The sequence below is a fragment of the Flavobacterium aestuarii genome (genome assembly GCF_040049115.1).
In the GTDB taxonomy this organism is placed as follows: domain Bacteria; phylum Bacteroidota; class Bacteroidia; order Flavobacteriales; family Flavobacteriaceae; genus Flavobacterium; species Flavobacterium aestuarii.
This window is the reverse complement of record NZ_JBDLZZ010000004.1, coordinates 230,687-288,357: the sequence shown is the minus strand read 5'-3', so window position 1 is coordinate 288,357 and position 57,671 is coordinate 230,687. Positions and strand designations below refer to the sequence as shown.

Here is a 57,671-nt window from a genome sequence, read left to right as displayed (position 1 = left end):
ACCGCAAGCCGAAGGAACTTTGATTTCAAACAGCGTTGCTGACCACAGCAATCCGGTAAAAGGAATTACACATATCGACAATATCACTTTGATTACTCTGGAAGGTTCCGGAATGATTGGGGTCGCAGGTTCTTCCAAAAGATTGTTCGAAGTTTTATCACACGAAGGCATCAATGTAATTTTTATTACTCAGGCTTCATCCGAGCATTCTATTTGTATTGGTATTTCAAATTCGGATGCTGAAACCGCTGAAACCGCAATCAACAAAGCATTCCAAATCGAAATCACCCAAAACAAAATTGATCCTTGTATTGTAGAGCAAAACCTCTGCATCATTGCTTTGGTTGGTGAAAACATGAAAAATCACCAAGGTTTAAGCGGCAGAATGTTCAGTACTTTAGGAAAAAACAATGTGAATATCCGTGCGATTGCTCAAGGTGCTTCCGAAAGAAACATCTCGGTGGTTATTAACGAAAGAGACGTTAAAAAAGCACTGAATACTTTACACGAAAACTTCTTTGAAGAAAACACCAAACAATTAAACCTGTTTGTAATGGGCGTTGGAAATGTGGGTGAAAAATTCATCGAACAAATCCACCAGCAAAAGAAATTCTTAAAAGAAAATCTAAAAATAAACCTGAGAGTTATTGCAGTTTCCAATTCCAGAAAAATGCATTTTGACGAAGACGGAATTTCTTTGAAAGAATGGCAGTCGCTTTTGGACAAAGGAGAAACTGCAAATATGGAACAGTTTATCCATAAGGTAAAAGAGCTTAATTTACGCAACAGTATTTTTGTTGATATCACTGCCAATGCAGAAGTTTCCAAAACTTACGAGCAGTATTTAAAGCAAAACGTGGCTGTAGTTACCTGCAACAAAATTGCATGTTCGTCTGCTTATGCAAATTATAAAAACCTGAAAAGTTTGTCGCGTCAGTTCAATGCGCCTTTCCTTTTTGAAACGAATGTCGGAGCTGGATTACCAATCATTGATACAGTTAAAAACCTGATCGCTTCTGGTGACAAAGTACACAAAATACAGGCGGTTTTGTCAGGAAGCCTTAACTTTATCTTCAACAATTTTGATGAAAACAATACTTTTCATGACGTTGTTAAAGAAGCTGGAGTTCAAGGATTTACAGAACCAGATCCAAAAATAGATTTAAGCGGAATTGATGTTGCCAGAAAGATCCTTATCCTGATTCGTGAAAGCGGTTATCAGATGGAAATTGAAGACATTGAAAACAAAGCTTTCCTTCCGTCAGCATGCATGGGAACAACCAATAATGATGCCTTTTTCGCTTCATTAAAAGAACATGCAAGACATTTTGAATCCCTTTTGGCCGAAGCCAATGCAAAAGAAAGCCGATTAAAATTTGTCGCTCAATTTGAAGATGGTAAAGCAAGCGTAGGTCTGCAGTTCATTCCAAAAGACCATCCATTTTACAATCTGGAAGGAAAAGACAATATCGTTTTATTCTATACTGATCGTTATGTTGATCAGCCGTTATTGATAAAAGGCGCCGGTGCCGGTGCAGCCGTTACAGCATCGGGAATTTTTGCCGACGTGATTAGAATAGGAAATGTATAATTTAAAGTTGATGGTTATTGGTTGATGGTTGATAGATAAAAACCAACAACCGACAACCAACAACCAACAACAATATTTATGAACGAAATAAAAATATTTTGCCCTGCCACAATCGCGAATCTTTCGTGTGGTTTTGATGTACTTGGACTTTGTCTGGCTACACAAGGTGATGAAATGATTGTCCGTAAATCAGATGTGAAGGGTGTTCGTATTACCAAAATCGTAGGTGCCGATTTACCAATGGAAACCGAAAACAACGTTTCGGGTGTTGCTGCTTTGGCGATGCTGGAAGAAGTGGAAACCGAATTTGGTTTTGAAATCGAAATCTACAAACACATCAAAGCCGGAAGCGGTATTGGAAGCAGTGCGGCGAGTTCTGCCGGAGCCGTTTTTGGAATCAACGAATTATTGGGAAGACCTTTCACTAGAAAAGAATTGGTGAAATTTGCGATGCAGGGCGAAAAATTAGCCAGCGGAAATGCCCACGCAGACAACGTTGCCCCTGCCCTTTTGGGAGGTTTTACCTTGGTTAGAAGTTCAAATCCTTTGGATATTATCAAAATCGAAAGCCCATCCGAATTGTATGCAACGGTGGTTCACCCACAAATCGAGCTAAAAACATCTGATGCCCGTTCGGTATTAAAACAAACCGTTTCCCTGAAAAGTGCCATTACCCAATGGGGAAATGTGGGCGGATTGGTTGCAGGTCTTTACACTCAGGATTACGAATTAATCGGGCGTTCTCTGCATGACGAAATCATTGAACCTATCCGCTCTATGCTGATTCCGGGATTTGATTTAATCAAGCAGACCGCTTATGAAAACGGAGCCTTGGGTTCAGGAATTTCAGGTTCAGGACCTTCTATTTTTGCTTTAAGCAAAGGAAAAGAAAACGCCGAGAAAATCGCCAAAGCCATGAGTGCCGTTTACGAAGAAATGAATCTGCCTTACGAAATTCACGTTTCAAAAGTGAATGACGAAGGAATTAGTGTCCTTTAGGACGCTGTAGGCAGTAAGCTAAATATAAAAAGCTTAATGCCTATCGCCTACAGCATAAAGCAAAAAAATTATTGACAAAGGCAAAAGCGTAAAGCTTACTGCCTAAAGCCTAAAGCAAAAAAACAATGAAATATTACAGTTTAAACCATAATGCCCCAAAAGTTTCTTTTCAGGAAGCGGTAATACAAGGACTAGCGAGTGACAAAGGATTATATTTTCCTGAAAACATCACCGCTTTGGATGCTTCTTTTTTTGATAAAATCGAAAGTTTAAGCCATGAAGAAATCGCTTTTGAAGCCATCAAACAATTTGTCGGAGACGAAATCCCTACAGAAACTTTAAAACAAATCATCGCTGAAACTCTGGTTTTTGATTTTCCGGTGGTGAAAGTCGAAAACGGAATCTATTCGCTGGAATTATTCCACGGTCCTACAATGGCCTTTAAAGACGTTGGAGCAAGATTTATGTCCCGTTGTCTTGGCTATTTCAATAAAGACAAAAAAGATGCTAAAAACACTGTTCTTGTAGCCACTTCGGGCGATACAGGTGGTGCTGTTGCCAGCGGATTCCTTGGCGTAGACGGTGTAGATGTCGTAATTTTATACCCATCCGGAAAAGTGAGCGACATTCAGGAAAAACAGTTGACTACTTTAGGACAAAACATCAAAGCTCTTGAAGTGGACGGTGTGTTTGACGACTGCCAGGATATGGTGAAAAAAGCGTTTTTGGATGAGACTTTGGCTCATAAAAACCTGACTTCGGCAAATTCTATCAATATTGCACGCTGGTTACCGCAAATGTTCTACTTTTTCTTTGCCTACAAGGCATTAAAAAGCCAAAACAAACCATTGGTATTCTCTTGCCCTAGCGGCAACTTCGGGAATATCTGCGCCGGAATCATGGCTAAGAAATTAGGTCTGCCAATTGAACATTTTGTGGCATCTACCAATGTAAACGATACTGTACCAAGATTCCTTGAAAACGGAATATACGACCCAAAACCATCCAAAGCAACAATTTCAAACGCTATGGACGTAGGAAATCCAAGCAACTTTATCCGAATTCAGGAATTGTACAACAATGATTTAAAGGCTTTTGAAAAAGATTTCTCTTCCTACAGCTATACCGATGAAGAAACTTTAATCGCTCTTAAAAACATCTACGAAGCAGACGGTTACATCGCAGAACCACACGGAGCAGTTGGTTATTTGGGATTGAAAAAAGAACTCCAAAAATTCCCCAATGCCATTGGTATTTTCCTAGAAACCGCTCACCCAATTAAATTCCTTGATGTAGTTGAACCTGCTTTAGGAATTAAGCTTCCGATTCCGACACAGATTGAGAGTGTTATTAATGAAGAGAAAGTTAGTGTGAAGATTGGGACTTATGAGGAGTTAAAAGCGTTTTTGAATTCGAAGTAATTCTTTCAATAAAAGTTTTAAAACATATACGTCATTTATATAAACCATTTAAATTCTGTTAATGATTAACAAAATTTAAATGGTTTTCTTTTTGAGAAATTAACCCCAAATTTCACTTATTGCATACAAAGGAAAATTGGTAAACCAGCTTTCTGTTCTAAATTTACTCATGGAAGTTCTAATCGCATTTTTATTTTCAAATTTTTCAACAAATGTTTTCAAGCTTTTAGACTTCAGGTTTTCTTCTGCTTTTACTTCAACTGGTATAATTTCATTATGATTTTGGAATATAAAATCTAATTCAGCTGTTGCATTTGGGGCGGTCCAATAATAAATTTCAGTTTTAATTTTTAATTGCTGACATACAAATTGTTCTGTTAACGCACCTTTGTATTCCGTCAAAATGGAATTGTTTTCCAATATTATTTTTTTATCCAAATTACCTATAGCATTGAGCAATCCAATATCCAATAGGAACAATTTAAATGAATCAAAATCTGCATATGCATTTAAGGGCATTACTGGTTTTTCAATCCGATTTACTTTTAAAACCAAACCAGCATCCACCAGCCAATTAATTGCCATTTCAAAATCTTTGGCTCTTGATCCTTTTTTAATTTGACCATAAATAAATTTCCTGTTTTCTTTTGCTAATTGACTAATCAAAGAATTCCATACCAATTTTATTTTAGGAACAATTTCATTTGGTGCATATTTAGCAAAATCATTCTCATAGCCAATACAGATTTTTTGCTGTATTGCCCTTACTGATTCCAAGTCTTTATTTTCTAAATAATTAAGCACAGCTTCTGGCATTCCTCCAATAAAATAATACAACCGCAATTGTTCAATTAATTGTTCATGAAAAGAACTTATCAGCTCCCAATTTTTATTTTTTATTTGTTCAACCAAACGCTGCTGTCCGCTGTTATAGAGAAATTCCATAAAACTCATTGGGTACAATTTCATAAAATCAACTTTTCCAACAGGAAAAGAATTATTCTTTTGCAATGAAACACCAAGCAAAGAACCTGCCGCAACAATATAATATTGCGGTGCCTGCTCTTGAAAATATTTTAAGGCTGTCAATCCTTTTTCGACTTCCTGAATTTCATCAAAAATCAGCAAAGTAGTTTTTGGAATAATTTTTTGATTGGTTTCTATTTCAATGACAGCAATAATTCTTTCTATATTAAAATCAGCTGAAAATAAATTATTTAAACGACTGCTGCTTTCAAAATTGAGATAAACAACCTGCTCAAATTCCTGATTTCCAAATTCCTTCATCAGCCAGGTTTTTCCAACTTGTCTTGCACCTTGAATGATTAAAGGTTTTCTATTTTTAGCATTCTTCCAGCTAATTAGCTCCTGAATTAATAATCTATTCATAGACAGTTATTTAAATTAATATCAAGACAAAATTACACTTTTTCATTTGAAAAAGTGTAACACAATACATTTTTTCAAATGAAAAAGTGTTACACCATACACTTTTCCTAAGGAAAGATTAAAAAAAATAGAAAAAATGTTTTTTGGAGCCAATCCTGCTGTGCGCTGTATCTGTGTGCTTGAACCCCAAGCACACAGGATGCCGCTACCATCAGGGCTAGGACGGTATTTGTGCGTTTAAAAAGATTGGTTTTAAACTAAAGTATCGTTCTTTATTCTATAATAGTAAGTAGAAATCAATTCAATAGAAAATTCAAACAAATGGTAAGAAAAAGACATATATTTGAGAAAAGAAAAAGGAATATACACAAAGTTGAAATATATTAACTCATAAATTAGCTTTATGGAATTTATTAATTGGATTGAACAATTATTTGAAATGAAAAAATATTTAAATTGGAATTTTTGGGTTCTTTTTTTACTAATACTTAGCGCATTAGTTTCTTATAAAATATCGCTAGAAGATGATGAAAAGAAAGAAATAATAGAAAAAAAACAGATTTGTTAGTAAGCACAGGAAAAAAGACGATCGATAATTTACAAGGTGTGAGCGAAGATATTTTGGATTCTCAAAATCAAGCTAATGTTACTTATAAAACATTAAAGGAAACTTATGCTAAAACCATTGAAAACTTAGAAAAATCGGAACGGAATTATAAAACAAATTTAGAGAATTTAGAAAGAACACTAGATGCTAAAAATTCAATTTTAGAATCGCAAAAGGATATGATTTCAAGACTCACAGGAGGTGATAGTTATCCATATTTCACAATTAGTAACAAGAAATTGAAACTAAATATCAATGGAAAATATAATATTCCGAATTTGCATTTTGAAATTTACTTTTTAAAAGATTATCTTATTCAAGAACCAAATAATTTAAAAAAATACTTATTTCAAGGTATTCTGAATACAAACATAATAAAGTTAAAAGAAAATACAATTTCTAAATTATTTGTAAATCAATATAATAATGGCTTAGAATTGTCTGACGAAGTTTTACAACATATACGAGATGATCAATACTCTGGTATCGATATTAAATTTACATCAGAATTTAAGAAATGGTCTCAAACTATTCGATTGAATAAAAACATATTAGACCAAAATACTCTAGAAATTTGTAATGTTATTTATGAATTAAAAGAGACAAAATCAGATAACCCGTTTGAATTAGCAAAAAGAATCAAAGCTGAGGCTTCTATTAATTTTAATTTGCCTTTCAAACTAATAAAAGAGATATATAAAATGCCTATTAATGATGATTTAATAATTCTATATCCTAAAATAGATATATTGGAATTAAAATCGAATGAAATTGAAAAAAATTTAAGTAACTATAGTGTTGATGAATTTAAATAACAGAAAAAACACCGCTAGCGCGAGCGCCACGCACGTAAACGCAAGGAATTGAATCCATTAGGTTTTACGACCAGTTTGTCATTCCGAGGAACGAGGAATCTCCGTTAGAAGCTCGACAAAGATTGGGGATTTTGATTATGGAATTACCTGCGAAGATTCTTCGTTCCTCGGAATGACAAGTTTGAGGATTATTGGGATGTTTAAAAGCATCATTGGTTGAAACTCCCTTTCTGCGCGAGTGACCCTGCAAAGTCTCCCAACTTCGCCACACCAATTGAGCAAACAATACGAACCAACAAACCCAATCACCCTGATAAGTCATAATTCATTTAACCTATAAAGACATTTAAAAAAATACATTCAAAAATATGAATACCAGTATTGACATCATTGGAGCAGGAATTGGAGGTCTTACAACAGCTTTGGCATTACAGCAAAAAGGGCTACAGGTAAACATTTACGAAAGTTCGGCAGAGATAAAACCTGTTGGTGCTGGAATAATTTTGGCCAATAATGCCATGCAGGTATTTAAGAAACTGGGACTTCAAAACAAAATTGAAAAAGCAGGAAACCGAATTTCTTCAATGAAAATTACCGATCATCAGTTAAAACCGCTTTCTATTGCTGACTTATCAGAATTCGAACAAAAATATGGTGTTTCAAATATTGCTATTCATAGAGGAGAATTGCAAAAAATACTTGCCGAAGAAATTGGTTTGGAAAATATAAAATTCTCCAAACGGCTTTCAAAAATCGAAAAAAAGGAATTGTTTAAAATGACTTTTGAGGACAATACAATAGTAGAAAGCAAACTTATTATTGGTGCAGACGGAATAAAATCGGTAGTAAGAAATCAGTTATTTACCGAAAACACTATACGAAATGCCAACCAGAATTGCTGGAGAGGTATTTGTGAAATTGATTTGCCTGAAAATTATCAAAACGAATTAAATGAGGCTTGGGGAAAAGGAAAACGTTTTGGATTTGTACACATTGGAGTTAACAAAGTCTATTGGTACGCTTTGACGAATAAAAAAGATACAAACGAGCCTAATCTTTCAGAAGTATTCAAAGATTTTCATTTGGACATTTTGAAAATAATTGCCTTTACACCAAAAGAAAAGATTATTGCCAGTGAAATTCTGGATCTGAAACCAATCCATAAGTGGCAAAGCGAAAATGTATGCCTAATTGGCGACGCTGCACATGCTACAACACCCAATTTAGGTCAGGGAGCCTGTCAGGCAATAGAAGATGCCTATGTAATTGGTGAGTTATGCAATAACCTGAATTCCATTGAAAATATATTGCAGCACTATGAGACAATTCGGAAAAAAAAGGCTCATTATATAGTAAATACGAGCTGGTCACTTGGAAAATTGGCTCATATTGAAAACCCATTGGGCATAAAAATCCGGAATTTTATTATGAAAAACACACCAAAGTCTGTCAATAAAAAGCAGATGGATATGATTTTTAATCTTAATTAAATATGAACACAGTACTCGCCATTTGCTTTTTCTGGTTTTTCTATTTTATTGATCTTAAACAGATAAAACCGTAAATAACACTTCATCCATCAAAATATACAATTCAGAACTATTTTTTTTATAAAATCTTTTAATACGGTTAAGTTTGAACCGTTAAACTAATCAAAACAAAAATGGAACAGACTATCAAGATTTTAATTTACATCCACGCCTTTTTTGGCGGCATTGGATTGATAACCGGAATTGGAAGTATAATTGCAAAAAAAGGACAAAAGTTACATCGAGGAATGGGAAAACTGTTCTCCATCGGGATGATAACAAGTTCACTGCTGTCATTGCCTATTTGTTTCATGCCAAAACACCAAAACTTATTTTTATTCCTAATCGGGATATTTAGTATTTATCTAGTAATATCAGGAAATCGGGCTTTGACATTCAAATTAAAGTCAAAAATACAAGCCGGTCTTACCGACAGATTAATTTCGGGAATCATGTTATTTTCGTCCGTTATCATGATTTTGATTGGTATTTACTGCGTTGTAAATACTATTGCAAATGGAGTTTTGTTTGCTTTCTTTGGCGGTTTTGGGTTGTTTATGACAGTTAAAGATTTTATCTTTTTCAAAAATTTCACAAAAACAAAAAACAGCTGGCTGACCAGACATATCGGCAAAATGGCTGGTGCATTAATCGCTTCCATTACTGCTTTTATTGTTGCAGGATTGGGTTTAGGAAACTTAATTGCCTGGATGACACCATCGATTATAGGTACTTTTTATATCATTTACTGGAACAGAAAAGTGGATTCTAAAACCAAATTACAGCAGGCGATCGTATAAGGAAACAGTCCAGATAGCAGACCCAAAAAACATTATTCAAAATATTATTCAAAATTCAACATATGTTTATCGTATCATTATCATATAAAAAAGACCTGAGTGAGGTTGACAAATTTCTCGAACCGCATATTAATTTCTTGGACAAATACTATTCTGAAAATAAATTTATTTTTTCAGGGGCGAAAAATCCAAGGACAGGCGGTATCATAGCCGTTCGAAATGTGAATAGAGATGAACTGCATAAAATTATTAAACAGGATCCTTTTTATCAGAACGGAATTGCTGATTTTGAAATTACCGAAATCATACCCACTAAATATGATGAAGCTTTTTCTGTTTTTATAGAAAACTAGCATTTATTTATCTTGTCGAAATAGTTTGCCAACAAAGTTTCAAACCTTCTTCAGCGCAGATCAATCGTATAATTATACAATACATCTTTATAATTGTATAATTACAAAAACGTAAATGAGATTAATTTTATGTCAGATATAAAAATAAAATCATGGAAAAGCGAATGTATCATTATGCTACCGTTTCAAAAGCATTGGAAGAGTTAAAAGAAAAAGGTTTTACAGTAGACTTTAACATTCAAGAATCTAAAATCATCAATAATCCAAATGATTTTGAAATTGTACACATCTACCGCTATGAAGGAGAAACCGACCCTGCAGATGAAGCTACTGTGTATGGCATTAAATCAATTGCAGGCGAAAAAGGAGTTTTTGTTGCTGGCTTAGCCGCTTATGCAGATAAAAGCGCCGCAATGGTTTTAAATGATTTAGCCATAAAAGGAAAAGAAGACCAGATTTAATTTATAATTTGGTATGGGACGCTTACAATCCAAACTCGAAAAAATTGGAAGAGATTCTAAAATCACTGCAAAATCTGTTGGTCTTCGCTATGCTATAAATACCAATACAGGATATTTTAGACTTAAAAAAAATGACGATTTTATTTTTGTAGATCACAGCAAAAAGAAAATACGCAGCAAACAGATATTGGAGAGAATCAAAAAATTAGTGATTCCTCCTGCTTGGGAAATGGTGTGGATTTCCCCTTATGAAAACGGCCATCTGCAGGCAACAGGCATTGATGCCAAAGGAAGAAAACAATATCGGTATCATCCGCAATGGAATAAGATACGGAATCAATCTAAATTTTACAGATTAAGAAGTTTTGCCAATGCTTTGCCATTGATACGAAAACAGGTGGATAAAGATTTAAACCGGAGCGGACTTCCATACGAGAAAGTGATGGCACTGGTAATCAGGCTTATTGAGATGACCAACATCAGGATTGGAAATGATTCATATAAAAAACTATATGGGTCTTTTGGCCTTACTACTCTTCAAGACAAACATGTTCGATTTAAAGATTCCCAAATCTATTTTAGTTTTACTGGAAAAAAAGGCATTTCGCATAAGATCAGTCTCGAAAGCAGAAAACTGGCCAATCTTGTCAAAAAATGCAAGGACATTCCAGGTCAGGATTTATTTCAATATTATGACGATAACGGTAATCACCACGTCATTGGCTCGGCCGATGTCAATAATTATCTCAAGGAAATAACTCAGGAGGATTTTACCGCCAAAGATTTTCGGGCATGGGCTGGAACTGTCAATGCATTGACTGCTTTTCAAAAAAAAGCTCCTGCCGAAAACCAGACAGACTGCAGGCGCAAAACAGTTGAAGTACTAGATGAAGTAGCTTCCAAATTAGGAAATACACGTACTGTCTGCAAAAAATATTATGTGCATCCTACCGTAATTTCGGCTTTTGAAAAAGGAACAATCTGGAAATACAAACCAGGTCCAGATCATACAGAACTGCGCCCTGAAGAAAATGCTTTGGTCGAATTATTACAAAACGAAGCCATAGCAGAAGTCTTTTGTTGAGAGCAATTTATAAACATCTCAATTGAATCATACTGCCTTTTTGAAACCCGCAATGTAAATTAAATGTTTATTTTTAAGAATAACATCCAGTTAATAATAGTCTTTTGATAATACACAATTCATTTTAAGTTTAAGTATTCCACATTCCTTTGTAAGGAATTTAAAACCAACTAGAATGAAAAAAATTATCTTACCAATGTTGTTTTTGGCAACATTAATTTCTTGTGACAATAATGACAAATCAACAGAGCCGGCAGCAACATCGGATGTGGTATTGAGCAACCGGTCAGTAACACCCGTATTGCTGAAAAAACAGGCTGGTTTCGAAAATCTGGAATTGTATTCTCTATTGACTTCAGATGATGTTTTGCCAGAAAGCCCAAGTTATGTTTTTGGAGGTTCGGCAGACGGTTCTGGCTTATTAAAAAATTCGGATGGAACTTTCACATTTTTAGTAAACAACGAAGACAATTTTGCCGTTTCAAGAATTACTTTGGACAAAACATTTAAACCAGTAAAAGGAGAATATCTATTAAACTCAAATGGCGGAACCTGGAGATTATGTGGTGCTACAATGGCAACACCAGCAGAACACGGTTTTGGTCCTTTGTATTTAACTTGTGGAGAATCTGGTGAAGAATCCCGTACACATGGTGTTAATCCATATGCTAGTGCTGGTGCAGCATCGGTAACCAAAGAATTGTCAGGTTTAGGAAGATTGAGCGCTGAAAACGCTTTGCCTCTGCGCAAAGAAGCTTATGCAGGGAAAACTGTTATCGTTATTGGCGATGATGATTCTGGAACTTATGGAGGGCAAGTTTTTATGTACGTTGCAAATACTGTGGGTGATCTGGAAAATGGCTCATTGTATATGATGAAAAGAAATGACGAGAACCAAAAAGAAAAAGACATCGTTACTGGAAAAACATACCCTGTTTCGTTTGTTAAAATTGACAATCACACTACTCTGACTGGCGCACAGATTAATGCTTCGGTAAATACATTAAAAGCCATCAAATTTGGCCGGGTTGAAGATTTGGATTACCGCAAAGGCGGCAATGATGCTGACCGTGAGATTTATTTCAATGTAACTGGGCAGGCAATTTCAGGAACCAATGCTGATGCTTCTAGAACCAAATACGGCAGGGTTTATAAATTGAATTTAGACAAAGCAAATCCATTAGCCGGGAATCTGGAAGTTATTCTTGACGGAGACGATCGTTCAGGAATTGCAGGGAAATTTCAAGATCCTGACAATATCTGTGTGACAAAAAACTATGTGTATGTTCAAGAAGATGCAAATAATTATGGTGATGAAACACACGATGCTTACATTTATCAATATGATATTGCCAAAAAACAGCTAAAAACTGTGGTTGAATTGGATCACCGCCGTACTGCAGCAGATGCAGAAAAATATAATGTAGGCGGAACATCTGCTTTTGGATCTTGGGAATACGGTGCATTAATCGATGTATCTGATCAATTAGGGATCGAAAATACTTTTATGCTAAGCGTTCAGCCTCACACTTGGAAAGGAGCTAAATACAAAGGTGTTGATGGAGGTACACTCCGTACTGACGAACAACAGGCAAGCCAGATTGTAGTTATCAAGGGATTAGCCAGATAAATTACAGCATTAGTACACAAATCCCACGATTCTTATATACAGAATCGTGGTTTTTGTTTTTTATAATCAAGTTTCTTTTCAAAAAATGAAAAAACAAATCCTTATCCCTATATTTTTACTGCTGCTTTCTTGTTCAGATTTTAAAACAGCTGTAGAACAGTCCGGTAACTTATTCAAAAGCGATATTGCTGTCCTGAAAAAAGAAGTGGATCAACTTGGACTTCTTGTTCAGAATGGCGCCAGTACCAAACAAATACAGCAGCAGTTTTTCAAATCACACGAAACCTACAAAAAAGTAGAAATTTTAAGTGAATACTATTTTCCCTCAGTTTCCAAAGCCATAAATGGTCCCGCTCTGGATGAATATGAAATAGATGAAGGCTTGACCGTTCCCCCAGAAGGATTTCAAGTTATAGAGGAATTCATTTTTCCAAAATATAATAAAAAAGACAAAGCGGGGCTTTTGAGGCAATTGGGCATTCTAAAAGCCAATCTGAACCGATTAGAACTGGTTTCGAAAACCAATGTACTGACAGATTCTCATATTTTTGATGCTGTTCGATTGGAAGTTTTCAGAATAGTTACTTTGGGCATTACAGGTTTTGATTCGCCTATTGCACAAAATTCACTTCCAGAAACTGCTGCATCTCTAGAAAGCATTGCATCTTATTGCAAAATTTACAACTCTAAATTTGAGATAAAGGAATTGCAGGACGCATTGAATATCATTAAAAAAGGAAAACAATATCTGCAGCAGCATTCCAATTTTAATGCTTTTGACAGGGCTTATTTCATAAAAGAAATTACCAGCCCTCTGAGTAAAAACTTACATCAGGCTCAGATAAAGCTTCATATTCCATTTCTGAAAGAAGTAAGAGGGCTAAAAACAACAGCACAGACACTTTTTGAAAAAGAAGTTTTTGATGCAGAAGCATTCTCTGGATTTCCTGATTATAAAACTACTCCCGAAAAAATAAAATTAGGGGAAGAACTCTTTAATGACCCAATTTTATCTGGAAATAATACCCGCTCCTGCGCTTCCTGTCATCATAAAGACAAAGCTTTTACTGATGGTTTAGAAAGAGCAAAAACCATAGATGGGAAATTTTTAATTAAAAGAAACACACCAGCGTTGACTAATATCGCTTTTCAACGTGCATTTTTCTACGATTCACGAGTAAGCTATATCGAAGATCAAGCGGTGGCAGTAATTACCAATGAAAATGAAATGCATGGTTCATTAGATAAATCAGCAGCAGATTTAAAGAAAAATAAAGCCTATGTGGCCAAATTTAAAACCGCATTTCCAGACAAGGCAATTGATGCCTTTGCAATAAAAAATGCCTTGGGATCTTACATCAGGTCATTGAGCGGGTACGATTCTAAATTTGATGGCTATATGCGCAACGAAGTGTCGTTTACAGCTGCAGAAAAGAATGGTTTCAACTTATTTGCTGGAAAAGCCAAATGTGCAACTTGTCATTTTATTCCGTTAACCAATGGAACTGTTCCACCAAATTTTACCAAATCGGAGAGTGAAGTCCTTGGTGTCCCTGATAAATACAGCAAATTAGATTCAGATTTGGGTAAATTTGAATTAACAAAAGCATTACTCCATAAAAATTCTTTCAAAACACCAGCCATCCGAAACATAACATTGACAGCGCCTTATATGCATAATGGAGTTTTTAAAACTCTCGAGGAAGTTGTTGATTTCTATAATGAAGGAGGCGGAAAAGGCCTGGGTTTTTCATTAGAAAATCAAACCTTGCCCGAAGACAAATTGAATTTGACTGATTTGGAGAAAAAACAGCTCATTGCATTTATGAAAACCTTAACCGATAAACGTTTTTTAAAAGAGAAGCAGTAAGCTGACTAAAAAATTAACCGCATATCACGCAAGATATTACGCAAAAAATTCACCAGGAAATGCTTAGATAATTTGCCGATCTGCGGTTCATTTAAAAAAAAACTCATTTATTATTTCTCTAAATTCTTTAATCATTTTTTCATAAAACCAGCTCTTCAAACAGCCGCTGCATGGTTTTGTCCAAATCGGTACAGAAACCGGAATGCGGCCTTGAAGTTTGAATCGCCGAACTTCGAATAGCGGTTAACCAGCGAAAACGGGACGGGATATCAAACTCGCCAATAGGGCCTCCTGCCCTTCCGCCCTGTGCAATTTTCTGAAAAGATTCTAAATTTAGTTCGAGCTGTTCCAAATCAAAATCTTCAGACAGCATCAATAATCTGGTTTCATTGACAGAATACATCATTTTTATGAATTTGGCACTTTTGCAAAACAGAATAATGCCTACATTGAGGAATTCTTCACGTTCTACTCTTGGCACTACGCGAATAATGGCATATTCATATAAGTTTTTCTCTTGCATTTTGGGCTTCATTTATAAAAATTTCTGAATGATTCAATCTCGTCCATAAAAACTGAAAATAAACGTTTCTGATTTCGTCTGGCGTCTGTTCGGTATCTTCCCAATGAAGCCAGTCTTCTGGAATGTAATTAACGATATCGTGCAAAATCTCTTGGGTCAATAATTTTTTGAAAACGGAATCAGTTTCTTTTAACAAACTGGCTTGCGGCAGCAAAACATGATCCTTTATCAATGCAAACGGACTTTGGGCATGCTTTTCCCAAGTGGTCCAGGAATGATGAAAATAGAGTGATGCTCCATGATCGATAAGCCATAATTCTTTGTGCCAGATAAGCATATTGGTATTCCGGAAAGTACGGTCTACATTGGTAATAAAAGCATCCAGCCAAACAATCTGCGAAGCTAGTTCAGGCGTCAATTGGGTTACCACTGGATCAAAAGTAATAGCACCTGATAAAAAATGCAAAGCCAGATTCAGCCCCTGGCTGCCTTGCAATAAATCCTGAATTTCCTCATCACCTTCGGTACGGCCAAAAGCTTCGTCCAGATTAGCAAATACCAATTCAGGCATTTTGAGTCCAAGAACTCTGGCAATTTCCCCGCCAATGAATTCAGCAATCAGGGCTTTTACACCGTGACCAGCACCTCGAAACTTCAAAACATATTTAAAATCATCGTCAGCTTCGGCCAAAGCAGGCAGTGAACCGCCTTCCCGCAAGGGCATAATGTAGCGGGTAACATTTACGGTTCGTAATTCAAGTGGTTTTCTCATGGCTAAATTTTAGGAATTGCAAATTTACGAATTATACAAGCCGAATTTATAATCTGAAATAAGGCATAAAGAACCCTTATTCGAATATCCGATAATTATTTTCCTGATTGACTTTTCTCTATTGGCTTAAATAAAAAATTGGAATCTTTAAACTCTAATGTTCCTTTTACATAGAAAGGTATTGTCATATAAGTAGAAATTAATCCTGTTCCTAATTTTAATTCTTGATTTTTTTCCAATAAAACAAAGGGAGCTCTCTTTATATCACCTCCATACGATCTATAACAAAAATCACCCCGCAATGTATCTCCAATTCTATTGCCGCGAACTGCTCCAGAATCTTTTCCCAAAAGCCCGTAACGAATTTCATATTCTCCATAAAAAGTGTTTTCTGTAAAAACCATTGACAGGAAAGCTGTTGAATCTCCTTTCGAAGCTTTGTAAAATTTTCTAAAGGTTTTGTTTTCTCTCTTGTTACAGCTATACAGTAAAAAAATCACAGCTGTTATAAAGAACAGCTTTTTCATTATATTTTTTGTTCTCATTTCTTTCCAATACAATTGACAGGACAAATATAAAATATCAAAATGCAAGCAAAGACTGTTTTTTATAATTTTCGATAACATCTTCGAAAAATTAAGCATTAAAAAAACAATTATTGACAGCGATATAAATCTTATTAATTTTCAGGTTAAGCATCTCAGCTGAATTTATGCAGGGTAGAGTTAAAATTTTGGCATTATTTAGAACAGTACCCCTGTTTTTATCAGGGTTACTATTAACAAATCAGCATACTTTTCCAAGCTTAGAATATCATTGATTTAAATAGTCAAAATTCTGTTAAAACCTTTGATGTTACTGGACTTTCCTATAAATTTACCAACATGAAAACAGCACGCAAAATAGCACTTTATACCCTTTGCTTACTGCTTACCCTTACTTGGGCTGCGCCGTCTGTTTCTACTATTATAAAAACTGCTTCCGAAAGAAAAACCGCTGATAAAAAAGAAGCATTACCAGAAGGAAAATCAGAAGTGGAAGAAAAAACATTTGAAATTGTTTTAGACTTTCCTGCTCCTTTCAGCATTCCTTTTCAAATTATACCTTCGACTGAACTGCACTTTAGCAAAGTGGATGCCATACCACAATCAGTATTTTTGGATTTATCGAATCCGCCGCCTGAATTTTATTTATTTGCTTAAAATCAGCTTTCTAAACCTATAAGGTTTGGGACAAACTTTTATACAATTAAATTTAAAATTCAAACATACTATGAAAACGATATTCACGCTTGCACTTGCTTTATTTACCTCTTTACTATTTGCTGATTCTCATATTATTGTAAAACAGAATGGAGAAAAACTAGAAGTAAATTATGTTACTACAAAAGACAACACCGTATTTTATTCTCTGCCTGGAAACAGTACGGTAAAAGAAATAAGCCTTTTTGCTATTGAAAAAGTAATTGATAAAAAAACAAACAGCATACTTATTGACAATCACAAAGCAGATGTTTCAGGAAAAAAAGGATACAAAAATGTTCAAGTTTTAGCAAACACTCAAACAAATGGCCTGCATCAGGGTATTACTCTGAAAACCACAATTCACAAACCAAAAGGACTGACAAAATCTGATTGGATTGCAGATGCTACGACCAGAATAAAAAAACAGGCCGCAGAACAAGGTTTTCCTTTTGTTGTGATTACCAATCAAACTGATTCCAAACTAGAAGCTGTAGCATACAATTATTAAATTAGCAATTTTAGAAAAACTATAAAGAGACAAGAATTAATTTGTCTCTTTTTTTTTGCTTAAAACAGTCCACAAGCAACATTAAACAATTAAACGATTAAACGATTTTCAAGACTCAGATATGCTTTCCCAAGGTAGTCAATAATTGACGAAGCTATAAAGGATTGATATCCAGTTTCGGGCAAAGCGATAGCAGCGGTCAGTCCGTGGAGATAAACACCTAATATTGCAGCATCCAAAGGATTATACGATTGCGCCAAAAGACTGGTAATTATACCTGTCAGCACATCACCGCTTCCGGCAGTTGCCAGAGCAGCATTTCCTGTAGTGTTACGATAAACCGTTTCGCCGTCAATGATGTGAGCTGGTGCTCCTTTCATCACAATTATCACTTGATTCAATATCGAAAAAGCAATAGTTTTTTGAAACATTTCGGCCTCCGAATGCCATTTACCAATCAGCCGCTCCAGTTCTTTGGGATGTGGTGTCAGGATTGTTTTAGGTATAACCAATGCTATCCACGACGGATTATGCGCCAAAATATTCAAAGCATCGGCATCTATAACCAGCGGAGCACTCGCAGCAGACAAAAAATCATGAAATGCTTTCTGAGTTGCTGTTTCCTGCCCCATTCCCGGACCGATACCAATTGCATTGGGTTCCAGATTATAACTGATATCCGAAAGGTGTTTTTTGTGCTCATCAGTTATTACCATCACTTCAGGATTGGCAATCTGAAGAATTTCGTAACCACATTTTGGGATAAAAGCCGTTACTAATCCACAACCTGTTTTCAACGCTACTTTGCTGGACAAACATATCGCTCCTATTTTCCCATAGCTTCCGCCAATGAGCAATGCGTGTCCCTGCAGGCCTTTGTGCGTATTCTGGGCAATAGGTCTGTAGCGTTTCAGGATTTCATTTCTATCAATAATTATGGGACTATCCATGATTTTCTTTTTCTATTAAAAGTACAAAATTTCGATAAGATTGGCTCACTTCTATTGAACCACAAGGTTCGCAATGTTTTTTACGCTAAGTTCCTCAAGCTTTGCGTTCATTGCACTTTTCAATATCAAAAAAAAGCTTTTCTTTGTGTCCTTTGCGGTTCAATCCAAAAAAAATCCATTCATACTAGAAATCTTGAAATATTTATAAGACCTTTGCACGCTTTTAGAAATTATAAATTGATCATCAGCTAGATGAAAAAGAAAATAGAAATACTTGCTCCTGCAAAAGATTTAATACAGGGAATCGCTGCCATAAACAGTGGTGCCGATGCTGTATATATTGGTGCTCCACAATTTGGTGCCCGTTCCAATGCAACAAATTCGATTGAAGATGTAGCAGCTTTGGTTCAATATGCTCATTTATACCACGCTCAGGTTTTTGTGGTTATCAATACCATTCTATACGACAATGAAATTGAAACCTGCCGCCAGATGATCTGGAAATTGTATGATGCTGGCGTAGATGCCCTTATTGTACAAGACATGGCTATTATGGAAATGGACCTGCCTCCTATCGTTTTGCACGCGAGTACACAAGCGAACAACAGAGACGCCGATAAAATTAAATTCCTAAAAGATGCCGGAATGAAACGTGTGGTTTTGGCCCGCGAATTGAATCTGCACCAAATCAAGGAAATCAGCGAAGCTTCGGATGTAGAGCTGGAGTTTTTTGTAACCGGTGCTTTGTGTGTTTCTTTCAGCGGTAACTGTTATATGAGTGTTGCCAATGGCGAGCGTTCTGCAAACAGAGGCTCCTGCGCACAGAACTGCCGTTTGCCGTATAACTTAATCGATGGTCATGGCGATACTTTAATCAAAAACAGCCACTTGCTTTCTATCAAGGATTTTGATGTATCAGACCAGATTCCAAATTTAGTCGAAGCTGGAGTTATTTCATTTAAAATTGAAGGGCGTTTGAAAGACATTGTTTATGTCAAAAATAATGTTGCTTACTTACGGCAAAAACTCGATGCTTTTCTAGAAGGAAGCGACAAATATACCAAAGCTTCCTCAGGAAAATGTACTTACACTTTTGATTCAGCTTTGGATAAAAGTTTTAACCGTGGCTATACCGACTATTTTGTCAACGAAAGATATCAATCTATTGGCTCCTGGGAAAGCCCAAAATCCAAAGGGCAATACATTGGAAAATTAATTAAAACCATTGGTGGAGCTTACCAGATTGAAAACGGTGAATTACTGAATAATGGCGATGGACTTTGTTTCATTAACGAAAATAACGAAGCCGAAGGAATTTATGTAAACAAAGCCGAAAATGGCTTAGCGTATCCAAATGTACTGAAAGAAATCAAGGAAGGCACTTTTATTTACCGAAACAATGATGCTGCTTTTATCAAAATCGTAGAAAGAGAAGATAGTGCTGTCCGCAAAATCGGGACAACTTTATTATTGACCGAAAACGAAAATGGCTTCGAATTAATTGCGACTGATGAAGATGGTTATGTAAGCACTGTTCAGTTAAATCACGCCAAAGAACAAACCAAAAACAATCTTTCGATAGAAGAAAATATCAAAACACAATTGGCTAAAACTGGTTTTACACCATATACAGCCGACGAAATTACCATAATGTTCGCACAAAACTGGTTCTTGCCTATTTCAAAAGTAAACGAAATGCGCAGAACGGTTTATGAACAATTATCCGAAATTCGTTTGGCAAATTACAAACGTGAAGAACATCAATTGGTAAAAACATCACATCCTTATCCGGAAACCAAATTGGATTTTATGTACAATGTTTCCAATAAAAAAGCGCGTCAATTTTACGAACGTCACGGCGTTACCGAAATTGAAAAAGCTTTTGAATTGCAATGGGATCCTGGAAAATCACGTGTAATGACTACAAAATACTGTATTAAATACGAATTGGAAAAATGCCCAAAATACCACAAAGACACGATGGAAGGCAAACTCAAAGAACCATTGGTACTGAAACAGGGAGAATTGGAATACAAATTGAAATTCAACTGCAAACCCTGCGAAATGGAGATTTGGGAAAAAGATGCCGAATTCGAAATTGAGGAAGATTAACAAAAAATATCTTTTATCGATACATCAAAAACTACAAAGAAAAGGAAACTTTACTTTGTAGTTTTTTTGTTTTTGATTTAAATTTAACAAAAACTTACTTCACTAAAAATCAAAACAATAATCTCTTTTTATTAACTTTATAATTAAAATAAATCAGATTCATCTTATATTTATGTTTAATTTTTAATTTCCTGCTTTATAATAATTTTAAAATTGAAATAAAATGAAAAAAGTATTGTTCCTTACCGGTGACTTCACCGAAGATTATGAAACTATGGTTCCGTTCCAGATGCTCGAAATGGTTGGCTACACCGTCCATGCTGTTTGTCCTGACAAGAAAAAAGGAGAAACCATAAAAACTGCCATTCACGATTTTGAAGGCGATCAAACGTATACCGAAAAACCAGGACACAACTTTGCACTAAACTATAGTTTTAGCGACGTAAATGTCAATGATTATGACGGATTGGTAATTGCAGGAGGAAGAGCTCCCGAATATTTACGATTAAACGAAAAAGTGATCGAGATTACAAAACATTTCTTTAGTACCAATAAACCTGTAGCTGCCATTTGTCACGGAATACAAATACTAACCGCTGCCAATGTTGTAAAAGGCAGAAAGCTTACCGCTTATCCAGCAGTTGGTCCAGAAGTAACATTGGCTGGTGGTGAGTTCCAATCCATTCCAGTCGATGGCGCATTTGTTGATGGTAATCTGGTAACTTCGCCAGCTTGGCCAGCACATCCAAGTTTCATTAGGGAATTTTTAAAAATTATGGGGGCAAAAATTGAGATTTAATTCCACACTATGAAAGTCCTTGCGAGGAACGAAGCAAACTCACTAACATGAGCAAAATAATATGGCAAATGTGATTAGCTAACGCTCCGTTCGCTTCGCTTGGGTGCTTCGTTCCTCCCAATGACATAGCAACTCAAGAACTACAGCGAAAGATACTTTTGCTGTAGTTATTTTATCTTTGAATAAACTCAACATTCAATTTAAATACTCGTTACATGATTACAACAGCAGCTCAGGAAGATGCAATTGCCATAGAAAAATTGATTAATTCGGCCTATCGGGGAGAAACCTCCAAGCTGGGATGGACTACCGAAGCAGACTTATTACAAGGTGAAAGAGTCACTGCAGATGAGCTATCTGAAATACTTAATAAAAAAGAAAATACGATTTTTAAATTAACTGATAACAACACAATTATTGGCTGTGTTTTGCTGGAAAATAAAGGGAATAAGCTTTACCTCGGAATGCTTACCGTTTCGCCTGAATTTCAAAATAGCGGTATTGGCAAAAAACTGCTTAAGAAAGCAGAAGAACACGCTTTGAAATTGGGTTTGCCCAAAATTGTGATGACCGTCATTTCGATTCGGGAAGAATTAATTGCCTGGTACAATCGTCATGGTTTTGCCGATACAGGTATTAGAGAACCTTTCCCCCTCAATGATACTGATGCTGTAATTTCACCACAGCCTTTAGAATTTATTGTACTTGAAAAAAAAGTCTCTTAAATATCTTTTCAGTTGTAGACTATTTTATAAATTAGAACAAAAAAATAAACATGAAAACACTTAATCAATGGTTTGAGGAATATGCGGTGAGCCACCAAAACCCAACAAACAAAGCGATACACTACATTTGTGTTCCAGCAATTTTCTTTTCCATAGTAGGGTTATTGATGAGTATTCCAAATGGTTTTCTAACTAATTTACTGCAATTAAACCAGCCAATTATAGAAAACTGGGCAGCAGTGGTTTTGATTTTTGTATTGTTTTTTTACATTCGATTGTCTGTTGCAATGGCGGTCAAAATAGCGGTTTTTTCAGTTTTGTGCCTGGTCATCAATTATTATATTGGGCAATTTGTTCCTTTATGGGCGTTTTCTATTGGTGTATTTATTGTGGCCTGGATTGGTCAGTTTTATGGTCATAATATTGAAGGCAAAAAACCATCGTTCCTAAAAGACATTCAATTCCTGATGATTGGTCCGGCATGGGTAGTCCAAAATTTATTTTCCAAAAAATAATAGGATTTGAAAAAGGTCTTTTAATTTCAATCGTATTTTAGTTTTTGGAATGAATAAAATTCCGAAAGGAAAAGTCAAAGCACCCAAAGCAGTCTTGCCCAAAGAAGATTTTACTGCTGATTCATTAAAAGTACATATTGAAAAAAGCAGGTATAATGTTGAGAAATTAAACACTTTGACACCAAAACATTATTTTGAACATCCTTTCATGGGACATTTGAAATTAAAACCCACAATCCGTTTTATAAAACTGCATACTCAACATCATTTTAACATCATAAAAGAGATTACTAAAAGTATAAATTGAAGTGGGCATTTTATTTTACAACCTAAACAACTACTTTAAATAAATACTTTTATATTTCTGATTTTCAAAACAATTATTTTTAACTCGTATATACTGCATAAGGGATTCTTTATTTTTTTTTTAAATAAAGATAAAACAGAAAACCTCATTGCTGAAAATTAAAGGAGGTACGACTGCAATTTTAAGCAATGGGGGTACGCCCAAAAACAAATAATTCACTCTGCCAGAAAGCTATATTTTCAGCATTTATAACTTTTGCCAGGCAAAATAAAAGCTATAAATTAGCACTTTAATTTTTATATAAAAAACAAATGAAAAATACTGCTTTAACGCACATACATGAGGGTTTGGGAGCGAAAATGCTGCCGTTTGCCGGATACAATATGCCTATTCTTTATGAAGGGGTAAATACGGAACACGAAACGGTCCGAAATGCAGTAGGTGTCTTTGATGTGTCGCACATGGGAGAGTTTATACTTTCGGGGCCAAATGCCTTGGCTTTGATTCAAAAAGTAACTTCAAATGATGCATCGGTTTTGACAATTGGAAGAGCACAATATTCTTGCCTGCCTAACAATGAAGGAGGAATTGTAGATGATTTAATTATCTATAAAATGAAGGAAGAACAGTATCTGCTTGTAGTAAATGCATCGAATATTGACAAAGACTGGGATTGGATTTCTGCTCATAACGATTTGGGTGTTGAGATGAGAAATTTATCAGATGATTATTCTTTACTGGCAATTCAAGGACCAAAAGCGGTTGAAGCCATGCAGTCTTTATCGTCTATCGATTTATCCGCAATTGCCTATTACCATTTTGAAGTGGCTGATTTTGCAGGTTTTCCAAATGTTATTATTTCAGCAACGGGTTATACCGGTTCAGGCGGATTTGAAATTTATTGCAAGAATTCAGAGGTAGAGACAATCTGGAATAAAGTTTTTGAGGCTGGAGCTTCATACGGAATTAAGCCAATAGGTTTGGCTGCACGAGATACTTTGCGACTGGAAATGGGCTTCTGTTTATATGGTAATGATATTAACGATACAACTTCACCTTTGGAAGCCGGCTTGGGGTGGATTACTAAATTTACTAAAGATTTTACCAATTCGGATAATCTAAAAAAACAGAAAGAAGCTGGTGTTACCAAAAAATTGGTGGCTTTTGAAATGCAGGAACGTTCTGTACCAAGACACGATTATGAAATCGTTGATGCATCGGGAGCTGTCATTGGAATTGTAACTTCCGGTACAATGTCGCCTTCGATGAATAAAGGAATTGGTCTTGGTTATGTTACGGTTGAAAATAGTGCTGTAGACAGCGATATTTTTATCAGAATCCGAAAAAATGATGTGCCTGCCAAGGTGGTAAAACTTCCTTTTTATAAAAAATAGGCTGTTTATGAAAAAAATTACATTTGCATTTCTCTTTTCTACATTTTCTTTATTTGCACAAAATAGCGATGCAGACTGTGATATTTTACTCAAAATAAACAAACTGCTTCAAAAGGAGCATTATAGCCCTAAGCCGGTAGACGACAGTTTATCGGCTTATATTTTTGATGAATTACTGAATGACCTGGATCCTTCAAGAAATATTTTTCTGAAGTCACAAACTGATTCTCTTTCGAATACATACAGGCTTCAATTGGACAATCTTATTTTAAAAAAAGACTGTTCCTTTTTAGATAATATTAAAAAAATATACAAAAAATCGCTTGCAAGAAATAAGACAATTTTAGAGAAACTAAATGAGCAGGCTATTGATTTCAATATAAAAGACACTATCCGCTTTAAGGATAAAAACTTTAATTTTTATCTCAAAGCAAACGAAGTTGAAAAAGCCTGGAATAAAAAGATACGATTCGAAATATTCAATGATATTGCAGGAAAAAGCAAGAATCTGGATTCCTTAAAACTAAATTTCAGCTCACTGAGCCAAAAATCTAAAAAAGATATTATAGAAAACGAGCTTTGCAAAATCAATTCCTCACTTTCCAACGACAAATCTTTTGAAGATAATTTTTACAATATATTCAGCAGTTATTTTGATCCTCATACCAATTATTTTAGCGACGACACCAAATCGAGTTTTGTTTCTACCTTGTCAAAAGAGAAACTTTCCTTAGGGCTGGAAGTTGGGATAAATGAGAAAAATGAAATAATAGTAATCGAAATCGATCCAAACGGTCCCGCATTTAAAACAGGAAGAATCAAAAAAGGAGATCAAATAGTAGCAATATCCAATCAAAAAGAAACTTTAGAAGTTTCCTGTTCTTCATTACAGTCCATTGCAACCTTAATATCATCCGAATTAAACACAAATATTACATTAACACTTAAAAGGAATTCTGGCAAAAGCTTTAAGGTAAATATTGAAAAACAAGTTTTAAAAGATGACCAGAATACGGTTTACAGCTTTATTGTTGACAGAGATATCAGAGTGGGATATATAAAAATTCCAAGTTTTTATTCCAGTTTTGATGGAGAAAACAATCAAGGATGTGCACAGGATGTAGCGAAGGAAACCATCAAATTGATCCAGGACGACATAAAAGGGCTGATTATTGATTTGACTGACAATGGTGGCGGATCGATGGAAGAAGCAGTAAAATTGGCAGGATTATTTATTGACCGCGGACCAATTTCAATAGTAGTAGACAATAAGAAAGAGCTATCAGTAATAAATGATCCATATAAAGGAGTAATTTACAAAGGCCCAATTATTATTATCATCAATGGAAATTCAGCCTCTGCAAGCGAATTTTTTGCTGACATTATGCAAGATTACAACAGGGCCGTCCTGATAGGAAGCACATCACTTGGAAAAGCAACTATGCAGACTATTCTGCCTTTAGAAAAAAAAGATGAACACCATTTTGTAAAACTTACCGTTAGCAAATTTTATAGGATTACCGGAAAAAGCCATCAAGCGATTGGCGTAATCCCGGATGTACCCATTCCAACAGTTTATCAGGATATTCTTCAAAAAGAAAGTGAATTTCCTACAGCTTTAAAAAATGACACTTTAAATTCAAGAATCCGCTTTACTCCATATGTTACCAATGAATTAATCGAATCACTAGCACATAAGAGCAGAGAAAGAGTAGCAAAAGATTCCTATTTTAATTCCATTATTAATCTCAACGCAAAAATCGACTCTGTTATAGACAAATCAAATCTGGAAATCCCCATGACATTAGATGCCATTTTTAAAAACCAGACCAGTATTATCAACTTATCCGAGGAGATCAATAATTTTGCAAAGGATGATCTAAATTTGAACGTATCAAATTCTGAATATAACAAATCACTGCTGCTTCTTTATCCTTCGCTTTCAGAATACAATAAAATACAGCTCGATAATTTAAGATCCAATCATTATCTTAATGAAGCTATATCCATCATAAACGATTATAAAGCGTTAAGACGGAATAATTAAATATATTTTTAAAAAGATTTTCTATAGTTTTTGGAAAAATAAGGAATAGCTGTATTTTTGTATTCCAAAATAAAAATAAGAAATGGGAAGAGCATTTGAATTCCGAAAAGGTAGAAAAATGAAACGCTGGTCTGCAATGGCCAAAGCCTTTACCAGAATTGGTAAAGATATTGTAATGGCAGTAAAAGAAGGAGGTCCAAATCCTGACGCCAATTCAAGACTAAGAGCTGTTATTCAAAATGCAAAGGCCGCCAACATGCCAAAAGACAATGTTGAAAGAGCCATCAAAAAAGCAACTGACAAAGACACTGCCAATTATAAAGAAGTATTATTTGAAGGATATGCTCCTCACGGTATCGCCCTTTTGATAGAAACAGCTACTGACAATAACAATAGGACAGTTGCCAATGTAAGAAGTTATTTCAACAAATGCAATGGAACTTTGGGAACACAAGGATCTGTAGAATTTATGTTTGATCATACCTGCAATTTCAGAATTCCTAAAGAAGGTATCGATCCTGAAGAACTGGAATTAGAATTAATTGATTTTGGTGCAGAAGAAGTTTTTGAAGACGAAGACGGCATCTTGATTTATGCTCCTTTTGGAAGCTTTGGAACTATCCAGAAAGAATTAGAAAGCAGAAATTTAGAAATATTGTCTTCCGGTTTTGAAAGAATACCGCAAATCACAAAAAAACTGACTGAAGCAGAAATGGCTGATGTTGAAAAACTGATTGAAAAAATGGAAGAGGATGATGATGTGATGAATGTATATCACACTATGGAAGAGTAATCCCAAAGCAAATAAAAGCAAAACGCTCCATTTATTTTGGAGCGTTTTTTTTGTTTAGTATAAACCAGTCATAGACTCTGGCAATAAAAAAAGCTTCAAAATCACTTTCGAAGCTTCTATTTTAACGATGAGTATGAATATTATTTTGCTTTTACTACTAATCTAAATCCTTCCCCATGAATATTTAAAATCTCTACATCCTCATCCTGTTTCAAATACTTTCTAAGCTTAGCAATATAAACGTCCATGCTTCGAGAAGTAAAATAATTATCATCTCTCCATATTTTTGTCAATGCTAATTCTCTTGGCATTAAGTCATTTTCATGCAAAATAAGCATTTTAAGCAATTCATTTTCTTTTGGTGACAACTTAATAGGCTCCTCATCTTTGAATGTCAAAAAACGAAGTTTTGAATTCAAATGAAATTTGCCAACATTGAATTCAAATTGAACCACCTCTGTTTTTACATCAGAAGCTTTTCTTTGAATAATAGCTTTAATTTTCATCAATAAAACTTCAGAATCAAAAGGTTTGTTCAAATAATCGTCAGCTCCAGCTTTATACCCTTTCAGCACATCCTCTTTCATAGATTTTGCAGTAAGGAAAATAATAGGCACATCATTATTTTTTTCTCTTATTTCTTTCGCTAGAGTATAACCGTCCTTATATGGCATCATCACATCAAGAATACATAAATCGTATGTATCTTTTTTGAACTTTTCAAATCCTTCCATACCATTTTTAGCCAGAACAACTTCAAAATCATTCAGCATTAAATAGTCTTTTAGAACTGCACCAAAATTAAGGTCATCTTCTACTAGTAATATTTTCTTATTTGTATTTTCCATAGTCTAATTTATTAAAGGTAATTTTATAATGAAGGTACTTCCTTTTCCCTTTTCACTTTCTACATATATTTGGCCATTATGATCGTCAACAATTCTTTTTACATAAGCCAGACCTAATCCGTGACCTTTTACATTATGTATATCTCCAGTATGTTCCCTGTAAAATTTTTCAAAGATTCTTTTCTGGGCTATTTTACTCATCCCAACACCATTATCTTTTATCTTGACAAGAACCATGTCCTTAACATTTTCGGTATAGATATCAATCTTAGGAATGTCCGGAGTGTATTTTATTGCATTTTCCAAGATGTTAACTATAACATTCGTAAAATGAACATCATTTAATAAAACTATTTTTCTGACAGCTCCAAAATGAGTTGAAATACTGCCTTCTCTATCTTCCAGAATCAAATTAACATGTTCAATCGCATCATTGATAACTTCTTCGATATCGCTGGATTCTTTAATAATATTAAGCTCTTTCTTCTCTAGCTTCGAAATTCTCAAAACGTTTTCAACTTGCGCATGCATTCGTTTATTCTCGTCCCTGATCATTTCAAGGTATTTAAACACTTTTTCTTTATCTTCAATAATCTTAGGATTCCGGATGGCATCCAATGCTAAGTTTATAGTTGCAATTGGCGTTTTAAACTCATGCGTCATATTATTAATAAAATCATTTTTGATTTCAGAAATCTGTCTTTGACGTATCAGCTGGTTCAAAGCTGATGTATATGCAATAATAATAATCAATGTAAAAATTATAGACAATATTGTAATACTGACCAATTGTGACAATAAGAACTTCTTCTTGTGTGGAAAAGCTACTAAGAGCTTGTATTTTTCAACTCCTTCATTGTCCGTAAAAACTGGTATAGAATAAGTAACATCCTTATCATATACAAAATTGTCTGATTTAATTTTGGTTACTATTCCGTTGCTTAAAATCCCAAACTCAAACTTCGTTTTTACACCATATTCTTCTAATTCCTTCTTGATTAATTTATTCAATGCATCATTAGAAACTCTTTCCTCAAGTGGCTTTGCTGATAAAATATCTTTATTTGAAATTTCAAAAATAAATTTATCCAGTATTCCAAGGTTTCCAACTTTCTCAATTTTAACATCAGGCACTAAACTCTGATTAACAGTCGAATTATCAATTGAACTATTATTATAAATCTCAGTTATTCTATTAGAACTAAAGCTTTTAAATTTATTATTGTCGAATTTTTTATCAAATGAGGGCAAAGAAATGTTATAATTCTTTGATTTGACGTTATTTGAGTAAACAATAGTTTTATTTGTTTTTGGATTTTTCTGGACATAATAAAATTCCAGCAGATCCTCTTCTTTAGGAGCTATTCCGGTACTGTCAATTTTTCTATTAATTTTATTATAAAAACTATACAGTTCCTGCTGTTCCAGTTTTTGAGCTACATTTCCTATAACCTGCTTAACATGAAACTTAAATTGTTCATCATTGTTCCTAAATGAAGTATTAAACCAATACACTTGCACAAGAATTATCCCGATTAAGGATAAGCTCATTAATAACACAAGTAATCTAAAAAATAGTTTATTCATTCAAGCAAAATTAATATTTTAACAATATAGTAAATAATGCATTAACCAAACATTAACATTTAAGAGTTCATTTGTTTAATTCCTAAAATTTTAAGAATTTTAACAATTTCTAAGTTTAAACCCTCCATACTGGTATTTTCAATAACAAAATCACTTTTTGATGATTTATCTTCATCATTCCACTGATTTTTCATTCTTTCCAAAACTTTTTCACGCGTAGTGTTATCTCTTAAAATCACTCGTTGTATCCTAATTTCGAGAGGAGCTACTACATTTATAATAAAATCACAATCTTTATAACTCCCGCTTTCAAATAAAATTGCACTTTCATAGATTATGTACGATATATTTTGAAATTCTGAAAGCCATTTTTTGAAATGCTGTTTTACAGCAGGGTGTACAATACTATTGAGCAAAGCAAGCTTTTGGGGATTATTAAATACAATTTCGGATAGTCTTTCTCTAATTAAGACATTATTTTCAAAAATTGAATCACCAAATTCATCTCGAACCCTGCATAAAACACTATCGGACTGCATTATTTTTTTTGCTTCCTGATCAGTTATGTAAACTGGTACTCCGTGTGAGGCAAATTCATTGGCAACTGTTGTTTTGCCACTCCCTATTCCACCAGTCAAACCAATTATTTTTACCATATTAGATTTTAAAAAACAATTCTGGGAAAACCTTTTTTGGATCTTGTTTTAATATAATTACATTGATGTACGATTTCAAAAAACCTGTACCATAGCCATAAAACTGCTTCCAAGCGGCAATTAATGACAAATAACCTATTTTAACACTCTTATTCTGTATTGAAGACAACAAAAACAATGCCAAAAAATAACAAAAATAAATTTTAAGAAGAATATCTTTATTAAAAATCAGCAATAATAAAGATACAAAAAATCCTATTATAAAAAACGTTGGAAAGAAAAAAGTTAATTTGCTGTATTTAGGATACCAGCTATTGAGAATTGGCCTTGCTTTGCCAAACTTACTCACTTGAATAGTGAATTTATCCCAATCTATTCTCCTTTTATGATACACGAAAGCATTGCTGAAAAGCCGTGTTTCGTAACCCATTTCCCATAAACGGATGGATAAATCAGGATCTTCGCCGGGATGAATATTTCCAAAACCTCCCGAAGCCCTAAATGCTTTATTAGACAAGCCCATATTAAAACTTCTTGGCTGGAACTTTCCAATTTTTTCAGAACCGCCTCTGATACCTCCTGTAGTTAAAAAAGAAGTCATGGTGAAATTTATAGCTTTCTGAATATCCGAAAAACTGTCTAATGCTTTATCTGGACCTCCAAAACAATCAACATAATCATCCTGAAGCGCTTTATCGACTTCATTCAAATAATGAGGCGGAATAATACAATCCGAGTCGAAAATTATAAAATAATCTCCTCTGGCTTTGCTCATTCCGTAATTTCTGGAATCTCCAGGACCTGAATTTTCTTTATAATAATACGAAATATCAAGCCGGTCACCATATTTTTGAGCGACATCCTGACAGCGGATTGTGGAACCGTCTTCTATCAGTACAATTTCAAATATTTCCTCATAAGTTGATTTTGCTAAACTCTCTAATAATTCATCTACTTCATCAGGACGATTATAAACAGGAATGATCAATGAAAACAACATAATGGTAATTGGGTTATTATTTTTTAATGCTTAATTCTAAATTTCGGCAAAGGTACTCTTTATCAATAAAAAAACCATCATCTTGACAATGATGGTTTATATATACTTAACCTTTTTATATTTTATTCAAACATTTCCATTACTTCCTGGCTGACTCCCATATTAGAGAATCCACCATCATGCAATAAATTCTGCAGTGTCACTTTTCGGGTTAAATCAGAGAACATGACAACAATATAATCAGCACATTCAGCAGCTGTAGCATTTCCCAATGGTGACATTTTATCTGCAAAAGCAATAAAACCTCCAAATCCTTTAACACCTTGCCCCGCTCTGGTAGCAGTTGGAGATTGCGAAATAGTATTGACTCTCACTTTTTTATCTCTTCCAAAAAAATAGCCAAAACTTCGAGCAACTGACTCCAGAAATGCTTTATTATCGGCCATATCATTATAATCTGGAAAAACACGCTGCGCTGCCATATAAGAAAGCGCAATTATACTTCCCCATTCATTCATAGCGTCTTTTTTATATAAAACCTGCATTAATTTATGAAAAGAAACTGCCGAAACGTTCCAGCCTTTTTCTGTAAATTCATAATTTTGATTCGTATAATGATTCCCTTTCCGAACATTTACTGACATTCCAATAGAATGCAAGACAAAATCAATTTTACCACCAAGAATTTCAACCGCTTTATCTACTAAGGCTTCCAGATCAGTAATTGAAGCAGCATCGGCAGGGATAACCTGACATCCAATTTTTTCGGCTAATGTATGAATATCTCCTAATCGCATTGCTGCCGGCGCATTTGTCAGTACAAAAGTCCCGCCTTCATCATGAATGCGTTCTGCAGTTTTCCATGCTATAGAATTTTCATCTAACGCCCCAAAAATAATCCCTCTTTTCCCTTTTAATAAATTATACATATTTTTTATAAAATAAAGTTATAAAAAAAAACACCTTACTCCCTTGATTTTTAATCATCAAGCTATAAGGTGTTTTTTTTTTGAAAATATAAAATAATCTGATTAGCGAATTATGCGATACTAGGAATAGTAACTATTTCATTTGTATCTGCTTTATAATCTACTCCATCAAAGCCAAAACCAAACAGGTTATAAAAATCAGTTCTATATCCTTCTAAATCTCCTATTTCAGAAAGATTATCAGTTGTTGCCTGTTCCCAAAGTTCTGCTACTTTTGATTGCACATCCTCTCGCATTTCCCAATCATCGATACGGATTCTGCCTTTTTCATCAGTAATAATTGGTTCACCTGTATAGAGTCTTTGCTGATACAAACGCTGAATCTGCTCAATACATCCTTCATGAATTCCTTTTTCTTTCATTATTTTATACAATAAGGAAATATACAATGGAATTACTGGAATTGCTGAACTTGCCTGAGTTACCAAAGCTTTGTTTACTGAAACATAAGCCTTTCCGTTAATAGCTGCTAAACTGTCTGAAATAGTAAATGCTGTTGCTTCTAAGTGATCCTTGGCACGGCCAATTGTTCCTTTTCTGTAAACAGCTTCTGTCAATGATGGACCAATATATGAATAAGCTACAGTTGTTGCTCCTTCGGCCAAAAGATTCTCAGCTTTTAAAGCATCAATCCACATTGCCCAATCTTCGCCACCCATTACGGCAACTGTATTGACTATATCTTCTTCATTGCAAGGCTCAATAGAAACCTCTGAAACTTTTCCTGTATGAAAATCTACTGTCTTATTTGTAAATGTACTTCCAATAGGCTTCAAAACCGAACGGTGCAAAACTCCTGTATTAGGATTTAAGCGTACTGGCGAAGCAAGACTGTAAATAATTAAATCAACCTGACCCAAGTCGGCTTTGATAAGATCTAATGTTTGCCTTTTTACTTCATTTGAAAAAGCATCACCATTGATACTTTTTGCATATAAACCTGCTTTATGAGCTTCATTTTCAAAAGCAGCTGAATTGTACCAGCCTGGAGAAGCAGTTTTTCCTTCGGAAGGTTCTTTTTCAAAAAATACGCCGATTGTAGCAGCATCCGAACCAAAAGCACTAGTGATTCTAGAAGCTAAACCAAAACCTGTTGAAGCTCCTATTACCAATACTTTCTTAGCACCAGCAATAGCTCCTTTTGATTTCACATATTCAATTTGATTTTTAACACTTTGTTCACTTCCTTTTGGCTGGGCAGTCAAACAAATAAATCCTCGCATTCTTGGTTCTATAATCATAATTCGTTGTACGTTAATTTATATGGTAATTCTTAAATTTTAAAATTAAATGAACAAATATAGCCCAATTATTTAGTTCAACAAGGCTTTTGCGTGATTTAAGGCAGAATCAGAAATAACTGTTCCCGATAACATTTGTGCTATTTCAACAACTCTTTCCTCGTCAGTCAGTAATTTCAATTCCGATAGCGTGTCATCGCCTACAGTCGATTTAAATACCTTGAAATGTTCAGTACCCTTGGCGGCTACCTGAGGCAGATGAGTGATAGCAAATATTTGCATCTGTGTACTCATTTCTTTCATAATTTCTCCCATTTTATTGGCAATTTCCCCAGAAACTCCCGTGTCAATTTCATCAAAAATCAATGTTGGCAATTTTGAATATTGTGCCAAAATAGCTTTTATAGCCAGCATAATCCTAGACATTTCACCTCCTGAAGCCACTTTTTTTAACAACCCAAAATCTGTTCCTTTATTGGCAGAAATTAAAAACTGCAGTTCGTCTTTTCCATTTTCAAGATATGTCGAAGCTGGATTTAATTCTATTCTAAAACGAACATTCGGCATCCCTAAAGTCTCTAATATAGTGATTAATCTTTGAGACAATAAAGGAATTGCCTGCTGGCGATTATTATGTATCGTGTTGCAGATTTGATCCAGATTTTTTGAACTGCTGTCAACTAAGGTGGTTAATTTAGTTATCTCCTCATCGATATTCCCTAATTCCAATACCGAATTTTCCAAAGCATTTTGCATTACAATTAAGTCCTCAACTGTACTGGCTTGATGTTTTTTTTGCAGATTATAAATTAATTGCAGCTTTTGGCTAATCAGGTTTAACTGTTCAGGATCATTAATTAATTTTTCAGAACAGCGGTTCAGCTCAGTTGTGATATCTTCAAATTCAATTTTCAAACTTGCAATCCTTTCAGACAACAGATTATAATCTGTAGAAAAACTGGCAATTTTCTGAATAGCATTTTTGATCTCATTCAAATTATGCAATATTCCTATTTGCTCTTCATTAGCAATAGCTAATGATTTATCCAGGGATTCTTTGATAATTTCTACATTATTTAACTGCTCATAGTTTTCTTCAAGAACTTCCTGTTCACCAGGCTTCAGCTTTGCTCCGATAAGTTCTTCCAAAAGAAAAGTATTGTATTCCTGCTCTTTAGATGCTTCTGATTTTCTTTTGATTAAAGCATTTAACTTGCTTTTATCAGCCTTATATTTTTTTAATTCTGATTGATATATATTAATTATATCCAGATTATCAGCAATAGCATCAATAATTTTAAACTGAACGACTTCATCAGACAATTCCTGAGTCTGCTGCTGTGAATGAATGTCTATTAAAAACAAGCCAAGCTCCTGAAGTTCCTGCAGATTTACAGGGCTGTCATTTATAAATGCCCTGGATTTACCCGAAGGTAAAATTTCTCTTCGTATGATAGTATCATCTTCATAATCCAGGTCATTTTCTTCAAAAAAAAGACGGAGGTTATATTTTGAGATTTCAAAATGCGCTTCAATAACACACTTTTCTTCTTTGTTTTTAAGAGAAGCCAAATCAGCTCTTTTCCCTAGAGCTAACCCTAAAGCTCCTAATATTATCGATTTACCAGCACCTGTTTCTCCAGTAATTATCGAAAAACCCTTCGAAAAATCGATTGTTAATTTTTCAATTAACGCATAGTTTTTTATAGTTAGTGAAGTTATCATTAATTAAGTATAAATATTGATTGGGTTATAAAGAAAGCAAATATCAAAACTAATATTTTAACGACTGCCACTTATTTGAATTTGATGGAGAAGTCCGGTTTAAACTTTCTACAAGATCATTTATTGATATGCTGGGACCTCCTGTAAATATAGATACAATTTCATCTGATTTTGAATCCATAAAAACACGTAATAAATAGGAATTTGGTTTGGTCTCATTTAATTTTGACAAGTTTATCAAAGAGCCTTTTATCAATTCTTTTGCTTTTTTGAGATCTTGACTCATGGCATCTAATCCCGAATAATACTGAAAGCTGGATTGCCTGATATCAGCATAGGTCGGAGACAGTAAATCATTAATCAAATAATACCTGCTCATAGCACCATCTGACTGATTCCAGCCTTTATGACCGCCCTGCTGTGCGAGATTTGCTATATTGAGCGCTTCTTTAAAATAGCGGTCGCCAATGAATGGAACAAAGGTATCTGCGTCCATTCCTAAAATCACATAGGAATAAAACGATAAAACCGAAACCAGATTAGAATCAAAACTGGTTGGAATGTATGTTAAATTTTCAAATTCGGTGTAATTAAACGTAAAATCCTTGTCATTTATATTCAGGACAGGAGAGGAATAAGTAGAATTATAAATACTTCTGGAAGATTGCACTTGTATATTGGCAACAAATTGATCGGAACCATAACTCGATACCGTAATATACATCGAGCAGCTGATTCTCTCCTTTTGTGAAAGCATCTGACCTGTCCAATCAGTTTTATTTACAAATTCACTTATAGCTGTTTCTAATGTTTTAAAAACCTGCTGATTGGCATTATTAACCTTTTGGGTATTTAAAGTCACTGTACAATTTAACTGCTGGGCTTGCAGGAAGCCACAGCAAAAAAAGAAAAACAAGACAATTTTACCCATAAAAATGTGCTATTACTTTGTTCAAAATATCATCTGCTACCTCTTCTTTAGATTTTAATTCTAAAAATTCAATATTAAAACCATTATCAATAAAGGTAACCTTATTAGTCGGTTTTCCAAACCCTGCTCCTTCATCCTGCAAAGAATTTAAAACTATCAAATCTAAGTTTTTTTTCTGAATTTTTGATTTAGCATTCTCAATTTCATTTTCAGTTTCCAGTGCAAAGCCAATTAAATATTGATTTTTTTTCAGCTCTCCCAAAGAAGCTAAAATATCCTTAGTTTTTTCCAGCTCAATTGTAAAATTATCAGCTGTCTTTTTTATTTTCTGATTAGCTGCATATTTAGGCCTGTAATCAGCAACAGCCGCTGCAGCTATTGCAACATCCACATCTTGATAATACTTATGACACGCATCATACATTTCCTGAGCTGAAACAACTGGAATAACTTCAACTAAAGGATTTTTGATAGTACAATGTGTTGGTCCCGAAATCAGCTTTACTGTCGCTCCCAAATCAGCCGCACTCTGAGCAATATCAAATCCCATCTTTCCAGAAGAATGATTCCCTATAAAACGCACGGGATCGATTGCTTCATAGGTTGGACCTGCGGTAATTAGTATTTTTTTTCCTTTGAGAGGCAATTTGCTTTCAAGATCAGCTTCTAGAAAAGATACGATGTTTTCAGGTTCGGCCATTCGGCCTTCACCGGTTAAGCCACTGGCCAATTCACCACTTTCAGCTGGTATCATTATATTTCCAAAAGTTTTCAGGGCGGCAAGGCTTTCAATCGTAGAAGGATGTATATACATGTCTAAATCCATTGCTGGAGCAAAATAGACAGGGCATTTTGCAGACAAGTAACAAGCAAGCAGCAGATTGTCACACAATCCGTTTGCCATTTTAGATAAAGTATTGGCTGTCGCTGGCGCAATGAGCATGATGTCAGCCCAAAGACCCAATTCTACATGATTATTCCATTGCTCATTTTTATCATCTGTATTATAAAATTCAGAGAAAACCGCATTTTTTGATAATGTAGATAAGGTGAGTGGAGTTATAAAATCCTTAGAAGCAGGTGTCATTATCACTTGGACATGCGCACCTGCTTTTATGAAGAGTCTAACTAATGAAGCCGTTTTGTATGCAGCAATTCCGCCAGTAATTCCCAGCAAAATCTTTTTTCCGCTTAAAACTGACATTAGTATATATTATTTATTTGCTTCTCTGTGGTAAATTTTACCATCTAGCCATTCCTGCACAGCTAAAGCATGTGGTTTTGGAAGTTTTTCATAAAATTTAGAAACTTCAATTTGTTCTTTATTTTCAAAAACTTCTTCTAAACTATCATTGTAGGTAGCAAATTCTTCTAATTTCTCAGTCAATTCTTTTTTAATTTCAGAATTGATTTGATTTGCTCTTTTAGCCATAATTGTTATCGCCTCATACACATTTCCAGTAGGTTCTTCAATAACTGTTTTATTGTAAGTTATTGTATTCACTGGAGCATTTGTCTTTTTTAAATCCATGACTTTATTTATTTATTATATTTTTGTAATTCAACATCAATTTGAGCTAACTTTTCGTCCGCTTTATTTTTGTATTCAGTAGCTGGCTTGAATTTAACCAGATTGTTATAACAATTTTTCGCTGTAGCCAGTCTCTCTTGTTTCTTTGTAAGAACACTGTTTATTGCTAATAAGTAAGCGGCATCAAATTTATAATACAAGGCTTTTTCTTTATAGGAAGTCCCTGGATAATCTGCAATAAAATTATCAAATGCGATTAAGGCTGATTTGTAATTTTCAATTTTATAATATTCGAATGCATTTTCATACACTTTACGTTCAATCTTACTGTTTAATTTTTTGGAAATCTCATTCGCTTCGGTAATATATTGCGAATTTGGATATCTGTCAATAAACGCTTGCATCTTTTCAATGGCCTTAAAAGTTTCGGTTTGATCGATACTATAAACTGGTGAAAGCATAGCATAACTTTTAGCACCTAGATAAGAACATTCTTCTGCTTTTTCACTCTTTGGATACCCTGAATTAAAGCTGTCAAATTGGTAACCAGCCAAATAATACTGTCTTGTCTTATATAAAGACTGAGAATACATGTAAAACAGTTTTTCACCTTGTGGCTTCCCTCTGTATGATGGTGCTAATTGCTCAAAAAGACGGATGGCTTTTGAATATTTACCTGCATCATATAACTTAGTTCCAACATCAAACTTAACAGCTACGTCTTCCTTTTTTAATGCTTCTTGATATTCGCTGCAAGAACTAAAAAACAAAACAACAAGCAATACAGATATTATTTTTTTCATTTCATTCACTGATTTTAATTTTATTGCCTTGTGTATATATACAATAAAAGCCACCAAAGTTAGGTGGCAAATTTAGGTATTAATTTAGCTAATACAAAATATTTCTTTTGTTAAAAAAAAGAGACAAATTTTAAGATTTTTTAACCATCTTCTTAACAAAAAGATCCAATCTGCTCGATAATGATTCATTTACTGATACCAATGGCAAACGCAAAACATTCTCTGCAATACCCAGAATTTCAAACACTTCCTTTATTCCTGCCGGATTTCCCTGCTCAAAAATCATATCGATACAATCGGATAATAAATATTGAAGCTTAAACGCCTCGTCTACTTTTCTGTTCAATCCCAAACGTATCATTTCAGAAAATTCTTTTGGAAAACCTTGACCGATTACTGAAATAACACCAGAACCCCCAGCCAAAACAATTGGCAAAGCAATCATATCATCACCCGAAATCACTAAGAAATCTTTAGGCTTGTTTTTTATAATCTCCATCGCTTGAACCAAATCACCAGCTGCTTCTTTTATTGCAACAATGTTTTCAAAATCATTTGCTAATCTAATTACAGTTGACGGCAGCATATTACTAGAAGTTCTTCCAGGTACATTATACAGGATTACAGGTTTTGGAGAAGCTTCGGCAATTGCCTTGAAATGCTGGTATATTCCTTCCTGTGACGGCTTATTGTAATATGGAGAAACAGACAGAATAGCCTCAAATGCGGATAAATCTCTTGTACGCAATTCCTCAACAATTTTCAATGTATTATTTCCTCCTACACCCAGAACCAACGGGAGCCTTCCTGCATTTACCTCGATTACAGTTGCTATAACCAGTTCCTTCTCGTCTTCTGATAGTGTTGCATTTTCGGCTGTAGTACCAAGAACTACAAGATATTCAATACCGCCATCAATCGAAAAATTCACAATTCTGCTTAGCGCTTCAACATCAACTGTAAAATCGTTTTTAAATGGTGTTATCAGGGCAACTCCTGTTCCTATTAATGATTGCATAATATAATTTTATATTTTGTTTAATATTTTTAAGTAACGAAATAATTCTTTAATAAAACCTTTGTAATCATCTGAACCAATATTTATCAGTATATGAAACAGTCTTTTATCAACTGCTGAAAAACCAGCTTTAAATTTTGCTTTTGAATTATTTGTCAAAAGCATTAAAAAAGGCTTTTCCTCGATATAATAATTGATTAATACATCAAACTCATCTGAAATAAAATCCTTTATTACCTGATTACAGAACTCACCTTTAAAATTTAAATCATGGAGGCCAAATGTTGGCTCCAAATAAATTTCCTTTTTTTTAAAATCATCACGAAATGCAATAACTTTAATGTTTTCTTCCAAAATTCCATTGGAAATTATTTCTTGTTTAAGAGCTTTTGTATTTATAAAATGACTTTCATCAACTATCAAACCTACTCTTGAAAGAGAGCTATTCAACGATTCATCTTCTACGTTGCATAGTTGCTTCTTCAAGTTTTTTTTTAATAAAAAGGCTTTTATAACATTTAAAAACATAGCACTTTATTAGGTTACAAATTTACTTATTTCAGTCACAATTGAGCCAGCAAATCTAAAAAACTAAAACAGATTTTAAAACTTTTTGTTACATTCTTAACATTGTAAAGTTAATTTGGAAATGAAATATAAAATTATGGCAGACAACAAATCAACAAGGAACATAGAAATTCAAAAGGAAAGAAACATTTTTACAACTCAAGAATAAACAGCACCATCTTCTTTGTCTTTTTCCAGAAAGTAATTTACCATAAAAAAATAGGACAAGAATTGTGTAATCAAGCTCACTAGTGTAAAGGCATAATTATAGAAGTAGAACTTATATAAAACAAAAAAGACATCTGTTATAATAAAACAAATACTCATTAGCATGCCATTGAAAAAAGCATAACTCCCGCTCTTGATGTAGTTTATAATCGAAATTAAACTCAAAAGAGTTAAAATTACTCCAAACACTGCGTATAAAGAAAAATCTAATTCCAAGTTTTCCAATTTCAGATTTAAAACAGAATAACAAATTAAGCTTAGGAAAAAAACCAAGAAAATAAAAGGAATTGCATCCTTGAAGCCAAATTGAAAAGACTTCCATTCTTTTAAAGCAATGCACAATAATAAAACGTAAACAAATAAAACACACAGAAAAGAACCCATAGCCGACTCCCCTATTCTTAATGTATTAAAAACATCCCTAACAAAAAACGCCAAAAAAATAATCGCTTTTAAAGATGATATTTTATAATTATTACAAACCAGGTAATAAATAAACAAAGAGGGAATTATCATCGACTTGGTATAAAGCACCAACATATCGTGATCCAATAATTTAAATATAATGGCTAAAATTGAAGTGACAAAAAATAATATCAATGAAGGAGTACTAGCTTTCATTCAACATTTTTATAAATTGATCTTCGGAAATTATTGAAACGTTCAACTTTGTGGCTTTTTCCAACTTTGCCGGCCCCATATTATCCCCTGCAACAACATAATCCGTTTTAGCCGATATGGAACTGCCAACTTTACCGCCATTATCTTCGATAGCTTTTTTAAGCTCGTCTCTAGAATAAGTCGAAAAAACACCCGAAACCACAAAGATTTTCCCTAGGAATTTCTCGGTCGCATTTGGATTTACCTTTTCGACAATCTCAAATTGCACACCATAACTTTTTAATCGTTCAATAATTTTCTTGTTTTCTTCATTCTCAAAAAACTCGATTACGCTTTTGGCAATTCGTTCGCCAATTTCATCAACCAGAATCAAATCCATAAGAGTCGCCTGCTGTAATGCATCAATGCTTTTATAATGCTTTGCCAGTTTCTTGGCAACTGTTTCTCCTACAAAACGGATTCCAAGTGCAAATAAAACGCTCTCAAACGGTATTCCCTTTGATTTTTCAACGCCGTTCACCAGATTCTCAGCCGATTTTTGTGCCATCCTTTCCAAGTGAAGAATATCTTCCACTTTCAATTCATACAAATCGGCATAATTATGCACTAAATCATTTTTATAAAGCAAGGCAACCGTTTCGCCTCCAAGACCTTCAATATCCATCGCTTTCCGCGAAATATAATGCTGGATTCTTCCAATAATCTGTGGAGGACAGCCATAAAAATTAGGGCAATAATGATTTGCTTCCCCTTCGGTCCGAATCAATTCGGTTTGACATTCCGGACAATGGGTAATGTATTTTGTAACTACTGAATTTTCAGGGCGTTTATCTAAATCTACAGCAATAATTTTGGGAATAATCTCCCCGCCTTTTTCAACAAAAACAGTATCATTTATTCTGATGTCCAATTTTTCAATTTGATCGGCGTTGTGCAACGAAGCTCGCTTAACAATTGTTCCTGCCAATTGTACCGGTTCAAGATTCGCAACTGGCGTAATGGAACCAGTTCTACCCACTTGGTAAGAAATGGAATTTAATTTTGTTGAAACTTGTTCTGACTTAAATTTATAAGCAATGGCCCAGCGTGGGGATTTTGCAGTATAGCCCAATTCCTGCTGATGCAGAATGCTGTTAACTTTCACAACTACACCATCTGTTTCATAAGGCAGATTATGACGGTGTACATCCCAATAATCAATAAAATCAAAAACCTCTTGTATGTTATTAGCCAATTTGGCTTCATTCGGCACTTTAAAACCCCATTTTCTTGCAGATTCCAAACCTTCAATTTGTGAAGAAAAAGGCAGGTTATTACTAGTCACCGAATACAACAAACACTCCAAAGGACGTTTTGCTACTTCGGCACTATCCTGAAGTTTTAAACTTCCCGATGCCGTATTTCTTGGATTTGAATAAGGTGTTTCTCCAATTTCAATCAATTCCTGATTCATTTTTTCGAAACCTTTCAATGGCAGGATAATTTCGCCTCGAATATCAAATTTATCAGGATAATTACCCTTTAATTGCAAAGGAATTGATTTTATTGTTTTAATGTTATTAGTTACATCATCACCCTGAAAGCCATCGCCACGAGTCAAAGCCTGAGCCAATTTTCCGTTTTCGTAAGTAATACTGATTGAAGCTCCATCATATTTTAATTCACAGGTATACTGCAGATCGACATTACCTAGCCCTCTTTGAATACGCGCTTCCCAATCTAACAAATCTTCCTTGGAATATGAATTATCCAAAGAATACATACGATATTCATGCGGAATAGTCTTGAAATTTTTAGTAACTGTACCTCCTACTCTTTGCGTAGGCGAATTAACATCAAAAAATTCAGGATGCTTAGTCTCCAAATCCTGAAGTTCCTTTAATTTCATATCAAACTCATAATCAGACAATGTGGGATTATCCAATACGTAATAATTATGATTGTGAAGATTAAGTTCTTCCCTAAGCGTTTGAATGGTATCCTGTATATTCATAAACAAAAAAAATGGCTATTCTAGTCGATTTAACAATCTACTAAAATAACCATTTTAAAGTTTAAAAATCAAATTTATGATTCAATAATTGTATTAATTTGATTATATAATTGTCCGTCACTCAAAATAGATCCCTGCTGAATCAATTGAAAAATAGAAAGATTACGTTCTTCGGTAAACTCTTTTTTACCCACTTTCATTTCGATAGTATCCGTAAACATATTATCACTTAACCATTGCAATCCATCCTTCGTCAAGAAATCAACATCGGGAACCAGTGATTTTAAAACAATTGATTTTACGTAGGTATCAAAACAATGAAACAAGAAAATATGATTTTTAGAGAAAAATTCCAAATAAGTCGCTCTGGTCAAAACGCCTTCCCAAACTAAATCTGAAAAAACATCCAATTCCTGCTCCGCTACTTCCGGTTTTTCAGTTTTGATTTGATCCCATTCAGCCTTATCAATCGCCTGAGTTGCCAAAAAATTAGTAAACTCCTGCGTTAATTCTTCAAACTGCTCTTTGGTTAACCTAGAATATTTCATTTTTTTAAAGCTTTATGCTATAAGCTATAAGCCGTAAGCAAAATTCATGCTTGCCACTTAACTTAAAGCCTTTTGATTAAACAAAAAAATCCCGATTTTCATCGGGATTTCAATATATACATTTAAAAATTATGCTTTTTCAGCAACAATTTCGTATGCTAATTCAACGATTACATCTCTGTGTAATCTTACAGAAGCAGTATATTTACCAGTACGTTTAACGATACCAGAAGTAATGAATTTTCTATCGATCTCTTGACCGCCTTTAGCTAAAGCTTCAGCGATATCAATGTTAGTGATAGATCCAAATAATTTTTCACCACCCGCTTTTGCAGAAATTTTAATTTCGATAGCTTTCAAAGCTTCAGCTAATGCTTTTGCATCTGCTACAACTTTAGCTTCTTTATGAGCTCTTTGTTTAAGGTTTTCAGCCAATACCTTCTTTGCAGAAGCAGTAGCCAAATGAGCAAATCCTTGTGGAATCAAAAAATTACGTCCATAACCAGCTTTCACTGTTACTACATCATCTTTAAATCCTAAATTCTGAACGTCTTTTCTTAAAATAAGTTCCATGTTGTTGTCCTTTGTTTGAGAAGTTAGGTTTCATTATAATGAAAACCAACAACTGTTAATTTTTAATTATTTCAATAAATCGGCCACGTATGGCATTAAAGCTAAGTGACGAGCTCTTTTTACAGCTACAGACACTTTTCTTTGGTATTTTAATGAAGTTCCTGTTAAACGACGAGGAAGAATTTTCCCTTGCTCATTAACGAATTTCAATAAGAAATCAGCATCTTTATAATCGATATATTTGATACCTGATTTTTTGAAACGGCAATACTTTTTAGTTTTGTTAGTTTCTATGTTCAAAGGCGTAAGATATCTGATATCCCCGTCTTTTTTTCCTGAAGCAGATTGTTGTAATGTTGCCATGATAATTAAGCTTTTTGAGATTTAAGTTTTGCTCTTCTTCTTTCTGCCCAAGAGATAGCGTGTTTGTCAAGACTTACAGTTAAGAAACGCATAACTCTTTCGTCACGTCTGAATTCAGTTTCAAAAGCAACAAGAACTTCTCCAGCAACTTTGAATTCGAATAAGTGGTAAAATCCGCTTTTTTTGTTTTGGATTTCGTAAGCCATCTTTTTAAGACCCCAGTCTTCTTTAGATACCATTTCTGCTCCTCTACTAGTAAGAAAATCTTCAAATTTGCTTACTGTTTCCTTTACCTGAACCTCAGATAAAACGGGATTTAAAATGAAAACAGTTTCATAATGATTCATAAAAAATTTATTTATTTGTTAAATTGGGTGCAAAAGTAATCTTTTTTTTCGAACAAACAAGTTCCAAACAATTATAATCGATGAACGGAGAAAAAAAAATCCAATTTTTAAAATTAAATCAAAAAAAAAACTATTTTTACTCTACCAAATCAAAAACCAGATACTATGAAGCTAAACTGTGTTGTCGTTGATGATAGTTCAATACAAAGGATGATTATTGCAAAGCTTGTTAATAATCATACCAACTTAAATTTAATCGGAGATTTTTCGAATGCAATTGAGGCCAAAAGCTGTATGACTGTTCATACTGTTGATTTGATATTTCTTGATATTGAGATGCCGGTAATCAGCGGTTTTGATTTTCTTGACGGCCTAAAAACCAAGCCTCAGATTATTTTCATTACTTCAAAGGCAGAATATGCAATGAAGGCATTTGATTATGATGCAACCGATTATTTACAAAAACCTATTTCCATTGAACGATTTAATGCCTCTGTCCGCAGGGCGATTGACCATTTCCTTCTTAAAAAGGAAAACAAGGAAGACGAAGGAGAACATATTTTTATTAAGAGCAATCTAAAAAAACTAAAAATATTTACTTCCAAGATCAAATGGATTGAAGTTTTTGGTGATTATGTAAAAGTAGTTACCGAAGATGACAGCAATCTTGTTCTTTCTACGATGAAATCCTTTGAAAATGATTTATCAAAGGAGAAATTTATCAGGGTGCACAAATCATATATTGTGAATATTGATAAAATTGACCGTTTCAACAGCAAATTTGCCGAAATCGGAGTAACAAAAATTCCTCTGAGCCGAAATAAAAAAGAAGACTTAGTAAAAGCACTTGCCTATTCGTAAAAAACTACTTTAATAGAAATCCACATTTACAGTAACCTTAATGGATCTGTATTGTGAAACAGCCTCAAAACTATTCAGTATCTTCTGAATAGTTTTTTTTGTGCCTCCAATGGAATTATTTTGAGGAATTTTAATAATTATTGTCCTTATATATTCATTTCGGATTCTACTGATTGCCGGCTCTTCGGGGCCTAAAACCGGCATGGCAAGATTCTGGCTCAGCACTTGATACAGCCACATAGCTCCTTCCTTTAGTTTATCAAAATCACGCTGTTTCAATGTTAGTTTTATAACCCTGAAATATGGCGGGTACTTATATATCTGTCTGTCATACAATTGTTCATTATACATTCCTATATAATTGGAATGAGTAACCTGCTGTATGGTATTGTGATTTGGGTTATACGTCTGGATAATTACTTTCCCTTTTTTATCAGAACGTCCGGCACGTCCCGCAACTTGGGTCATCATTTGAAAACTTCTCTCGAAAGCCCTAAAATCAGGATGATACAGCATTGTATCGGCATTCATGATTCCAACCAGATTCACATTTTCAAAATCCAGACCTTTGGCAAGCATCTGTGTACCCACCAAAATATCAAACTCCCGATTTTTAAAACTGTCAATTATTTTTTCGAAACCAAATTTCCCACGTGTTGTATCCTGATCCATTCTTCCGATTTTGGCATTTGGAAAAATGGTTACAAGTTCTTGTTCTATCTGCTCCGTTCCCAGCCCTTTTGTAGTCAAATCGACACTATGACAAGCATGACAATGCGTTGGATTTGCGATAGAATAACCGCAGTAATGACAGCGCAGTTGGTTTTTATGTTTATGATAAGTCAAACTCACGTCGCAGGACTGACAATGAGGAACATGTCCGCAGGTAATGCATTCTATAATCGGTGAATATCCTCTTCTGTTTTGAAATAAAATTACCTGTTCTCCCAGTGATAAAGACGCCGTAATTTCTTCAACCAAAACATCGCTGAAATGACCGTTCATTTTTTTTCGGAAATACTTATCCTTTAAATCTACAAGCAAAACTTCAGGCAGACTTGAATTTCCAAAACGTTTCATTATTTCGACAAATCCAAACTTACCCGATTTAGCATTATAATAGGTCTCAAGGCTTGGCGTCGCCGAACCTAAAAGCACTTTCGCCTTGTGCGCATTGGCCAAAATAATAGCCGAATCACGGGCGTGAAACCTAGGAGCAGGATCTGACTGCTTAAAAGTCTGCTCATGCTCTTCGTCTATAATTATAAATCCCAAGTCATAGAAAGGCAGAAACAAAGCTGATCTGGCACCAATAACAATCTGGGCTTTTGGCGCATTCAATAAAACCTGATTCCAGACTTCCACCCTTTCGTTATTACTATATTTCGAATGAAAAACAGCCACTTTATTTCCAAAATGCGCTCTGATTCTGGAAACCAATTGAGCAGTCAAGACAATTTCCGGCAACAGATACAGCACCTGCTTTCCCGTGTCCAGATATTCCTCTATAAGCTTAATGTATATTTCTGTTTTTCCGCTTGACGTAATTCCGTGTAAAAGACAAACTGATTTTTCCTCAAAACTTTCTTTTATGGAATCAAAAGCTTTTTGCTGATCTGAACTCAACTGCAGTTCATCTTCCCTTCCTTTTCCGGCAAAATTAATTCGATCTTCCTGCAGGTAATACTCTTCCAAAATTTCTTTTTCGATCAATGCCTTCACGATCGCAGGAGAAGATTGAGCAGTTTCTACCAATTTTTTAACGGTAATCGGCTTTTTTTCGGAAGCGCTTAATTGGAAATAATTCAAAACTATTTCCTTTTGTTTATTGGCACTTTTTAAAATTTCAAGCAGGTCTTTTAAACCGTCATTAGAATCGTATTTCGAATGTAATCTCACATATCTAACCAATTTTGGTTTGTATGTTTCCTGCAGTTCTTCCTGAAGCACCAGAACATTTTTATCAATCAGTTTTTGAATAACAGGAAAAATATTCTTCTTATTCAAAATCGAAATAATATCCTGAATTTTTAACGAACTCTGCTGTTGTAAGGCTTCATAAATCAAATACTCATCATCCGAAAGTAAACTTTCATCAACAGAAGCATCATTTTTTTTTGTAATTAACGTTTCGCTTTCCAATAACAAGGCACTTGGCATCGCATTGCGGTACACATCACCTATGGCGCACATGTAGTAATCGGCGATCCACAGCCAATGATTGATTTGAAACTCCGTTACTAATGGAGCGGTATCTAAAATTTGATGAATTTCCTTGGCCTCATATAAAGCTGGTGTATTATTGTGAATTTCAATAACCAAAGCCGTGTAGATTTTGTTTTTCCCAAAAGGTACCGTAACCCTCATCCCCTTTTTTACAAAAAGAAATTCAGCCTCCGAAACTCTGTATGTAAAAGTTTTGGCAAGAGAAAGCGGTAAAACAACTTCAACGAAATGCATGGATGATTTTAGATTATTAGACTTCTGAATTATTAGACTATTTAGATTTTAGGACTAAATAATAAAACATCTATTCTCTCTCAATTCTATTTCTTAACCTCTATTTGCTTATTTGACTCTTGTCCAGTATTGAGTTCTGCCAACAAGTGCGATCCCAATATAACCGCGAAGCTTTAATTTGTCCGGAGATTCCAATGTGATATAGCATTTGTATTTTTTTCCGTTTTCAGGATCTAAAACTGTTCCTCCATTGTATTCTTCTCCATCTTTTTTAAGACCATTCATTATAACCATTCCTAAAATCGGTTTGTTTTTCTCGGCTCCATCACATTTTGTACAAACATCTTTTTTGTGTTCTGCACGAAGTATCTCGACAACCCTGCCATAAATCTTTCCTGATTTTTCGTAAACTTCCACAATTGATTTTGCTTCTCCGGTTTCGTCATCAATGGTTTTCCATTTCCCCAAAACCGTCTGACCCTGAACGCTAAAAGCCATTAAAAAAAACATTACTAAACCAAATGCGACACTTCTTTTCATTTTTCCTTAAATTATTGATGCAAAAATTATATTATTCGAAATTAATTTCTCGAATTACTCTTCGCAAGAATACAAAATTTCATTTAAACAATACCATTTATTATAAAACTTTAATTTTCCGATCTGCTCTTTTTTAATTTACGAATCGTTGCATTCAATTCAAATCCCAACAATAAAATCATGCAGTTAATCCAGATATAAAACATCATAATTAACAATGTCCCGATGGAACCATACAATTCATTATACTTTGAAAAACGCAACACCCAAATTCCAAAAAAATAGGATGAAATAACTATAAGCACTGTAGTAAAAACCGAGCCAACACTGATAAATGGCGGTTTATGAGACTGCTTGGTCCCGTATCGCAATAAAACAGACGATGTAATCAGAATCATCAATATTACAAAAATATATCTTCCCAAGATAATCAGCGGTATGCGGTCGCTCAGCACATCCTGTATCGCCGTGCTTTGAATCAAAACCTCAAAAACCACTATAATTGCAACCGTCAGAAGCAAAAGCACTGAAAGCAGTAATGAAATACCCAATGCAACTAAATACTGGCTTAAGAAACCTCTTTTTTCCAGCACATGACGCGATGACTCAAATCCGCCAAGAATTCCGTTGATACCATTTGCCATCAGGAAAATAGACAAGAAAAACCCAGATGAAACCAGTCCCGAATGACTATTATTAAGAATATCATTTATAATATTGGCAATGGCATCATAAGTATTGGGCGGAACCCCCTCTTTTACAAATTCCAAAAAATCATCCTGAAACCCTTCAATAGGAATGTAAGGTATTAAATTTAAGATAAATAAGGCAAACGGAAATAATGCCATAAAAAAGCTGAATGCAACCGCACTGGCATGATACGAAAATGCTCCATCGATGATCCCCTCGAAATACAATTCCAATAAATCATAAAAAGAAAATCCTCCCAAACCTGGCATCTTGATCTTCTTCAAGATATGCATCAGATTTCTGATAACTGGGATTTTTTCGATTTTTGCCTCGATCTTAAATGTCATAACCCTAAATCGCTTTCAAGCTTAAATCCATATTATAAACAGAATGCGTCAATGCTCCCGAAGAAATATAATTAACACCGCATTCTGCGTAATTGCGCATTGTTGTTTCATTGATATTTCCAGAAGATTCAGTTTGGCATTTGTTACCAATTAAAGCAACAGCTGTACGCGTATCTTCGTAATTGAAATTATCAATCAATATTCTGTGTACACCGTCACTTTTTAAAATCTCTTCAATTTCAGAAAGATCCCTTGCCTCTACAATAATTTTTAAATCCAGATTATTTTCTTTCAGATAGGCTTGTGTTTTGGCTATTGCCAAAGTGATTCCACCCGCAAAATCAATGTGATTATCCTTTAGCATTACCATATCATACAATGCAAAACGATGGTTTTCTCCGCCTCCGATTGTTACTGCCCATTTTTCAGCAACACGAAATCCTGGAGTGGTTTTTCTTGTATCCAATATTTTTGTATCGGTTCCTTTTAACAGCTGTACATAACCATTTGTTTTGGTAGCAATGGCACTCATTCTTTGCATCGAATTAAGAACGACTCTCTCTGACTTTAAAATCGACTGCGAACTTCCTGAAACATGAAAAACCACATCCCCTTTTTTGACTGGAGTTCCATCCTGAATGAAAGTTTCAATCTTCATATTTGGATCTACATATTCAAATATCATTTTTGCGAGAGCAACTCCTGCAATTATGCCATCTTCTTTTACCAATAACTTTGCTTTTCCCATTGCACTTTCTGGGATACAGGCCAATGAACTATAATCTCCTGGCCCTACATCTTCTCTAATGGCATTTGCAATTAATACCTTTAATTCATTTTGAAACTGCTCTTCAGTAATCATTTTTTTGTACTTTAATATGTGATGCTAAAGTAGGATTTATTTTGTGTATTTAAAAGTAAGTACACTTGAAAAGTTTACAATTTCTTGATTTATTTGTAGCTAAATATTTTTTTTTCAAAACAAAAAAACCTGCAAGAATTAAATTCTGTGCAGGTCAATATTGATTAGTAATTTAATTGCAAAATTAGTCTATGCCTTTTTGATCCATCATATAAATCAGTGTTGTCATGGTTGCAGCTCCTAGTTCAAGCTCTCTTTTATTTATAGCATCAAATTTATCATTTGCAGCATGATGATAATCAAAATAACGCTGAGAATCTGGCTTTAATCCTGCTTTGACAATTTTTTTAGATGTTAAATGTCCGATGTCTGATCCAGCGTGGCCTATTGTAAAGCTATGCACTAAATAAGGTTCAAACAGTTCTTTAAACCCTTGTATTTTTTTTAAATTGGCATCATCAGCCTCAATAGAAAAACCTCTTGGAGTAAAACCGCCAGAATCACTTTCTAAAGCGAAAATATGATTTTCATTCTTTTGCTTTGCTTCTTCTTCATATTTAGCTCCGCCTTTTCCACCATTTTCCTCATTCATGAATAACACTACACGAATGGTGTTTTTGGGTTTGTAATTCAGGTTTCTAAGAATGCGAATTACCTCCATACTCTGCACCACTCCTGCTCCATCATCGTGAGAGCCATCTGCTAAGTCCCAAGAATCAAGATGCCCTCCAACTACCATAATATTTTCAGGATGCTCTGTACCTGTTAATTCGCCAATTACATTATAGGACAAAACATCTGGCAAGGTTTCGCATGACTGCTTAAAATAAAACTTTAGCGCTGGATTGTTTTTTAGTGATTCGCTTAATAACTCAGCTCCATTTGTGCTTATCGCTGCAGTCGGAATATATTTTTCCTTTGGCAGATTACCATAGCTTTGAGCTCCAGTATGAGGAAAATCGTCTAGGCGTAAATTCATTGAACGTACAATAGCCCCAACTGCACCAAATTTTGCTGCTTCTTTTGCACCGGCAAATCTTTGATCTACACATGCTCCATATGACATGAAGGTTTCAATATTTTCAGGATTCATCGGTCTGTTAAAAAACACAATTTTGCCTTTTATTTTATCACCCAATGCCTCTAAATCCTTAATTCCCTGCACTTCAATCACCTCAGCTGTAAGTCCAGTCTTTGCAGTTGCAATTGAACCTCCCAAAGCACAGATTGGAACAGTAGTTTTGGTTTTATTATCTAAAATGTAAGCGGTCTCCTTTTCACCACGCACCCAATGAGGTACCATTACTTCCTGCAGATAAACTTTATCAAGTCCAAGTCCATCTAATTGTGATTTAGTGTATTCAACAGCGGCCGCGGCATTGGCAGATCCAGACAAACGGCTTCCAATATCATTAGATAAATATTCCAGCCAGGAATAGCATTTGGATTCGGTTAAGGCTTTTTTATAAAATAGCTTAATGTTTTTTTCATCATTTGATTGTGCAAATGAGGTCAATCCGTTTAAAACTAAAACAGTTAAAAGAATTGTTTTTTTCATGGTAATTATTCCTTTTTTAAATTATTAAAAAATCATTTTCTGGCTTAAAGCAAAGAAACAAAATTCTAAACAACCAAAAGGAATTTATCCGATGACTTTTCTCAAAACCTAAAATTATTTAATCTCAATAATCTTATTTTTTGATCCAATACCATTTTCATTAAAAGCTTCAATCGTGAAAAAATAACTTGTCCCTTTATCTAAGCCTCTAAAATCATAAGTGCTGTCACCATAAACCATAATACTGCTATAGAGTTTATCAGGAGCGATTCCGTAATAAATAGTATAACCGACGGCATCTGTCTGTTTTTTCCATGAAATAATGGCATTGCGGGAATCGGTTTTATTTCTTTTGATTTTAAAATCAGCAACAGGTTTTGGTTTTTCCAGTAATCCATTTCCAAAAACTCTAAAATCAGAAACGGCAAACAGCCCTGAAGCATTATGAATATTGACCATTTTGATATAACGGGCTTTAATGGATTTTGTTAATTCTACATAATCATGAGGAACATCTTTGTCATTTTTTGATTTATCAATTATCAAAGTCCAGTTTTGTGCATCATCAGACATATAGATTTTATACTGATAATAAATATCCATCGCTTTGTTGTACTGAGCCGCTTTATGATCGGCATAATTGATCTGCAGTGCCATAATTTCCATTTTTCTGCCTAAATCAAGCTGTAACCACTCACCTGCTTTATCTGTAGCTGCCGACCAATAGGTCTGGATATTTTCATCGGTTACATTCGAAGCATCAAAACATATTTTCTCAAATACTTTTTTATCTCCATTATCCATTCGGTGTGTTTCAACCTCTTTACATTCCTCCGAAGAAGAAACTGTCACTGGCTTTTTGTACGAAAGCAGCATCCAGCCCGAAGAAGCGCCATTTGTATGATCACGCTGTCCTGTGGGGAGTACAATTGGGAAATCACCATACGCTGTGATTGAATACATCACATCGTCCTTGTCAAATCCAGCGGGGAACATATCAATTCTTCGTTCAAAACGGTCTTTTATAGAAATTTTACAAGTTCCCGTATTCCAGTAATTTCCATAATTATCAGCAAAAGTATTTCCGTGACCTACACCAATTACAAAACCTCCAGGTTTATACGACATCGGATTGTGTTTTTGATATACAAATGGCCCCAAAGGATTATCTCCCACGTGAACACCGTTTGCATATCCTTTAAATTCAGTTGCCGGAGCGCCATACTGCATATAATATTTTCCGTTGTGTTTGGTCATCCAAGCTCCTTCAATAAAATTTCCCCAAGGCGCAGGTTCCATATCATTGTTTGGGCCAAAGCGTTCCCAGCCGTGCGCTGCAGGATCCAGACCTACAACAGCTTTTGCCTGTCCATACGGTTTCTGAATATCCTCCACTTCGGTTGCTGCATAAAGTTTTGCATAATCGTCCTGATTGCCTTTTGGAAGCCAGGTTTTATAATCTACCTCAACACCAACAAGAGGCAGTTTACCGCTTGAACCGTAATACATGTAGACTTTTTTATCATCATCCTGAAAAATCGCAGGATCCCATGTTGGCAGCATAGCCGTGTTTACATGTCTTGTCCATCGTCCTGATTTTGGATCAGCTGTTTTCCAGATTGGGTGATCTTTTTTCCATGTTGAACCTACATAAAACAAAGTATCATTTACAACCCAGGCAGCAGGCGCACACTGGTCATCATCACCCGGATTCCGCTGAAAACTGCCATAAACGAATTTCCAGTCTGACATGTCTTTGCTCCAAAAAAATCCAGCCTGATTGGTAGCAAACAAGTAATAATCTCCCTTGTAAGTAATAATCACGGGATCGGCGCTGGAACGGCGGGATTCTGGAATGCCGTTATGATTTTGAGTCGTGTAATTGTAACCAATATTTATTGGATTACAATAGGTCGCTGCTGGTTTATTGGGATCAAACCAATCCGTTTTTCCAATATTATTCTGTGCAAATACATTGCCATTAATTCCTAACAGTAACAGCAAAAACATGATTGAATAAATTATTTTCATCTTTTTATATTTTATAAACATATTATATGAGTGTGCAATTAAAAAATTCATAATCTTGTCATTCCGCAGGAATCTCAACACATAGTTAGCGTAATATCTGAGATTTCTGCGGAAAGACAAACTATGTGTTTTAATTTTTTTTTATGGACTAGTTGGACAATTATCATTAAAAAAGCCCTTCGTCTAACCAAAAAACGAAGGGCAAAACCAATTACTAACCAAATTTAATCTGCTAAATTGAAAACAACTTTCTTATCTGCATTTGAGTTCCCTCCAATAAAAACTTCAAACTGTCCAGGCTCGGCAACAAATTTCAAATCCGAATTATAGAATTTTAAATCCTCCGCTGTGATATCGAATGTTACCGTTTTCTTTTCTCCTTTTTTAAGATCTATTTTTTGAAATCCTTTCAGTTCTCTAACGGGTCTGGTTACCGATCCAATAACATCTTTTATGTACAATTGAACCGTTTCTTTACCATCATAATTTCCGGTGTTGGCAACTTCAATACTCACAGTTACTTTTCCGTCAGCATTCATTTTATCCGATGAAATTTTCGGGTTTGAATACTCAAAACTGGTATAACTCAATCCGTAGCCAAAAGGGAATAACGGTTCGTTTCTTTCGTCTAAATAATTCGATCTGAATTTCTCGAATTTGCCTTCTGTGTTAGACAAAGGTCTTCCAGTATTTTTGTGAGCATAATAAATTGGCACCTGCCCAACGCTTCTAGGAAATGTAGTAGTCAATTTGCCTGAAGGATTTACATCACCAAACAAAACATCGGCGATGGCATAACCGGCTTCACTGCCGGCAAACCAGACATTCAAAATGGCGTGAACTGTGGCATTTTCATCGTTTAAAACTAATGGCCGTCCGTCAAATAATACCAATACTACAGGCTTTCCTGTTTTCAATAATTCATTCAGCAAATCTTTCTGCGCCTGCGGAATTTCCAGATTGGTACGGCTGCTGCTTTCTCCGCTCATCTCTGCCGATTCGCCTAGTGCAGCAACAATAACATCAGCCTGATTGGCAACTTTCAAAGCTTCTGCCAGCATTTTTTCTTTAGCGCGTTTATCTCTGTTTAAGGTTTTGCCAAACATAGTTGCATTAGTCTCAAAAGTTTCATCATAATCCAGATTGCTTCCTTTGGCATAAAGTACTTTTGTTGACTTCCCTGCGACTTCCTGAATTCCTGCCAATAATGAAATACATTTTTCTCCATTTGTAGCTACACTCCAAGTTCCTGACATATTGTTTTTGGCATCCGCCAAAGGTCCAATAAGTGCAATAGTTCCCGATTTTTTCAGAGGCAGTAACTGATTCTGATTTTTCAGCAGAACCAATGACTGAGAAGCTGTTTTTCTGGCTTCATCTCTGCTGGAAGCGGTAAAAATTTCAGTTTTTGCTCTTTTTTCATCACAATATTTATAAGGATCTTCGAATAATCCTAAATCGTATTTTGCATTCAGAATTAAGGTTACCGCATTATTGATCTGTTCTATAGTAACTTTCTTTTCGTCCAATGATTTTTTCAGAGTAGTCAAGAATCCTTCTCCTACCATATCCATTTCGACTCCGGCATTTAAAGACAATGCAGATACCGCTTGCAAATCTCCCATACCGTGCGCTATCATTTCTGGAATACCTGTAAAATCGGTAACGACAAAACCTTTGAACCCCCATTGTTTTCTAAGAACATCTGTCATCAGCCATTTATTTCCGGTTGCGGGAATACCATCCACTTCATTAAAAGAAGCCATAACCGATCCTACTCCTGCATCGACAGCTGCTTTATAAGGCGGGAAATAATCATTAAACATTCTGATGTGGCTCATATCAACTGTATTGTAGTCACGTCCTGCTTCGGGCGCGCCATACAATGCAAAATGCTTCACACATGCCAATATTGTATTATTTTTCGAAAGATCATGCTGCTGATATCCATTTACCATTGCTTTTGCAATTTGACTTCCCAAATACGGATCTTCTCCAGAACCTTCTGAAATTCTTCCCCAGCGCGGATCGCGGGAAATATCTACCATAGGCGAAAAAGTCCAATTGATTCCGTCAGCACTTGCTTCCTGAGCCGCGATCTGGGCACTTCTTTCAATTAAATTCATATCCCAAGTACAGGAAAGTCCAAGTGGAATCGGAAAAGTAGTTTCGTAACCGTGAATAACATCCATACCAAAAAGCAGCGGGATTTTTAAACGGCTTTTTTCAACAGCTATCTTTTGTACTTCTTTAATTTTCTGTACCGATTTTATATTGAACAGACCACCCACTTTTCCTTCAGCTATATTTTTTGCAACATTTGAACTGTTTGCCTGCCCAGTTGTTATATCTCCCGAAGTTGGCAGGTTCAATTGTCCCAGCTTTTCCTCCAAAGTCATTTTGGATAGCAGCTCGGCAACGAATTCGGTTTTGGGTTTAATTTTTACCGCATTTTTAGTGCTCTTTTTTTGGGCATAACCCAAAACAGCACATCCTAAAAAAAGTACTACTAATGTATTTTTCATTCTGTAATTTTTATTTATATGACTGTCCACAACAATACCATGTGTTTTTTTTCGCCACTGATTACACAGATTCTCACAGATTTCACTACTATTTTTTTAATAAATCTGTGTAAATCTTGTTAATCTGTGGCTAATTCAATCTGTTTGGTATCAGTTAAGAATAGTCATAATTATTTATTTATTTTTTACCTGTTTAAACATCCAGTTATAAATCTCTGGATCGTCGTAAACTCTTGTCCAGCTATCGTGGCCGGCATCATCAAAAATGGTCAATTGAACATCTTTGGCACTGCATTTTTTTAGTTCTTTGTAAACCGAAATAGCATAATCGGCCTTTACAACATCGTCCAGCAGACCATGAAAAATCCGAATAGGAATATTCGCGATTTTACAAACTCCTTCAAGCTGAATCAGATCCACAAATCCTGAAATTGGTACAATTGCTGCAAATTTATCAGGATATGAAAGCGCCAGATTCCATGCTGCCCAGCCTCCAGAACTTAAGCCTGTAATATAAATTCGATCCGAATCAATATTGTTTTCTTTCTGGATTTTTTCAATCAATTGATAAATCGATTCAATATTCCAATTTTCATCTTCCCTGCATTGTGGTGCTAAGATATAAGCATCTAGTTCATGCGTTTTCAAATACTTCAAAGGTCCGTGAATTTTCACTTTTTCAAGATCAGTTCCCTTTTCGCCATCTCCAGAAACAAAAACTATTAGTGGCTTTTTAACTTTTAAATCTGCCGGTTTATGCAGTACATAACCTAGTTCATACTTTATTTCAATTACTGTTTTTATCTTTCCAGTGATTTCACTTTGGGAAAAACCCAGCAGTGAAAACAATAATAACAGCAGCGTTATTTTAAATTTCATCTGCATCTAAAAACCATATTTTCCTGAATGGAATCCAAGATTTGTTAAGCCTTGTTTTACTTCAGGAGCATTCATGAATAACTTCCATAGTAAACCTGTGCGGTAGTTCTC

The 57,671-nt window shown here is 34.8% G+C and carries 56 protein-coding genes (2 of these 56 running past the window's edge); 23 read left to right on the top strand and 33 right to left on the bottom strand.

The features are described from left to right. The 3 genes from thrA to thrC all read left to right on the top strand — a co-directional run. Window positions 1-1,591 carry the 3' portion of a bifunctional aspartate kinase/homoserine dehydrogenase I gene (thrA, locus tag ABEG11_RS06255; RefSeq protein WP_348823329.1) on the top strand. Its footprint begins 857 nt before the window's first position, so the window shows 1,591 of its 2,448 coding nt (coding positions 858-2,448); its start codon lies off the left edge, out of view; the stop codon is at window positions 1,589-1,591. A gap of 78 nt (window positions 1,592-1,669) precedes the next feature. Further along, a complete protein-coding gene (locus ABEG11_RS06250) occupies window positions 1,670-2,590 on the top strand; it encodes a homoserine kinase (protein ID WP_348823328.1) in 921 nt (306 codons plus the stop codon). 125 nt (window positions 2,591-2,715) lie between these two features. Next, on the top strand, window positions 2,716-4,011 hold the full coding sequence (gene thrC / locus ABEG11_RS06245) for a threonine synthase (protein ID WP_348823327.1): 1,296 nt from the start codon (window positions 2,716-2,718) through the stop codon (window positions 4,009-4,011). Window positions 4,012-4,110: 99 nt separating this feature from the next. Here the strand turns inward: thrC and ABEG11_RS06240 are convergent, their stop codons facing one another. Then, window positions 4,111-5,400, bottom strand: a complete 1,290-nt coding sequence (locus ABEG11_RS06240; RefSeq protein ID WP_348823326.1) for an ATP-binding protein — start codon at window positions 5,398-5,400, stop codon at window positions 4,111-4,113. Window positions 5,401-5,803: 403 nt separating this feature from the next. On the opposite strand from ABEG11_RS06240, the gene ABEG11_RS06235 reads away from it, so the two are divergent. The 9 genes from ABEG11_RS06235 to ABEG11_RS06195 all read left to right on the top strand — a co-directional run bounded on the left by ABEG11_RS06235 (window position 5,804) and on the right by ABEG11_RS06195 (window position 14,549). Further along, window positions 5,804-5,968: a hypothetical protein gene (locus ABEG11_RS06235; RefSeq protein ID WP_348823325.1), complete on the top strand. Its 165-nt coding sequence runs from the start codon at window positions 5,804-5,806 to the stop codon at window positions 5,966-5,968. Beyond that, window positions 5,962-6,822: a hypothetical protein gene (locus ABEG11_RS06230; RefSeq protein WP_348823324.1), complete on the top strand. Its 861-nt coding sequence runs from the start codon at window positions 5,962-5,964 to the stop codon at window positions 6,820-6,822. The genes ABEG11_RS06235 and ABEG11_RS06230 overlap by 7 nt, the downstream gene beginning before the upstream one ends. A gap of 368 nt (window positions 6,823-7,190) precedes the next feature. After that, entirely contained in the window at window positions 7,191-8,312 is a 1,122-nt protein-coding gene (locus ABEG11_RS06225) for an FAD-dependent monooxygenase (protein ID WP_348823323.1), read from the top strand. A 173-nt stretch (window positions 8,313-8,485) separates the two neighbouring features. Continuing rightward, the gene (locus ABEG11_RS06220) at window positions 8,486-9,151 is read left to right on the top strand and encodes a hypothetical protein (RefSeq protein ID WP_348823322.1); all 666 of its coding nucleotides are present in this window, start codon (window positions 8,486-8,488) and stop codon (window positions 9,149-9,151) included. A gap of 62 nt (window positions 9,152-9,213) precedes the next feature. Further along, entirely contained in the window at window positions 9,214-9,504 is a 291-nt protein-coding gene (locus ABEG11_RS06215; protein WP_348823321.1) for a YciI family protein, read from the top strand. 152 nt (window positions 9,505-9,656) lie between these two features. Further along, window positions 9,657-9,965, top strand: coding sequence for a hypothetical protein (locus ABEG11_RS06210; protein ID WP_348823320.1), 309 nt, complete (start codon window positions 9,657-9,659; stop codon window positions 9,963-9,965). A gap of 13 nt (window positions 9,966-9,978) precedes the next feature. Beyond that, window positions 9,979-11,049 (top strand): DNA topoisomerase IB, encoded by a 1,071-nt coding sequence (locus tag ABEG11_RS06205; RefSeq protein WP_348823319.1) that lies wholly within the window; start codon window positions 9,979-9,981, stop codon window positions 11,047-11,049. A 175-nt stretch (window positions 11,050-11,224) separates the two neighbouring features. After that, on the top strand, window positions 11,225-12,679 hold the full coding sequence (locus ABEG11_RS06200) for a PhoX family protein (RefSeq protein ID WP_348823318.1): 1,455 nt from the start codon (window positions 11,225-11,227) through the stop codon (window positions 12,677-12,679). 85 nt (window positions 12,680-12,764) lie between these two features. Further along, window positions 12,765-14,549, top strand: coding sequence for a cytochrome-c peroxidase (locus ABEG11_RS06195; RefSeq protein WP_348823317.1), 1,785 nt, complete (start codon window positions 12,765-12,767; stop codon window positions 14,547-14,549). A 139-nt stretch (window positions 14,550-14,688) separates the two neighbouring features. Here ABEG11_RS06195 and ABEG11_RS06190 read toward each other — a convergent pair whose 3' ends face one another. From ABEG11_RS06190 to ABEG11_RS06180, 3 genes are all read right to left on the bottom strand, one after another. Beyond that, window positions 14,689-15,072 (bottom strand): DUF3037 domain-containing protein, encoded by a 384-nt coding sequence (locus ABEG11_RS06190; RefSeq protein WP_348823365.1) that lies wholly within the window; start codon window positions 15,070-15,072, stop codon window positions 14,689-14,691. Then, window positions 15,050-15,844, bottom strand: a complete 795-nt coding sequence (locus tag ABEG11_RS06185; protein WP_348823316.1) for a HipA family kinase — start codon at window positions 15,842-15,844, stop codon at window positions 15,050-15,052. Before ABEG11_RS06185 ends, ABEG11_RS06190 begins: the two co-directional genes overlap by 23 nt. A 95-nt stretch (window positions 15,845-15,939) precedes the next feature. Further along, the gene (locus ABEG11_RS06180) at window positions 15,940-16,371 is read right to left on the bottom strand and encodes a hypothetical protein (RefSeq protein WP_348823315.1); all 432 of its coding nucleotides are present in this window, start codon (window positions 16,369-16,371) and stop codon (window positions 15,940-15,942) included. Between the two features lie 357 nt (window positions 16,372-16,728). Between ABEG11_RS06180 and ABEG11_RS06175 the strand changes: the two genes are divergently transcribed. After that, window positions 16,729-17,046, top strand: coding sequence for a hypothetical protein (locus ABEG11_RS06175; protein WP_348823314.1), 318 nt, complete (start codon window positions 16,729-16,731; stop codon window positions 17,044-17,046). A gap of 70 nt (window positions 17,047-17,116) precedes the next feature. Further along, complete coding sequence (locus tag ABEG11_RS06170) at window positions 17,117-17,596, top strand: hypothetical protein (protein WP_348823313.1); 480 nt, start codon at window positions 17,117-17,119, stop codon at window positions 17,594-17,596. 89 nt (window positions 17,597-17,685) lie between these two features. Here ABEG11_RS06170 and ABEG11_RS06165 read toward each other — a convergent pair whose 3' ends face one another. Continuing rightward, a complete protein-coding gene (locus tag ABEG11_RS06165) occupies window positions 17,686-18,546 on the bottom strand; it encodes an NAD(P)H-hydrate dehydratase (protein WP_348823312.1) in 861 nt (286 codons plus the stop codon). 252 nt (window positions 18,547-18,798) lie between these two features. Between ABEG11_RS06165 and ABEG11_RS06160 the strand changes: the two genes are divergently transcribed. The 8 genes from ABEG11_RS06160 to ABEG11_RS06125 all read left to right on the top strand — a co-directional run bounded on the left by ABEG11_RS06160 (window position 18,799) and on the right by ABEG11_RS06125 (window position 27,238). After that, window positions 18,799-20,658 (top strand): peptidase U32 family protein, encoded by a 1,860-nt coding sequence (locus tag ABEG11_RS06160; protein ID WP_348823311.1) that lies wholly within the window; start codon window positions 18,799-18,801, stop codon window positions 20,656-20,658. Window positions 20,659-20,881: 223 nt separating this feature from the next. Continuing rightward, window positions 20,882-21,457, top strand: coding sequence for a DJ-1/PfpI family protein (locus ABEG11_RS06155; RefSeq protein WP_348823310.1), 576 nt, complete (start codon window positions 20,882-20,884; stop codon window positions 21,455-21,457). Between the two features lie 215 nt (window positions 21,458-21,672). Beyond that, entirely contained in the window at window positions 21,673-22,182 is a 510-nt protein-coding gene (locus tag ABEG11_RS06150; protein ID WP_348823309.1) for a GNAT family N-acetyltransferase, read from the top strand. Window positions 22,183-22,232: 50 nt separating this feature from the next. Then, window positions 22,233-22,697 carry an Mpo1 family 2-hydroxy fatty acid dioxygenase gene (locus tag ABEG11_RS06145; protein ID WP_348823308.1) on the top strand — a complete coding sequence of 155 codons (465 nt, stop codon included), beginning with the start codon at window positions 22,233-22,235 and terminating at the stop codon, window positions 22,695-22,697. A gap of 49 nt (window positions 22,698-22,746) precedes the next feature. Beyond that, entirely contained in the window at window positions 22,747-23,004 is a 258-nt protein-coding gene (locus ABEG11_RS06140) for a hypothetical protein (RefSeq protein ID WP_348823307.1), read from the top strand. Between the two features lie 311 nt (window positions 23,005-23,315). Then, window positions 23,316-24,398, top strand: coding sequence for a glycine cleavage system aminomethyltransferase GcvT (gene gcvT, locus ABEG11_RS06135; RefSeq protein ID WP_348823306.1), 1,083 nt, complete (start codon window positions 23,316-23,318; stop codon window positions 24,396-24,398). Window positions 24,399-24,405: 7 nt separating this feature from the next. Continuing rightward, the gene (locus ABEG11_RS06130) at window positions 24,406-26,445 is read left to right on the top strand and encodes a S41 family peptidase (protein ID WP_348823305.1); all 2,040 of its coding nucleotides are present in this window, start codon (window positions 24,406-24,408) and stop codon (window positions 26,443-26,445) included. Window positions 26,446-26,527: 82 nt separating this feature from the next. Beyond that, window positions 26,528-27,238, top strand: a complete 711-nt coding sequence (locus tag ABEG11_RS06125) for a YebC/PmpR family DNA-binding transcriptional regulator (protein ID WP_348823304.1) — start codon at window positions 26,528-26,530, stop codon at window positions 27,236-27,238. 140 nt (window positions 27,239-27,378) lie between these two features. Here the strand turns inward: ABEG11_RS06125 and ABEG11_RS06120 are convergent, their stop codons facing one another. The 19 genes from ABEG11_RS06120 to rpsF form a co-directional block, all read right to left on the bottom strand. Further along, complete coding sequence (locus ABEG11_RS06120) at window positions 27,379-28,086, bottom strand: response regulator transcription factor (protein ID WP_194640988.1); 708 nt, start codon at window positions 28,084-28,086, stop codon at window positions 27,379-27,381. 3 nt (window positions 28,087-28,089) lie between these two features. Further along, window positions 28,090-29,673: a sensor histidine kinase gene (locus ABEG11_RS06115; RefSeq protein WP_348823303.1), complete on the bottom strand. Its 1,584-nt coding sequence runs from the start codon at window positions 29,671-29,673 to the stop codon at window positions 28,090-28,092. Between the two features lie 59 nt (window positions 29,674-29,732). Further along, window positions 29,733-30,329 carry a dephospho-CoA kinase gene (gene coaE / locus ABEG11_RS06110; RefSeq protein WP_348823302.1) on the bottom strand — a complete coding sequence of 199 codons (597 nt, stop codon included), beginning with the start codon at window positions 30,327-30,329 and terminating at the stop codon, window positions 29,733-29,735. 1 nt (window position 30,330) lies between these two features. Beyond that, entirely contained in the window at window positions 30,331-31,329 is a 999-nt protein-coding gene (locus ABEG11_RS06105; protein ID WP_348823301.1) for a glycosyltransferase family 2 protein, read from the bottom strand. A gap of 122 nt (window positions 31,330-31,451) precedes the next feature. Then, complete coding sequence (locus ABEG11_RS06100; protein ID WP_348823300.1) at window positions 31,452-32,258, bottom strand: enoyl-ACP reductase FabI; 807 nt, start codon at window positions 32,256-32,258, stop codon at window positions 31,452-31,454. 110 nt (window positions 32,259-32,368) lie between these two features. After that, on the bottom strand, window positions 32,369-33,559 hold the full coding sequence (gene fabV / locus ABEG11_RS06095) for an enoyl-ACP reductase FabV (RefSeq protein ID WP_348823299.1): 1,191 nt from the start codon (window positions 33,557-33,559) through the stop codon (window positions 32,369-32,371). Between the two features lie 72 nt (window positions 33,560-33,631). Continuing rightward, entirely contained in the window at window positions 33,632-35,284 is a 1,653-nt protein-coding gene (recN, locus tag ABEG11_RS06090; protein WP_348823298.1) for a DNA repair protein RecN, read from the bottom strand. 49 nt (window positions 35,285-35,333) lie between these two features. Continuing rightward, the gene (gene porD / locus ABEG11_RS06085; protein WP_348823297.1) at window positions 35,334-36,215 is read right to left on the bottom strand and encodes a type IX secretion system protein PorD; all 882 of its coding nucleotides are present in this window, start codon (window positions 36,213-36,215) and stop codon (window positions 35,334-35,336) included. Further along, window positions 36,208-37,419 carry a bifunctional phosphopantothenoylcysteine decarboxylase/phosphopantothenate--cysteine ligase CoaBC gene (coaBC, locus tag ABEG11_RS06080; RefSeq protein ID WP_348823296.1) on the bottom strand — a complete coding sequence of 404 codons (1,212 nt, stop codon included), beginning with the start codon at window positions 37,417-37,419 and terminating at the stop codon, window positions 36,208-36,210. Before coaBC ends, porD begins: the two co-directional genes overlap by 8 nt. 9 nt (window positions 37,420-37,428) lie before the next feature. Beyond that, the gene (locus ABEG11_RS06075; protein ID WP_035634966.1) at window positions 37,429-37,746 is read right to left on the bottom strand and encodes a DNA-directed RNA polymerase subunit omega; all 318 of its coding nucleotides are present in this window, start codon (window positions 37,744-37,746) and stop codon (window positions 37,429-37,431) included. A gap of 8 nt (window positions 37,747-37,754) precedes the next feature. After that, the gene (locus ABEG11_RS06070) at window positions 37,755-38,549 is read right to left on the bottom strand and encodes an outer membrane protein assembly factor BamD (protein ID WP_348823295.1); all 795 of its coding nucleotides are present in this window, start codon (window positions 38,547-38,549) and stop codon (window positions 37,755-37,757) included. A gap of 130 nt (window positions 38,550-38,679) precedes the next feature. Further along, the gene (gene dapA / locus ABEG11_RS06065) at window positions 38,680-39,567 is read right to left on the bottom strand and encodes a 4-hydroxy-tetrahydrodipicolinate synthase (protein ID WP_348823294.1); all 888 of its coding nucleotides are present in this window, start codon (window positions 39,565-39,567) and stop codon (window positions 38,680-38,682) included. 9 nt (window positions 39,568-39,576) lie between these two features. Continuing rightward, window positions 39,577-40,095, bottom strand: coding sequence for a DUF6913 domain-containing protein (locus ABEG11_RS06060; protein ID WP_348823293.1), 519 nt, complete (start codon window positions 40,093-40,095; stop codon window positions 39,577-39,579). Window positions 40,096-40,293: 198 nt separating this feature from the next. After that, window positions 40,294-40,983, bottom strand: coding sequence for a hypothetical protein (locus ABEG11_RS06055; protein WP_348823292.1), 690 nt, complete (start codon window positions 40,981-40,983; stop codon window positions 40,294-40,296). After that, on the bottom strand, window positions 40,973-42,976 hold the full coding sequence (ligA, locus tag ABEG11_RS06050; protein ID WP_348823291.1) for an NAD-dependent DNA ligase LigA: 2,004 nt from the start codon (window positions 42,974-42,976) through the stop codon (window positions 40,973-40,975). The genes ABEG11_RS06055 and ligA overlap by 11 nt, the downstream gene beginning before the upstream one ends. 74 nt (window positions 42,977-43,050) lie before the next feature. Further along, window positions 43,051-43,524, bottom strand: a complete 474-nt coding sequence (locus ABEG11_RS06045) for a DUF6495 family protein (RefSeq protein WP_348823290.1) — start codon at window positions 43,522-43,524, stop codon at window positions 43,051-43,053. Between the two features lie 129 nt (window positions 43,525-43,653). Beyond that, window positions 43,654-44,097, bottom strand: coding sequence for a 50S ribosomal protein L9 (rplI, locus tag ABEG11_RS06040; RefSeq protein ID WP_348823289.1), 444 nt, complete (start codon window positions 44,095-44,097; stop codon window positions 43,654-43,656). 66 nt (window positions 44,098-44,163) lie between these two features. Then, window positions 44,164-44,460, bottom strand: coding sequence for a 30S ribosomal protein S18 (rpsR, locus tag ABEG11_RS06035; protein WP_007138295.1), 297 nt, complete (start codon window positions 44,458-44,460; stop codon window positions 44,164-44,166). 5 nt (window positions 44,461-44,465) lie between these two features. Continuing rightward, window positions 44,466-44,807 carry a 30S ribosomal protein S6 gene (gene rpsF, locus ABEG11_RS06030; RefSeq protein WP_035634940.1) on the bottom strand — a complete coding sequence of 114 codons (342 nt, stop codon included), beginning with the start codon at window positions 44,805-44,807 and terminating at the stop codon, window positions 44,466-44,468. 165 nt (window positions 44,808-44,972) lie between these two features. Here rpsF and ABEG11_RS06025 point away from each other — a divergent pair, with 165 nt between their 5' ends. Further along, entirely contained in the window at window positions 44,973-45,668 is a 696-nt protein-coding gene (locus ABEG11_RS06025) for a LytR/AlgR family response regulator transcription factor (protein ID WP_348823288.1), read from the top strand. A gap of 9 nt (window positions 45,669-45,677) precedes the next feature. Here the strand turns inward: ABEG11_RS06025 and priA are convergent, their stop codons facing one another. The 9 genes from priA to ABEG11_RS05980 all read right to left on the bottom strand — a co-directional run. Then, entirely contained in the window at window positions 45,678-48,128 is a 2,451-nt protein-coding gene (gene priA / locus ABEG11_RS06020) for a replication restart helicase PriA (RefSeq protein ID WP_348823287.1), read from the bottom strand. Window positions 48,129-48,236: 108 nt separating this feature from the next. After that, window positions 48,237-48,668 carry a DUF2147 domain-containing protein gene (locus ABEG11_RS06015; protein WP_348823286.1) on the bottom strand — a complete coding sequence of 144 codons (432 nt, stop codon included), beginning with the start codon at window positions 48,666-48,668 and terminating at the stop codon, window positions 48,237-48,239. A gap of 110 nt (window positions 48,669-48,778) precedes the next feature. Further along, on the bottom strand, window positions 48,779-49,705 hold the full coding sequence (locus tag ABEG11_RS06010; protein ID WP_348823285.1) for a YihY/virulence factor BrkB family protein: 927 nt from the start codon (window positions 49,703-49,705) through the stop codon (window positions 48,779-48,781). A gap of 4 nt (window positions 49,706-49,709) precedes the next feature. Then, window positions 49,710-50,567: a carboxylating nicotinate-nucleotide diphosphorylase gene (nadC, locus tag ABEG11_RS06005; protein WP_348823284.1), complete on the bottom strand. Its 858-nt coding sequence runs from the start codon at window positions 50,565-50,567 to the stop codon at window positions 49,710-49,712. 184 nt (window positions 50,568-50,751) lie between these two features. Continuing rightward, window positions 50,752-52,125 (bottom strand): M20/M25/M40 family metallo-hydrolase, encoded by a 1,374-nt coding sequence (locus ABEG11_RS06000; protein ID WP_348823283.1) that lies wholly within the window; start codon window positions 52,123-52,125, stop codon window positions 50,752-50,754. A 114-nt stretch (window positions 52,126-52,239) separates the two neighbouring features. Beyond that, entirely contained in the window at window positions 52,240-54,156 is a 1,917-nt protein-coding gene (locus ABEG11_RS05995) for a discoidin domain-containing protein (protein ID WP_348823282.1), read from the bottom strand. Between the two features lie 224 nt (window positions 54,157-54,380). Continuing rightward, window positions 54,381-56,681 (bottom strand): beta-glucosidase BglX, encoded by a 2,301-nt coding sequence (gene bglX / locus ABEG11_RS05990; protein ID WP_348823281.1) that lies wholly within the window; start codon window positions 56,679-56,681, stop codon window positions 54,381-54,383. A 174-nt stretch (window positions 56,682-56,855) separates the two neighbouring features. Beyond that, on the bottom strand, window positions 56,856-57,560 hold the full coding sequence (locus tag ABEG11_RS05985; protein ID WP_348823280.1) for a carboxylesterase family protein: 705 nt from the start codon (window positions 57,558-57,560) through the stop codon (window positions 56,856-56,858). 6 nt (window positions 57,561-57,566) lie between these two features. Next, window positions 57,567-57,671 carry the 3' end of a glucoamylase family protein gene (locus ABEG11_RS05980; RefSeq protein ID WP_348823279.1) on the bottom strand. 1,284 nt of this gene lie beyond the right edge of the window, so only the last 105 of its 1,389 coding nucleotides appear in the window; its start codon lies off the right edge, out of view; the stop codon is at window positions 57,567-57,569.

Excerpts from the sequence above, each read along its gene's own strand:
- ABEG11_RS06235 (WP_348823325.1), top strand. The coding sequence starts at position 5,804 with ATGGAATTTATTAATTGGATTGAACAATTATTTGAAATGAAAAAATAT.
- ABEG11_RS06100 (WP_348823300.1), bottom strand. The coding sequence starts at position 32,258 with ATGTATAATTTATTAAAAGGGAAAAGAGGGATTATTTTTGGGGCGTTA.
- ABEG11_RS05995 (WP_348823282.1), bottom strand. The coding sequence starts at position 54,156 with ATGAAAATAATTTATTCAATCATGTTTTTGCTGTTACTGTTAGGAATT.
- ABEG11_RS06140 (WP_348823307.1), top strand. The coding sequence starts at position 22,747 with ATGAATAAAATTCCGAAAGGAAAAGTCAAAGCACCCAAAGCAGTCTTG.
- ABEG11_RS06060 (WP_348823293.1), bottom strand. The coding sequence starts at position 40,095 with ATGTTTTTAAATGTTATAAAAGCCTTTTTATTAAAAAAAAACTTGAAG.
- coaBC (WP_348823296.1), bottom strand. The coding sequence starts at position 37,419 with ATGTCAGTTTTAAGCGGAAAAAAGATTTTGCTGGGAATTACTGGCGGA.
- ABEG11_RS06240 (WP_348823326.1), bottom strand. The coding sequence starts at position 5,400 with ATGAATAGATTATTAATTCAGGAGCTAATTAGCTGGAAGAATGCTAAA.
- ABEG11_RS06105 (WP_348823301.1), bottom strand. The coding sequence starts at position 31,329 with ATGTTGTTTTCATTGATCATTCCTGTTTATAATCGTCCTGATGAAGTA.
- ABEG11_RS05985 (WP_348823280.1), bottom strand. The coding sequence starts at position 57,560 with ATGAAATTTAAAATAACGCTGCTGTTATTATTGTTTTCACTGCTGGGT.
- gcvT (WP_348823306.1), top strand. The coding sequence starts at position 23,316 with ATGAAAAATACTGCTTTAACGCACATACATGAGGGTTTGGGAGCGAAA.
- thrC (WP_348823327.1), top strand. The coding sequence starts at position 2,716 with ATGAAATATTACAGTTTAAACCATAATGCCCCAAAAGTTTCTTTTCAG.
- ABEG11_RS06045 (WP_348823290.1), bottom strand. The coding sequence starts at position 43,524 with ATGAAATATTCTAGGTTAACCAAAGAGCAGTTTGAAGAATTAACGCAG.
- priA (WP_348823287.1), bottom strand. The coding sequence starts at position 48,128 with ATGCATTTCGTTGAAGTTGTTTTACCGCTTTCTCTTGCCAAAACTTTT.
- ABEG11_RS06180 (WP_348823315.1), bottom strand. The coding sequence starts at position 16,371 with ATGAAAAAGCTGTTCTTTATAACAGCTGTGATTTTTTTACTGTATAGC.
- ABEG11_RS06145 (WP_348823308.1), top strand. The coding sequence starts at position 22,233 with ATGAAAACACTTAATCAATGGTTTGAGGAATATGCGGTGAGCCACCAA.
- nadC (WP_348823284.1), bottom strand. The coding sequence starts at position 50,567 with ATGATTACTGAAGAGCAGTTTCAAAATGAATTAAAGGTATTAATTGCA.
- ABEG11_RS06120 (WP_194640988.1), bottom strand. The coding sequence starts at position 28,086 with ATGGAAAATACAAATAAGAAAATATTACTAGTAGAAGATGACCTTAAT.
- ABEG11_RS06155 (WP_348823310.1), top strand. The coding sequence starts at position 20,882 with ATGAAAAAAGTATTGTTCCTTACCGGTGACTTCACCGAAGATTATGAA.
- ABEG11_RS06175 (WP_348823314.1), top strand. The coding sequence starts at position 16,729 with ATGAAAACAGCACGCAAAATAGCACTTTATACCCTTTGCTTACTGCTT.
- ABEG11_RS06115 (WP_348823303.1), bottom strand. The coding sequence starts at position 29,673 with ATGAATAAACTATTTTTTAGATTACTTGTGTTATTAATGAGCTTATCC.
- ABEG11_RS06070 (WP_348823295.1), bottom strand. The coding sequence starts at position 38,549 with ATGAAAAAAATAATATCTGTATTGCTTGTTGTTTTGTTTTTTAGTTCT.
- ABEG11_RS06055 (WP_348823292.1), bottom strand. The coding sequence starts at position 40,983 with ATGAAAGCTAGTACTCCTTCATTGATATTATTTTTTGTCACTTCAATT.
- rpsR (WP_007138295.1), bottom strand. The coding sequence starts at position 44,460 with ATGGCAACATTACAACAATCTGCTTCAGGAAAAAAAGACGGGGATATC.
- ligA (WP_348823291.1), bottom strand. The coding sequence starts at position 42,976 with ATGAATATACAGGATACCATTCAAACGCTTAGGGAAGAACTTAATCTT.
- ABEG11_RS06160 (WP_348823311.1), top strand. The coding sequence starts at position 18,799 with ATGAAAAAGAAAATAGAAATACTTGCTCCTGCAAAAGATTTAATACAG.
- ABEG11_RS06170 (WP_348823313.1), top strand. The coding sequence starts at position 17,117 with ATGAAAACGATATTCACGCTTGCACTTGCTTTATTTACCTCTTTACTA.
- ABEG11_RS06215 (WP_348823321.1), top strand. The coding sequence starts at position 9,214 with ATGTTTATCGTATCATTATCATATAAAAAAGACCTGAGTGAGGTTGAC.
- ABEG11_RS06165 (WP_348823312.1), bottom strand. The coding sequence starts at position 18,546 with ATGGATAGTCCCATAATTATTGATAGAAATGAAATCCTGAAACGCTAC.
- ABEG11_RS06130 (WP_348823305.1), top strand. The coding sequence starts at position 24,406 with ATGAAAAAAATTACATTTGCATTTCTCTTTTCTACATTTTCTTTATTT.
- ABEG11_RS06125 (WP_348823304.1), top strand. The coding sequence starts at position 26,528 with ATGGGAAGAGCATTTGAATTCCGAAAAGGTAGAAAAATGAAACGCTGG.
- porD (WP_348823297.1), bottom strand. The coding sequence starts at position 36,215 with ATGGGTAAAATTGTCTTGTTTTTCTTTTTTTGCTGTGGCTTCCTGCAA.
- ABEG11_RS06015 (WP_348823286.1), bottom strand. The coding sequence starts at position 48,668 with ATGAAAAGAAGTGTCGCATTTGGTTTAGTAATGTTTTTTTTAATGGCT.
- fabV (WP_348823299.1), bottom strand. The coding sequence starts at position 33,559 with ATGATTATAGAACCAAGAATGCGAGGATTTATTTGTTTGACTGCCCAG.
- ABEG11_RS06195 (WP_348823317.1), top strand. The coding sequence starts at position 12,765 with ATGAAAAAACAAATCCTTATCCCTATATTTTTACTGCTGCTTTCTTGT.
- ABEG11_RS06250 (WP_348823328.1), top strand. The coding sequence starts at position 1,670 with ATGAACGAAATAAAAATATTTTGCCCTGCCACAATCGCGAATCTTTCG.
- ABEG11_RS06225 (WP_348823323.1), top strand. The coding sequence starts at position 7,191 with ATGAATACCAGTATTGACATCATTGGAGCAGGAATTGGAGGTCTTACA.
- ABEG11_RS06000 (WP_348823283.1), bottom strand. The coding sequence starts at position 52,125 with ATGAAAAAAACAATTCTTTTAACTGTTTTAGTTTTAAACGGATTGACC.
- ABEG11_RS06150 (WP_348823309.1), top strand. The coding sequence starts at position 21,673 with ATGATTACAACAGCAGCTCAGGAAGATGCAATTGCCATAGAAAAATTG.
- ABEG11_RS06010 (WP_348823285.1), bottom strand. The coding sequence starts at position 49,705 with ATGACATTTAAGATCGAGGCAAAAATCGAAAAAATCCCAGTTATCAGA.
- ABEG11_RS06025 (WP_348823288.1), top strand. The coding sequence starts at position 44,973 with ATGAAGCTAAACTGTGTTGTCGTTGATGATAGTTCAATACAAAGGATG.
- rplI (WP_348823289.1), bottom strand. The coding sequence starts at position 44,097 with ATGGAACTTATTTTAAGAAAAGACGTTCAGAATTTAGGATTTAAAGAT.
- rpsF (WP_035634940.1), bottom strand. The coding sequence starts at position 44,807 with ATGAATCATTATGAAACTGTTTTCATTTTAAATCCCGTTTTATCTGAG.
- ABEG11_RS06205 (WP_348823319.1), top strand. The coding sequence starts at position 9,979 with ATGGGACGCTTACAATCCAAACTCGAAAAAATTGGAAGAGATTCTAAA.
- bglX (WP_348823281.1), bottom strand. The coding sequence starts at position 56,681 with ATGAAAAATACATTAGTAGTACTTTTTTTAGGATGTGCTGTTTTGGGT.
- ABEG11_RS06075 (WP_035634966.1), bottom strand. The coding sequence starts at position 37,746 with ATGGATTTAAAAAAGACAAATGCTCCAGTGAATACAATAACTTACAAT.
- coaE (WP_348823302.1), bottom strand. The coding sequence starts at position 30,329 with ATGGTAAAAATAATTGGTTTGACTGGTGGAATAGGGAGTGGCAAAACA.
- dapA (WP_348823294.1), bottom strand. The coding sequence starts at position 39,567 with ATGCAATCATTAATAGGAACAGGAGTTGCCCTGATAACACCATTTAAA.
- ABEG11_RS06190 (WP_348823365.1), bottom strand. The coding sequence starts at position 15,072 with ATGCAAGAGAAAAACTTATATGAATATGCCATTATTCGCGTAGTGCCA.
- recN (WP_348823298.1), bottom strand. The coding sequence starts at position 35,284 with ATGATAACTTCACTAACTATAAAAAACTATGCGTTAATTGAAAAATTA.
- ABEG11_RS06185 (WP_348823316.1), bottom strand. The coding sequence starts at position 15,844 with ATGAGAAAACCACTTGAATTACGAACCGTAAATGTTACCCGCTACATT.
- ABEG11_RS06210 (WP_348823320.1), top strand. The coding sequence starts at position 9,657 with ATGGAAAAGCGAATGTATCATTATGCTACCGTTTCAAAAGCATTGGAA.
- ABEG11_RS06220 (WP_348823322.1), top strand. The coding sequence starts at position 8,486 with ATGGAACAGACTATCAAGATTTTAATTTACATCCACGCCTTTTTTGGC.
- ABEG11_RS06200 (WP_348823318.1), top strand. The coding sequence starts at position 11,225 with ATGAAAAAAATTATCTTACCAATGTTGTTTTTGGCAACATTAATTTCT.